Raw genomic sequence first — 57,671 nt, 5'->3', positions numbered from 1 at the left:
CCAAAAATAATATTAGCGACATACCAACCATTTACCGTTCCTGTCACCTGTACAGTCTTTGTTTGATAGCCATCTTTTTTAAATGTCACATCATAAGCTGCAGGTTTAAAGTATCCAGTGCCACGTTTTAAAGTAACAGTTGCAGGTGTGATGCCAGTATGTACTTTTTCTCCAGCTTTATTTGTAATCGAAATCGATGCTTCATCTGGCACTGACTTAAACGTTAAAGTTTGAGTTGACCCCGAAATAATGCTTGCACAACCTGTCATTGTTAATGATGCGGCAATTAAACCCGATGTAATTAATTTTTACCAAAAAAACGTTAATTTTCAACGAAAATTAAAATTATTTACCGGTTTTTTCTTTAATAAACGCACGTGCGATTTTGATTTTTTCTTTAACCGGTTTTGGAAGTTTAGGTGGAATTAACTTCGCCACTTGGTTAAACCAAACCAAAAGCCCAAAATCACCTTCCATTTTAATACTGCCATTTTGCATACCCGTCATGAATGCAGTTGGCTCACCTTTCATCAGGGTTTTTACGCCCTGTTCACTGTCCGCAAATTGCAAAATAAAGTCGGCTTTTTCAGCATCGCCTGAAACAGTATCAATCTGTCCATTATTTACAATAATTTGACGTGCAACACCTAAATCCGTGCCGATTTGAATACGGAATTGACGTTCATGAACCAATTCAATGAATTTAGGGCTAGTACGTGCAAGCTGTTTCATACGAAGCGCTAAACCTGCCACGAGTAAATCAAGTGGATCCGTACTGACATCAACTAAAGGTAGTTTTACGACAGGAATTGATGATAGTTTCATGACTTAAAGCCTATTGTAATTGTTGGAAAATTGACTGGTTTCATCCTACCATAACTTGGCTTTTGAGAAGTAAGGCTTTGTATCTCAAATCGGACTAATGCGTTCATAAAAAAATGCGCCCTTAGGCGCATTTTCATTGAAATTTTGTTCTGGCATTTATCGGCTCGAACATTGCTGTTCTTCATCATATACAGGCGTGTGCTCTATACATTGGCGCTTTGCCATCGCACGCTCTGCACGGCGGTCTTCACGTAACAATACTAAAGTGAATACCACCATTGCGGCCATTAATGCCGTTAAATAACTATAAGTCACTGATAATTCAAACATGGTTTGTGTACCAAATCGAATCACTTCAATGAGTCCCCACACCAGCATCCCCGCCAGCATAAAACTTAACCAGCGACGATAAGGCGAGAAGAAAACAGCAATCACAGCCGCCGATACCAAGCTCAGGCCAACGATTGTTGCTAAATTCGCTGTTAACATAAAAACCTCCGTCATTTGACAACTGACATCTCTTGTCTTACAGGATGCTGAGCCGTCTCACTACTGTATCTTCAGTAAATAGATTTGGTCGATCTCAATCTCTTGCAAGCATTATGCTGAGTTTTTTGCATAAAAAAAGTCTCGTTTTTTGTTAATGCGACACACCTTGTCGCAACATTATTTTGTCATTACATTTTTTCTTTTTAAAGAATTTCTAGAACAATGATGACATCTCGTTTCGAGTGTCATTACAAAAAAAACAGCTGATTTTAGGCTAAAAAAATTAATTTTTCGAATGCTGTTAATCGTTGTTTTTATCGACAATTTTCTTCTACCTTTCATCGGATGAGCGGAATTTTTGGCATAAAAAAACGCAGCCTTTTGGCTGCGTTTTTTGTATGAATTAAATGGTTTTAAGCGCGATTTAAATCTTTATCATGCACACCAAGCAGGTAAAGAACACCATCTAAACCCACGCTTGAAATGGCTTGATTGGCATTTTGACGCACCAAAGGTTTCGCACGGAAGGCAACGCCTAAACCAGCTAATGACAACATAGGTAAGTCATTCGCACCATCACCGACAGCAATGGCTTGTTCTAATGAAATGCCCATTTCTTCAGCAATTTGAGTCAATAAGAAGGCTTTGCGAGCACCATCCACAATATGACCTTTGACTTCACCCGTTACCGCGCCATCTTGGACGTCTAGTACATTGGCATGGACTTCATCGATACCCAGTTTTGCTTGTAAGTATTCAGCAAAATACTGAAAACCACCTGACAAAATAGCTGTGCGATATCCCAGTGATTTCAGCGTTGAAATCAGACGTTCCGCACCTTCTGTAATGGTCAGACGTTCTGCAATTTTAGGTAATACCGAAGCATCCATACCTTTGAGCAGTGCCACACGTGCACGGAAACTTTGTTGGAAATCAAGTTCACCTTGCATAGCACGTTCAGTGATTTCAGCCACTTGAGCGCCAACACCCGCTTCAATTGCCAATTCATCAATTACTTCTTGCTCAATCAGCGTCGAGTCCATATCAAAGCAGACCAAACGACGATTACGACGGTAAGCATTGTCCTCTTGAACAGCAACATCTACCCCAAGTTCGGTAGATAGACGTAAACATGCTGCACGCATTGCAGTAGCATCCAACATCTGGCCTTTTAGACCAAATTGAACGCAGGCACGGCGCGGACCTTCACTTGATCCATCTAACTCTGGACGGCCAGATAAACGAGTCACAGTTTCAATATTGAAGCCTTGGCTCGACACAATATTTGTAACTGCCTGTAAATGAGACGCCTGTAATTCTGGCGCAAGTGCCGTAACGATATAGCGTGTGCGGCCTCCCTCATTTACCCATTGTTGATATTCAGTTGTAGAGATTGGTTTAAAGCGCACAGTTAAGCCAATATCATGTGCTAAAATCAACATCTCCTTCATGGCTAATGCTGTCGCAGTCTGGTCTTCCGACGAAACAACAATACCTAAAGTCAGCTGATTGTGGATGACTGCTTGTCCGACATCTAAAATCTGTAAGGAATGTGCGGACAAAACCTGCATTAATCGTGTAAATTGATTAGGTTGGTCAGGTCCTAAAAGTGATATAAGAATGATTTCTCGCATGAATTGACTCGGGTCTGAGCTACAACTAATGTAAGAATCATAATCTAAATTGAATAGAAATGCCTTGGAAGTTTACGTTGAATGCGCCTAGACAAGGGCTATTTGCTAGCCTATTAGTAGTTTGTTTTGCTTTGCATACCTTTTTATTGGTATTGGCAACAACCCACCAACTGAACGAAAACCGTGCCAGTCAGGGACAACTGATGACCAGTCAATTGGTTACAGACAGCCTATCTGAGCTTGAGCCGGCCAATACCGTATCATTAGCCTTACTTGCTGACCGCTATGCAACCAACCCGAGCGTGGCTTCCATCCGCATTTTAAATGCCAATAATCAAGTTTTGGCCACAGGCGGTTTGACCAAAACCCGTGACGGTGAAATCTTTGTTCGTGATGCGCTGCAAAACGAAAAGAAAGTCGGAACGGTTGAAATCACTTTAATTAAACCAAGTATTGGTGAAATCTTACGTACGCAATGGGCCGCGATTCTATTTTCATTATTCTTACATGGCTTGTTGTGGTTGGCGTATCGCGCTATTGCACGTCCAAGTCGTACTGAATATTTAGCGCGAATCAACAATGAATCACGTCTAAAACACGAAATTCAAACGCTAGCGCAGGCTTTAGAACAAGAAAAACATAATGCCGCTGTGGCGATTGCTCAAGCGCAGCAAAATGCGCAAGCCAAAGCAAAACAGCATAAAGACATGAAACCAGTGGTTCTCGACAGCAACAGCTTGGCATTAAATATTCAATTTTATGATCCGAAACAGCTGCTCGATAGCGTCAACAAAACCGTGTCTGTGCCGTATTTTAATCTCTGCCAAATTTTCTTGAATAAAACCACAGAACTCTGTGTTCAACATTATAAATTGAACAGTTCTGACATCAGTACGGTACATAAGTTTGATGAACATGGCGCAACCATCAGCATGACCGCTGACACTCCAGATGCGCTGCGTTGCCTCACCATGATCAGCTCAGTATTCCAATTGCTTTCAGATGTTTTATATAAACGCTACCGTGAAGAAAAACGTTTCGTTTTACAAACCCGTAGCGCGATTTCAAGCTCTGTCGAAGCCATGCAATTGTCTTCTGTGCAAGCGGCTGAACGTTTAGTCCAACAATTGGTTGCTAAAGAAAGTGCCATTCATGTGCCGACAACTTTGCTCAAAGAGATTTCAGATCATTTCCAATTGGTCAGTTTTCCAAATCCGACCAATGTGCTCACTCGTCATGCATTTATGCTCAATGGGATGGACAGTGATGCCGCTGAATTGGCTCAAAACTTCAGAACTGAAATTTTAAAATCCAAACAGTCAAAAGCCTCGTAAAGGTTTGAGCGAAATCAAAAATCCCGACTTAAGTCGGGATTTTTTGTTTTAAACAGTCGAAATTTTCTGTGCAATCAAATATTTTTGCGCGTTATGCGGTTCGGTACCTGCTTCAACCGCGACTTTCTCCCATTGCCCATTCGACTGCATTTCCCATGCATTTTGATTATCTTCCAAATAGTTAAGTAAACAATCTTTCATAATGCGTTTTTTCAAACGGCTTTCCAAAATGGGAAAACAAGTTTCGACCCGTGAAAATAAGTTACGTCCCATCCAATCGGCACTGGCACAGTACAATCGTTTTTCGCCTGCATGCTCAAAATAATACACTCGAGTATGCTCTAAGAAGCGCCCAACGATAGATCTCACATGAATATTCTCAGACATACCTTTGACCTGAGGAATCAAACAACAAATCGAACGGATAATTAAATCTACACGTACCCCTGCTTGCGATGCACGATACAAAGCAGTAATCAGTTGCGGTTCCGTGAGTGCATTGACCTTCACAATAATTCGTGCGTATTTTCCCGCTTGTGCAGCAATAATTTCCTGTTCAATCAGTTTCAGTAATTCAGTATGCAGCGTAAATGGTGCATGCAATAACGCTTTCAGCTTCGCCATCTTGCCCATGCCTGTCAGTTCCTGAAACATGCGATGCACATCTTCGCAAATATCGGGATGCGTCGTCATCAGGCCATAATCGGTATACATCCGCGCATTGCCTGCGTGGTAATTACCTGTTCCCAAATGGGCGTAGCGTAACAGCTGATTATTTTCACGGCGCACAATCAAAATCATCTTGGCATGGGTTTTATAGCCCACAATGCCATACACCACGACAGCCCCAGCTTCTTGCAATATATTGGCCACGGTAATATTGGATTCTTCATCAAACCGCGCCCGAAGTTCGATGACGGCGGTTACTTCCTTGCCGTTGCGTGCCGCCTCCGCTAAAACTTGTACGATGTCCGAATCTGGCCCACTACGATAGAGCGTTTGCTTAATGGCTAATACCTGAGGGTCTTTTGCAGCTTCACGTAATAAGTTGATGACCGGTTGAAAGGAGTCAAACGGATGATGTAACAACACATCTTGTGTTTTTAATATATCAAAAATCGCGGTTTGTTTACGAAAAACTTTAGGAATAATCGGTGTATAGACCGGATATTTCAGTTCAGGTCGATTAAAACTGGTACTGAGACGCGATAAATTGATCGGGCCGTCAATGCGATAGAGCTCCTGCTCACTCAAATCAAATTCATCTAACAAATAATCAATAATGCTTTGCGGACAATCATCTTCAATTTCTAAGCGAACTGCTCGACCAAATCGGCGTGAAGACAATTCATCTTTTAAGGCCACAGCCAAGTCATCCACATCTTCAGCCAGAACCAAATCTGCATTGCGTGTCACTCGAAAGGCATAACAGCCCGTTGCTTTCATCCCCGGAAATAGGTCATTGATGTGTTGCTGGATGATGGCCGTCAGAAAAATTTGTGTTTCTGTACTGCCTTCAACCTCGGCAGGCATTTTAATTAAACGCGGCAAGGAACGTGGTGCAGGCACAATCGCCATTTCAATGGCACGACCAAATGCATCTTTGCCTTCTAGGCTCACAATGAAGTTGAGGCTTTTATTGACCAAGCGCGGAAACGGATGTGATGGATCTAAGCTAATCGGCGTTAAGACCGGTTGAACTTCTTTACTAAAATAATGGCTAATCCACGCCCGATGTTTTTCTAAAATATCTTTAAATTGAATAAAACGAATGCCTTCACTTTGTAGTGCAGGCAATACAGCATGATTGAGGGTTTGGTATTGCTGTGCAACCGTGTCATGAATCACTTGGGAAAGTTCATCTAAGACCACTTCAGTCGGAATGGCATCTGGCGTCCGTGCAATTGCATTCAAATCTCGTTGTTTCATTAGCCCCGCAATGCGAATTTCAAAGAATTCATCTAAATTGCGTGAAAAAATGATGAGAAAATTCAAGCGTTCAAGTAACGGTAAACTTGAATCGAGTGCCTGAGCCAAGACCCGCCGATTAAAATCTAAAAGCGACAATTCACGATTATAATAGGTCTCTGATGAATGCTGAAAATGTTGCATACCCTCTCAATGCTGTTTCAAACAGTCTATATCTAAAGTGGTTGCCGGCATGTTAGGCAGCGGAGATGACACTTATGTTACAAATAGCATTAATCAATTAAAAAAGCATGCAACTCCCTAAAACCGTGTTCATCAAATCGTAAAATTTATTTTCGACATCAAAAAAGAGGGAGATTACCCTTTATTTTACTGAATTTTTTTGTTTATTGAACAGGCTTGTCTTGTTCCGATGCTTTGGCCTCACTCGTCCGTGCTGCCCAATAGGTTGCCAGTGCAGGACCCGAGATATTGTGCCACAAACTAAAAATCGCACTCGGCACAGCGGTCAGAGGTGAAGCGGCAAAATGGGTCGCCGCCAATGCCACACCCAAACCTGAGTTTTGCATCCCAACTTCAATCGACACTGCTTTACAGTCTGCATAGGGCAATTTAAACAGTCGGCTGGCCCAAAAACCCAATAGATAGCCCAAGCCATTATGTAAGGCCACTACCCCAAGAATCAGTAAACCTGATTGCAAAATCTGTGTTCGACTACCCGCAATGATTGCTGCCACAATCGCTACAATTGCCACAACAGAAACCAATGGCATGACCTGTATATAGGCATCCACTCGGTGCTTAAAGACAGTTCGAATCATTAACCCCACAATGATCGGAAATAAAACCACTTGTAAAATTGAAACCAACATCGATGCCGCATTAATTTCGATCCATTGGCTTGCTAACAAATAGAAAATCGCAGGGGTTAAAACCGGTGCGAGTAATGTCGAAACAGAGGTACAGGCAACAGATAATGCGGTATTACCTTTTGCCATATAGGTGATGACATTAGAAGCCGTTCCACCCGGACAGCAACCGACAAGAATGACCCCGATCGCGATTTCTGTCGGCAGTTGTAATAATTTACACAAGAAAAAAGCCAATCCCGGCATCACAATAAACTGTGCCAAAACCCCGATCATCACAGCTTTAGGGCTTTGCAATACACTTTTAAAATCTTGCAGTGTCATGGTCATGCCCATACCCAACATAATGATGCCTAGCATCCATGGGATATATGCTTTTAACCAAACAAATACATCGGGAAAAAACATGGCGAGCGCTGCAAACAGCACCACCCAAATCGCAAATGTTTTCTGCACAAATTGAGTGAATTTTAAGAAAGCCGACATAGGCATCTTCCATTTAAATACAGGGACAAAAAAGGCACACCCTTGTGCCTTTTCTCAACTGAGCCCACTGGGTCATGCCAAAGATAATGCCTGTGCATGCTGCTGCACAATATCTTTCAGGTAAATACGCTTCACCCCATTCGCCAACATGTCTTGCCATGCATGCTGTAAAGAACCCTGTAAATCGATCCCTTTGGTCAAATCAGCAATCACAAAAGTTTCAAAACCAAGCTTACGTGCATCCATTGCCGTCCATGCAACACAGAAATCCGTGGCAATGCCCACCACAAAGACTGTATCAATACCACGTTCGCGCAAATAGCCTGCCAAACCTGTTGAAGTTTTCTGATCTGCTTCCATAAAAGCAGAGTAGCTGTCGATATGCTGATGAAAACCTTTACGAATAATTAGCTGCGCCGTTGGTAAATTTAAATCAGGATGCAATTCGGCATCCTGTGTGCCTTGTACACAATGCGTCGGCCACAATACTTGCGTTCCATAATTCAGCTCTATGCTGTCATAAGGTACATGCTCAGGATGATTTTCAGCAAAAGAAATATGGTCGGCTGGATGCCAATCTTGAGTCAGCACAATATTCGTAAAGTATTGTCCCAGTTGATTAATCCCTGGAATAATTTGATCGGCATTGGCAACAGCCAACTGACCACCTGGGGTAAAACCATTTTGTACATCGACCACAATCAGCGCTGTATTTTTTTGCATATCTCTCCATCCGTTGTCATGCATTGTCGGCGACTCTACTGATTCGCTCATGTTTTAAAAGCCTTAGTATTCAGTCCTGTGCATAAAAATAAAATGACTGTCCTTCCTGACAATACCGATACTTGGGCAAATGCTCAACCAAACGCTGTGCAAAGCGTGGGTAAATACGGGCTTTTCGCCGAGTCGAGGCATGAAAATAAAAATATCGCGGTTGATGTTGAAAGATATATTTTAATAAATGGCTGCGTGTCTGTTGCATGACCTCAAACGCATTAATATTTTCAGCAACATCTTCTAGGGTAGGTTCATCGGCAAAGGCCAACCACGCATTTTGTCTCGGATGTTGGCGATTTCTTTGAAATACAGGTTTGAGTTCCAAGATAAATTCGTATTGATGTAGATACAAACTGAATTCACGTTGATCAACTTTAAAAATTGCGACCAGTTTTCTTGCTGACATAGCCCCTCTACGTTGATTTTTTGTTTTCTCTTTCTGCTGTATTTTTACATAAAATACATTTATTTATATTGGTTTAGAGCATTAGTGCGACTTCTATTGTCGCCATAAAAAAAGCCCGCATGATGCGGGCTTTTTTTGATATAACATGTTTCTTATGATGGAATACGACGTACCAATAACAACATAAATATTGCAGAGATTGCGATACATGGAATTGCCGCGGTAATCACCCCTGCCGCACCAAAACCTGCTGCCAATAACTGACCAGCAATTGCAGGGCCTAACATTGCACCGACACGACCAACGGCTGAAGCTACACCAACACCCGTACCACGTAACTGTGTCGGATACACGATACCACCGAAGGCATACAATACACCTTGGCAACCAATCACGAATGCACCGACTAAAGCTGACGCCATGTACATTTGAGTCAATGAACCTGCACCATTCAGCGCAAATAGACCTGCCAAAATACCGCCGTACATCAAAATGATCACATAAGCTTTCTTCCAACGATCAGTCAACATACCTAAAATGATCGTACCAATGGTTGCACTCACCATGAAGTAGAACTGCGCAGTTGCACCATCTTTACGAGTGAAACCGAGTTCGGTGAACAACGACGGTAACCAGCTCAACATGATGTACACCACCATCAAGGTGAAGAAGTAGCTCACCCAAATTGAGAAAGTACGTAAACGGTTTTCTGTGTTAAAGAGGTTTTTGAAAGCACCTTGTTGCACTTCGCCATTGGCGGTCGCTTGAACCGCTTGATCTTTGGCTTTCAAGAATTCACGCGATTCGGGCAGGAACCAAATCATCAATGGAATCACAACAATCGGTAATAAACCGCCTAAATAGAAAATATTTTTCCAGTTTGCACCGAAGTCCGTCATTGCAACTAATGACAAGATTGCCGCACCCACAGGCATACCACAGTACATCAAACCGACTGCACGGCCACGATTTTGTGGCGTTACCGCTTCAGATGCCAAGGTAATTAAAATTGGCATTGCTGCACCTAAACCTGCACCTGCAAGAAAACGTACAGCGAGTAAGCTATGGAAGCTATTTACCCATACCGTACATAAGGTAAAGATGGCGAACATCCCCGTAGACCAAATTAATACTTTTTTACGGCCCATTCGGTCTGCAATCCGACCACCCAACAAAGCACCAGGTAATAATCCTAAAATACCGGCACTAAAAAACACCCCTAGCTGCGAGCTATCCAGCCCGAAATATTCACGAATCCCTGCTGCTGCAATACCTGCAGCCTGAATATCCAGACCTTCGATTACGGCAATAAGGAAGCAGATTGCTACCGTGACAATAGCATGCTTATTATCTGACTTTTCCATTGGAGAATCCTTGTTGTCATCAGCGTTCAAATTAAGTCGCATCATCGCTGAGCCTTATAAAGGATATAACTACCAATAAGTTGAAGCCTTTCGTCCAAAATTGGATTACGTGCATGGTGTAATAGTTTTTGTGCTTTAAGTCACAAAGTCGTAAAAACAATTAAAAATTTAAAATAAAAAAATATGAATCGTGCAATGAACAGTCAAATCAAGCGATCTTTTTAAACACTCATAAAAACATGTCTATTTCTATTAGATATAAAAAAGATTATTACCCAAGTTTTTAACAATCATTTGTAATAAAACCCGAGCGAATTGATATAGTTTTTAAATCTTTAGTCATTGTTATTTAATCTTAAATTCTGATTAAAAAGCACGGAATACACATAGATCAACCTTTTGCTGATGATTTAATCAATCCCATCAACCATGCCAACCCTCTCGATTGAATAACACATTTTCAAGATTCAGCCCTTGCTGAACAATTTTCAGGCTGCAAAAAACCGCTATTTTACACTTGATTGTTTTAAGTTTGATTTGTATAAAGAATTTTATGGCTTTGACCAAAGCATATTGTTCTTATGCGTTTGATCAGTCATAATTTGCGTAAGCATTATTCAATTTGGGTATAGCCCAATGAACATGCTACAAATCAAAATTCGAAACCATCCAGAAATCAATATTTCATCTTGTCGGATGGACAAATAGGATAGCTTTTCAAAATGACTCAGCAAGCTCAGACCATTCAAGGTTCAATTGTCGCAATCGTCACCCCAATGTTTGAAGATGGCAGCGTAGATTGGAAGAGCCTCGAGAAGCTGGTTGAGTGGCATATAAAGCAAGGCACCAATAGTATTGTTGCTGTAGGGACTACAGGTGAAGCTTCTACCTTGAGCATGGCCGAACACACTCAGGTGATCAAAGAAATCATCCGTGTGGCGAACAAACGCATTCCAATTATTGCCGGCACAGGTGCAAACTCAACCCACGAAGCAATTGAACTCACCAAAGAAGCCAAAGAATTAGGTGCAGATGCGGCATTATTAGTTACACCATACTATAACAAACCTACCCAAGAAGGCCTGTATCAACACTACAAATCGATTGCTGAAGCGGTTGATTTACCTCAAATTTTATACAACGTACCTGGCCGTACTGGTGTAGATATGCACAATGACACCGTGATCCGTCTTGCTGATATTCCACAAATCGTGGGCATTAAAGACGCCACTGGCGATGTTCCTCGTGGTCAAGAACTCATTGAAGGCCTTAAAGGCAAAGATATGGTGGTGTACTCAGGTGATGATGCAACGGCTTATCAGTTAATGGGTTTAGGTGCTAAAGGCAACATTTCGGTTACTGCGAACGTGGCGCCAAAAGAAATGAGCGAAGTGTGTGCAAGCGCTTTGGCGGGTGACGCAGTCCAAGCCGAGCAACAAAACAATACTGTTGCAAATTTACATCAAATTTTATTTTGCGAATCGAACCCAATTCCTGTGAAATGGGCACTTCATGAGATGAACCTGATTGAAACAGGCATTCGCTTACCATTAACACCCCTTGCAGAACAATATCGTACTCCGCTTCGTGAAGCACTCATCACTGCGGGCGTTATCAAATAAAGAAGAGCAAACATCATGCAATTACGTTTAGGACTTAGCCTGGCACTTTCAGTATTTACATTAGCCGGTTGTAGTTCACTTGCCTTTAATAATGGCACACTGGACTATAAACAAACCACAGATGTTGAACCGCTGAAATACCCTGAAGGGTCGATGGTTCGTCCTGCAACGCCTTTGTATCCTGCTCCATCAGTTGACCCGCTAGCAATTGAGCATGCACCAAAGCTTGAAAATAAGCGCGGCAATCGCTATGCCCTTCCGCGTCCAGCCGCGGAAAAAAATAATGTCGTTGCAGATTCCTCAACAGACAGTACAAATATTAGCCGCCCTCAACTATTGGTGGATGGAAATCAAAATCCACTGATCAAAGTTGAAGGAAATTCTGCTACAATTTGGCAATACACACTTGCTACCCTCAGCAGCCTTAACCATACCATTGTTGGTCAGAGCAAAAACCGTTACGAAGTAACCGTCAAGGTCGATCAGCAGACCTATGTCTTAAGACTTTCTTCTGTAGGTTCAAGCAATAACATCGCTGTGTTCAATGCCGATAACAGTTTTGCAGACAAAGAAAAAGCTGCAGATCTGTTAGCTCAGATTTACCAAAATTGGCCAGCCTAGTCGTACTAGGCATTTTTTCTCGAAAAAGGTTCCCTCATGTTAAAACAAACCTTGCTCTATACTGGTAAAGCGAAATCTGTTTATGAAACAGATAGTTCTGACCACCTCATCCTAGTTTTCCGTGACGATGCTTCTGCATTCAACGGTGAAAAAATTGAACAACTGGATCGCAAAGGTAAGGTGAACAACCGTTTTAACGCCTTTATCATGGAAAAATTGGCTGCGGCTGGTATCGAAACTCATTTCGAAAAACTTCTTTCTCCAACTGAAGTTTTAGTGAAAAAATTAACCATGGTTCCTGTAGAGTGCGTAATTCGTAACTATGCAGCAGGTTCACTTTGCCGTCGTTTAGGCGTTGAAGAAGGTAAAGAACTTACTCCGCCAACTTTCGAATTGTTCTTCAAAGACGATGCGTTAGGCGACCCAATGGTGAATGAATCACAAGCGATTGCATTAGGTTGGGCGACTGCAGAACAACTCGCTCAAATGAAAGAATTGACTTATAAAGTAAACGAAGTACTTAAAGGTCTATTCGATGCAGGCAACATGCTGCTTGTTGACTTTAAACTTGAATTTGGCGTGTTCCACGACCGTATCGTACTAGGTGACGAATTCTCTCCAGACGGCTGCCGTCTATGGGACAAAGACACTAAGAAAAAACTCGACAAAGACCGTTTCCGTCAAGGTTTAGGCGGTGTAGTTGAAGCTTATGAAGAAGTTGCTGCACGTTTAGGTATCGACCTTTCTGATATCTAAGTCGTTCATCGATGTAAAAAACCGAGCTCTTTAGCTCGGTTTTTTAATGAAATATTACTCGATTAATCTATGATCGAAAAAACAAATGTTAACGATAAAAATCCTCTGTTTCACATTTACCCACGTTCACACTAAGATAGCTACATATCAAGCAGCACCAGGATCTATACTTCTCCAATGTGTATGCCGACCAGATTTTCCATCTACCCTCTAGGATGTATCTCCCCCAAAGACATCCTATTTTTTCAGCCCAGCTCGCCTTGAGTTGAGCTTTTTTTTGCATGAAATAGACATAAAAAAGGGCGCCGAAGCGCCTTGCCATTATGATCATTCAAATCATTGTTGCTGTTGTTGCATCCAACGGCGTTGCTGTAAACGCTCACCTTCGACTTCACGTTTATTGCGTGCAGACTCATACAGCTTAGTGCCTTTCAGTTCAGGCGGCATATAATCCTGCATGACAAAATGCTCAGGATAATTATGTGGATATAAATAGTCCACGCCATAGCCTTGCTCTTTCATCAATTTGGTTGGTGCATTTCTCAAATGCAATGGCACGGGTAAATTCGAGGTTTTTTCTGCCAAATCTAAGGCTTTGTTGATGGCCAAATAAGTACTATTACTTTTAGCACTGGTTGCCAAATACACCGCACATTGCCCCAAAATGATTCGACATTCAGGCATACCAATTGCCTGCACAGATCGGAAACATTCTCCAGCCAACAGTAAAGCATTTGGATTTGAGTTGCCAATATCTTCAGATGCCGCAATCAACATACGACGTGCAATAAAGACGGGGTCTTCACCACCTTTGAGCATTCGAGCCATCCAATACAAAGCGGCATCTGGATCACTGCCTCGAATCGACTTAATAAAAGCCGAAACTAGATCATAATGCTGTTCGCCCGATTTGTCATAGCGTGCAATATTTTGCTGCGCAACTTTGACTACCACCGCATTGTTAATGATATTCTCTAAGTCTGGCTCAAACGTACTGGCGATTAAATCTAAAAGATTTAATGCTTTACGAGCGTCACCTGCGGCAAATTGAAATAAAGCTTCATATTCTTCGATTTGAATATAACGCTCTTTTAAAAACGAATCTTGCTGAATGGCTTGATCCAATAAGCGCTGAATTGCGTCATTATCCAGAGCATTTAAGGTATACACCTGACAACGGGACAATAAGGCATTATTAACTTCAAATGAAGGGTTTTCTGTGGTTGCACCAATCAGGGTAATTTTGCCCTTTTCAACTGCATTCAGTAATGCATCTTGTTGTGACTTATTAAAACGATGAATTTCATCAATAAACACCACAGGTGTCAATAAATCTCCACCATCGGCGATGATTTCACGTAACTCTTTCACCCCAGTATTGAGCGCAGATAAACTAATAAATGGTCGGTCAACAGCCTGCGCCAGCAACAATGCAATCGTGGTTTTACCTACACCCGGAGGTCCCCAAAAAATAATCGATGGCAAATGCCCTTGGTCAATCATCTGGCGTAACGGTGCATCTTCACCCAGAAGGTGATCTTGTCCAATAATTTGAGATAAATCATGAGGACGCATGCGTTCAGGAAGAGGAATTTGGCTGTCTGACATCTTATTATTTCGTTTCCGGCAATTGGGGACGTTTTTTCTATTCTAACACTGCCTTGGCAGAATCTTTGCTTTATTCGGTATTCAATTTAGGAGGGTGGTTTAATGTCGTTATTTAAGTATCTTGCATGTAAAAAAGCTTAGGCGAATGTTAACTATAATGTAACAAGACATCCTAGCCCTTATTGATCAAATTAAAGTATCATCGGCAAGATATCCCATTTTAGACTTGCCTGACCCAATTGGACAGATTGTATGAAGCAATCAACAAAGCAAAAGCGAATCGTTCAAGTTCAACAAGGCATTGATCTACCTATAAATTTATTTCAAAAAATGCCCCAAGCCAAGAATATACAATTACAAGATAATCAATTCGCTGAATTACGAGAAAAACTGAATAGTCGTAATCAAATGTTAGATGCCAGTGTCGACTGTATAAAATTATTAAGTCTAGACGGTCATGTTCTGCATATGAACCGCGCGGGATGTTTAGCTCTGGGCGTATCTCCAACTGAAACTGAGTTTGGTATGTCTTGGCATAAATTACTGCCTGAAGAAGTCCGTGACGCGTGTTTGAATGCTTTTGCCGAAGCCAAAGATGGCAAAATATCTCGCTTTGTCGGCATGAGCCAAGTAGCAGATGAACCCTTGGCTTATTGGGATAATATGCTCAGCCCAGTATTCAACGAATATGGCCAAGTCAAAGAAATCCTCTGTGTATCACGTGATATTACGATACAGCGACTTGCAGAAAATAAACTTCAACGCATCATTGAACGAGATGATTTAACAGGTTTATTAAACCGCCGTGCGTTTAGTCGAGTATTTAAAAGCCAATTAAAAGTGGCGCGAGAACATCAGCAACAACTGGGTTTGTTATTAATCGATCTAGATTATTTTAAGCATATTAACGACACCTTAGGTCATAGTGCAGGAGACCATTTACTGCATACCCTTGGGCAGCGTTTTCAGCAATGTTTTGATACAAATATTGTAGTTTCACGTTTAGGTGGCGATGAATTTGCCATTTCTATTCCAAATTTAAAATCGCAACAACAATTACAGAATTTTGCCAGCATCGCCTGTCAGCAAATGGACATGCCCATTTTCTATAATGGGCAAAGTATCAATATTGGTATGAGTATTGGCTGTGCGATCTACCCACGCGATGCACAAAATACCTCCAATTTACTTAAATGTGCTGATATTGCGCTAAATGATTTAAAAAGCAGTGGTCGTGGTGGTGTACGAATGTTCAACCATACTATGTTCAAAACCCTTGAAAATACTACTCGCCAATTAACGCTTGCACGCAGCTTGATTAAGTCCAATCAAATTATTCCGTTTTATCAACCCAAAGTTCGTCTGTCTGACAGTCAAGTTATCGGCTTTGAAGCGTTGTTACGTTGGTATGATAAAGACCAACAATTACAATTACCTTCTCAAATTTTTGCTGCATTTCAAGATTATGAATTGGCTTCACGCATTAGTGAAACAATGCAAATTAAAATCTTTCAAGATATTCAAAAATGGATTGAACTTGGACTGCAACCGCTACCGATTTCAATAAATGCTGCACCTGTCGAATTTTTACGTGATGATTATGCGGAAAAACTACTTAATCGCTTAAAGCAGTTTGGTATATCACCAGATATTATTGAGGTCGAAATTACCGAGCAAAGCCTGTCAGAACGTGGCTCAAATTATGTGATTCGCGCTCTCCATTTATTAAAAGAGCATGGCATACACATTTCTTTAGATGATTTTGGTACAGGTCATTCATCATTAACACGTTTGAGTAATTACCCTGTCGACTGTATTAAGATAGACCGTAATTTTGTGGAACGCATGCATACCGACTGTTCAGCACTTGCCATTGTCAAAGCGATTACACAAATTGGTGCGAGTGTTTCCCTGAATATACTAGTCGAAGGTATAGAGAAACCGGAACAGGTCGATACATTAAAAGAATGTAATTGTCATACTGGACAAGGTTTTTACTTTTATCGCCCGCTCAGTTATGACCATGCGATGGAACTTTTGAGTCACTAAAACTTGTGGAGCAAGACACGATGACACTGAAGTATTTAGTCAGTGCCTGTCTGGCAGGCCAACCCGTTCGTTATGATGCCAAATCGAATACACAACAAGCGATTTGCCAACTGATGCAGACTCACCAAGTCATTACGGCCTGCCCAGAAATGATGGGCGGCCTGAGCTGTCCACGTTTTCCTGCAGAAATTCAAAATGGTCAAGCCACTGATGTGCTCAATGGTACAGCTCAAGTTAAAGATGTTTTGGGGACAGACGTTAGTGCTGAATTTATTGCAGGTGCTCAACAAATGTTAGAATTGGCCCAATTACACAAAGTTGATGTTGTTGTCTTGAAAGATCGCAGCCCGTCTTGCGGCAGCCATTATATTTATGACGGCAGCTTTACCCGTACGAAAATTGAAGGCTTTGGAGTAACCACAGCACTCCTCAAACAGCACGGTTTTCAGGTTCTGTCAGAACAAGACTTTCTGGCTATGATACAAGATCAACTCTAGATCCAAGATAGAGCGTATCTGTGTCCTTTAGCGTACCCAACGTACAATATAATCTTCAATATCATCAGGGTTGACGTCTTCTTCACTGATGCAACGCCCTGCGGCAGACTTTCGTGCCTTCAAAATACTGTCACGATTTCCCGTCACTAGATGATGCCAACGTGGTAAATCTTTACCTTCAGAAATTCTACGATAAGCACAGCTTGGTGGTAGCCAATGAAATTGGTGAATCTGATGTGGCGTCAGCTGTATACAGTCTGGAACATGTGATTGACGATTTGGATAATTGGAGCAAGATGCCTTTTCACAGTCTAAAAGTTTGCATGCCACTTTGGTGTAGGCAACCTCATGAGTATCTTCATCTTCAAGCTTAATTAAACAGCAAAGCCCGCAACCATCACAAAGTGACTCCCACTCCAAATGGGTGAGTTCAGTCAAAGCATGCTTTTTCCAAAAATGTGGGCGTAGAGTATCGGTCATCTTCTCGCTCGCAACAAAGGTGGCAGGCATATTAACTGAACCTGCACATTAATTCTTTGTTTAAGTTACCGAATATTGAACATTAAATAAACAAAAGACTACATAGTAGGTTTTTTTAGCCTCTTATAATGGGCATACAGAATAAAAAATCACATGGAGATAAAACTATGTTCCGCTGGGCTATTATTTTCGCTGTAATTGCATTGATTGCGAGTCTGCTAGGTTTTGGTGGTGTGGCAGGCTTATCCAAAGACTTTGCTGTTATTCTTTTGGTTATTGCAGTTATCCTTGCAATTGTTGGTTTCCTCTCTCGAGGAAAAGTTTAGGCGACGGATTGTATGTCGTTTTAAACTACAAATTACCCCCCCTTAGACTCATGGATAAGAAACGTAGGTTTTTATCATCTTGAGTGTCAATGAAAAAAATAAGAGCCTATGAGCTCTTATTTTTTTACATCCACGTAAACTTACTACGTTATATGGTTTTAGCTTTATGGTTTTAAATGACGTGGTCTAAAGCCTGTTGCAATTAAGGCGATACCATAAGCAGCAACACCAATCACACATAAGATGATCACTTCCGCGACACGCATCCACGCAGACACATCACCGTTGTACCATGTTAAGCCGTACCACAGTGCAGCAATCATCACAGCATTGGCAATCGCAAACTGAATCACCAATTTTTTCCAATGCGCCCCAAAACGGAAAATATTGCGCTTATGTAAATAGAAATACAGCATCCCTGCATTCACTAAAGCGGAACCAGAGGATGCCAATGCCAAGGCCATATGCTCAGCATGCCAATCAATCAGTTTAAAGAATCCAATAAACACCACATTAAGAATGGCATTGGCTGCGACCGCTATTAAACCTACACGTACTGGAGTTTTGGTATCTTGCTGCGCATAAAACCCTGGTGCAAACACTTTAATGAGCATGAATGAAATCACACCGGCACTCATACATTGCAATGCCAATGCGGTCATCTGTGTATCTTCAAAGCTAAATTGACCACGTTCAAATAAGGCCTGAATAATAGGTGTAGAGAGCATGAAAAGCGCAATACTGGCAGGCACACCCACCAAGATAATGACCTTAGCTGCCCAATCAATCATACGGCGGAATTTGTCCTGATCTTGTTCAGCGTGGCGTGCAGACAATGACGGTAAAATCACGGTACCAATAGCTACCCCAATCAAACCTAAAGGTAGCTCGGTCATACGTTCAGCACTATATAGCCATGATACTGAACCATCTTGCATGAAAGACGCCCAAATGGTGTTCAACAGTAGGTTGATCTGCGTCACTGAGACACCAAACAGTGCTGGCAGCATCAACTTCATGATGCGATCAACACCTTCGTGTTTGAAGTCAACTTTCGGTGGAATCAGTAATTTTTTACGCCACAGCTCTGGAATCTGAATCGCCAATTGCAAGAATCCTGCCGCGACAACAGACCAACCCAAAGCCATAATTGGCTCAGCCATATAAGGGGTTAACCACAGCGCACCGGCAATCATCGCGACATTGAGTAACACTGGAGCGAACGCAGGTGTACTGAATGAGCCATAACTGTTCAAAATACTGCTGGCAAATGCCGTTAAAGACATAAACAGTAAGTAAGGAATCGTTAGGCGGAACATATCGGTAGCTAACGCAAACTTGTCTGCATCACCATGGAAACCCGGTGCATAGATATAAATAATGGCAGGTGCCGCCACCATCGCGATGAACGTCAAACTAGTCATCACCAGACCTAAACAGCCAAAAACACGGCTAATCAGAATCTGGACTTCGGCATGGGTTCGACTGGTTTTATATTCAGTCAATACAGGAATAAAGGCTTGTGAAAATGCCCCTTCTGCGAATAAGCGCCTAAAAAAGTTAGGAATACGAAAGGCAACCACGAAGGTATCGAAGTCTTTACCTGCACCAAATACATTTAACAGGACAATATCCCGTACCAGTCCCAATACACGGGACAACATAGTCATTGCACTGACAATGACTGTCGAACGCCAAAGCGCCATCGGTATTTCTCACTTTTGAAAGTGCGCCTATTGTAATGAAACTCGTCAAGGAATTTCATTGGTTTATTAAACGCAGTATGTATTGTTTATTTGTTTTTAAAATGATGCAGCTGTTGACGAAAAGTGTTCCACTCAAAAAATGGACCTGGATCAGTTTTACGTCCCGGTGCAATATCTGAATGCCCTGCAATATGTTGTTGAATTTTAGGATAAGCCTGTTGTAAACACGCCACGACCTCGGTCAGCACGGCATATTGTGCAGCTTCAAAAGGTAAATCATCACTTCCTTCGAGTTCGATGCCTATCGAATAATCATTGCATTCTTTTTGTGCTAAATAGGTTGAGCGACCTGCATGCCAAGCTCGATCATTAAAATTGACAAACTGTAGAACTTCGCCTGTGCGCAGGATCAATAAATGTGTCGATACTTGCATCCCTTCAATAGTTTGAAAATAAGGATGTTTCGACCAATCCAACTGATTTTGGAAAAATTGTTCGATATAACCACCGCCGAACTGAGAAGGTGGCAAACTAATATTATGAATGACGACAAGCTGAATTTCGGTATCTTCAGGACGCTGGTTAAAATTCGGTGATGGAATTTGACGCGCACCTAGCAATTGCCCATCCTGCACCTGAAATGTTGTTGCTTGTGACATAAAAAAATCCTGTGTCTAAGCCGGCCTGCAATGCTGCAGATCAAAACGCCGAGCCCTACTTGAAAGGTTTAATGCTAAAACTTTCACATTGAAATCTCAATTCAAGTCTGTGAAAGGAGTTAAAAATCGCTCATTTTTCATGAACAATGCTAATATAGCGCGCACATTTTCTCGGGTTAAAAAGATACGGAATTTCTTATGAGCATATCGCAATCTTTGCTTGAACAATCTATCCAAATCAATATTCAACACGCACTACAAGAAGATATTGGCGAAGGCGATATCACTGCCCTTTTAACTCCAGAAGATGAACAAGCGACCGCAACAATTATTAGTCGTGAAGATATGGTGCTAGCAGGGCAACCGTGGGTCAATGCGCTCATTCAAACTTTTGATGCAAGTGTACAAGTCACATGGTTAAAAAATGATGGGGAACGTGTCTCAGCAGGTGAGGCTTTCTTAAAATTAGCAGGTTCTGCGCGTAGTTTACTCACGGTTGAGCGTCCAGCCTTAAATTTTATACAAACATTATCTGCAGTAGCGACTAAAACTGCTGCCTATGTCCAGCAGCTTGAAGGTTTGAATACTCGTTTACTCGATACCCGTAAAACCTTACCAGGCCTACGTATTGCACAAAAATATGCAGTTGCTGTCGGAGGTGGTCAAAACCATCGCTTAGGTTTATTTGATGCGTTTTTAATTAAAGAAAATCACATCATGGCAGCAGGTGGCATCCAACAAGCGATTGCCAAAGCACACCAGATTGCACCGGGCAAACCTGTGGAAGTTGAAGTCGAAACTTGGGATGAACTCAACCAAGCGTTAGAAGCAGGTGCGGATATTGTGATGTTGGATAACTTTAGTCAGCAACAAATGATTGATGCCGTCAAACATGTGAATGGTCGCTGCAAACTTGAAGCCTCAGGCAATATCACTATTGCAAATTTACGTGAAGTGGCAACGACAGGGGTCGATTATATTTCGATGGGTGTACTCACCAAAGATGTCACAGCGATTGATTTATCGATGCGCTTTAATGCCTAACGCTCTAGACTTACTCTAAACATAAATAAAGGGTGCTGTTGCACCCTTTATGATGCTTAACCTCTAGCATGATTTAATCATCATCTTTCTGTTGTTTAGCTCGTTCAGCTTCATCTTCGTGTTCAGAGTCCTTTTCATGCTCTGCATCGTCTTCATGCTGCTCGCGCTCATCTTGATCATCGTCCTGATCTTTTGAGTTTTCACTTTGTTCTGAAAAACGACCACCTTCACGCTCTTGAACCTGATTTCCCAAAAAATCACAACCACTGATCAAAAATACGCTGAATAAAGAAAAATACATCATCCAATTTTTCATTTTTAGTCCTTCAAAGCATCCTGATCCTATTAATTTGAGTCAAAGGCACGCTGCTTAATAGGCGATTCTTGTTGGATTTTCTATATTCAGCGCATAAAAAAACGCATCCGAAGATGCGTTCTTTATTCAGTTTAAACTGAATCAAACAACTTACCAGCCTAAAGCTTCTTGTTGTTTTTTGATCAATTCTTGAATGCCTTTTTCAGCCAATTCAAGCATTTCATTACACTGTGCACGCGTAAATGGTTTGTCTTCTGCTGTGCCTTGAAGTTCAATGAACTCACCAGCTTGTGTCATCACTACGTTCATGTCTGTTTGGCAGCTTGAATCTTCTTCATAGCAAAGATCAAGTAAAGCTTCGTCTTGATACATCCCTACAGAAATCGCAGCAACGAGACCTTTTAATGGATCTTGTTTAATTTTTTTATTTTCAAGCAAGACATTCATTGCATCGACCAAGGCAACTGCTGCACCTGTAATTGATGCTGTACGTGTGCCGCCATCTGCTTGAATCACATCACAGTCGATGCTAATTGTATTTTCACCCAATTTTTTCAAATCGACCATCGCACGTAAGCTACGACCAATCAGACGTTGAATTTCTTGAGTACGACCGCTTTGTTTACCACGTGCCGCTTCACGGTCAGTACGTGTATGAGTTGAACGAGGTAACATACCATATTCAGCAGTCACCCAACCCTGACCTTTACCTTTAAGGAAACGCGGTACTGAGTTGTCGACACTTGCAGTACAAAGAACTTTTGTATGACCAAATTCAACCAATACAGAACCTTCCGCATAACGTGTGTAGTTACGGGTAATTTTTACTTCACGTAATTGATCTAATGCTCGTTGGTCGATACGCATAATGAGTCCTTAATCTGACAAAATTGATTGCGGCACATTATAACAGAAGGTACAGCCAGATTCGGGACGCATTCGTGCGCATTTACAAAATCCATTCATCCAAGTTTTGATAGGCTCATCGTACGACATCAGGAAATTTGTTAGACTGAAGCCACGCAAAATTCAGGACGAATTGCATGTCGATACGGGAAGAACGTAAGCAACAAAGTCGTAAAGCTATCCTTGATGCAGCTCTTGCATTAAGTACCACAGGCCGTTCTTTTAGCAGTCTGAGCTTACGCGAAATTTCCCGTCATGTCGGCTTGGTTCCTGCTGCGTTTTATCGCCATTTTCAGGACATGGATGAGCTCGGTTTGGAACTAGTCGACCAAATGGCCCTGCACCTTCGGAATGTCCTCAATCAACTGAGTCAGCAATGCTTTCAAGCGCCAGATGCACGCACACGCCAAAGTCTGGATTATTTATTTCATGCCGTTGAGCAATTTCCTGAGGCATGGATGTTTCTTATTGCTGAACGTTGGGGTGGTTCAGCATTCTTAAGACAAGCCATTACTCGTGAGTTTAATTTTCTCAGTACCGATTTGGCCCATGCACTAGCTCAAGTTGAAGCGACTCAACATATTCAATCCGAACAAGACCTCAAAGTATTGGGACAAATTTTGTTTGAATTGGCCTTGAGTTGGGCAATGCAATGGATTGACTTACATCGACATGTTGAGCTTCCACAACGTACGGATGCGCTGCAACAATTTCGCCGCCAAGCTCAGACCCAAGTTCAGCTCTTATTTCGTGGCATCTTGCACTGGGATCGATCTTTGGCTCAAATCGCTGATCCGCAAAATTTATCGACCTAAAACGCAAAATGTACCGTCATAAAAAAAGCCGCATCGAGTGCGGCTTTTTCAAAACATCTGTTATTTCGCTTTGCGTTCTTTATCAACAAGGAATTTCACGATTTCAACAGTACGTGCATCTTCACCTTGTACGATGTATTTACCATTGACGGTAATCGCAGGCACGCCACTCAATTGATATTGAGCCGCTAAGCTTTTCGCTTGAGCAATTTTTGAAGACACAGCAAATGATTTAAATGTGCTGTTAAATTTCGCTTCAGGAACACCATAACGGGTGTAGAACTTCGCAAATGCGCCTTGTTCTAAGATATTTTTCTGACCCACATGAATGTCATGGAACAATTGTAAATGTGCTTTTTGACGAACACCCAATGCTTCCGATGCATAGTAAGCACGTGCGCCTTGTTCCCAAAGTGGGTTCATTGCTGCAGGTGTACGGACAAAACGTACATCTTTAGGCAATTGCTTTAACCACGTTTGCATATGCGGTTCTAATGTAAAACAATGTGGGCAGCCATACCAAAAGAACTCACGGACTTCGATTTTACCCGGACGTTCGACTTTAATCGGTTTTGGAATAACTGTGTAATCAGTCCCCGCGACAAATTGCGCTGCCATCGCACTGCCAGAAAAAGCCAAAATAGCTGTTGTAATCGTGCCTAAAAGGAATTTTTTCATTGAACTTATCGTCCTCAAAATCATTATGATTAGTTTATGGCAACACTATAAATCAAATCTGTCGATTTCGTTTTCATTCTGTGAACTTTTTTAAGGCTTTTATCGCTTTTTTTTCAGGACGCGCTACACTAACTCCCATAAACTTTTTTCTAAAATATAAAGACTTGATTGAGGTGCAACCGATGTCGCAATTGAATGTTGATCCACAAGAAATTGCCAAATTTGAAGCTTTCGCAGCCATATGGTGGGATCAGCATTCTGAGTTCCGCCCTTTGCACATGATTAATCCTCTACGTTTGAACTGGATTGATGAGCATTCAAATGGCATCACTGGCAAGAAAGTATTAGATGTGGGCTGTGGCGGCGGTATTTTAGCTGAAAGCATGGCACGTCGCGGTGCGCAAGTATTGGGTATCGACATGGGCGAAGCGCCATTAAATGTTGCACGCCTACATGCCGAACAAGAAAATGTGCAAAATATTGAATATCGCCAAGTGCCTGTAGAGCAATTGGCAGAAGAACAAGCAGGTCAATATGACGTCGTTACCTGTATGGAAATGCTCGAACATGTACCTGATCCAGCATCAATTATTTTAGCGTGTCAAAAACTGGTAAAACCGGGTGGTCATGTATTCTTCTCGACCATTAACCGTAATCCTAAAGCCTATTTGTTTGCGATTATTGGTGCGGAATATGTTTTACGCATGTTGGCGAAAGGCACTCATGATTATTCAAAGTTTATTAAACCTTCAGAATTAGCTCATGATATTCGTCAAGCCGAGTTAAAACTCAAAGATATGACAGGTTTACATTATAACCCGATCACCAAACGCTATTGGCTCGCACCGAATGTGGATGTGAACTACATGGTTCATACGGTGAAAGAAGCCTAATGAAAGCTGTACTCTTTGATCTTGACGGTACACTGATTGATACCGCGGCTGATTTTATTCGTATTATTCAAGACATGTGCCGTGACAAAGGCATTGCGGTGGTCAGTGCAGAAGATATTCGTGTACAAGTATCTGAAGGCGCGCGTGCCATGGTCAAACTGGTCTATCCAGAGTTAGACGTTGAAGATCCTGTCTTTCTGGCACATCGTCAACGCTTTTTAGATCTGTATGGTGCTGATATTGCAGTTGATACCGATCTGTTTGAAGGCATGTATCCACTACTCGCAGAGTTAGAACAACATCAAATTCCGTGGGGCATTGTCACCAATAAGCCGCGTTCACTCAGTGAAGCGTTGCTCAAAGCGTTGAATTTAACTGAACGCTGCTCGGTATTGGTTTGCCCAGACGATGTCAGTAAAACCAAGCCAGACCCAGAGCCGATGTATTTAGCAGCCAAGCACATTCATCTAGATGCTCAAGACTGTATCTATGTCGGTGATCATCCACGTGATATCGATGCCGGTCGTAATGCGCAGATGTACACAATTCTTGCGGCTTATGGCTATTTACCTTTACAACACAAAGATGACTTAACAGCTTGGCATGCAGATTGTATAGTGAAGACTGTTGCTGAATTGCATGAAGTCATTCATGATTTGGTCATCAAACCGAAAACGCTAAACACAGCGACTTTATAACGATAGAACACAACACAATAAAACGAGGAGGTACGGATGAAATATTCAGAATATCAACCTCGCCCCGATCTGCTCAAAGATCGCATTATCCTGATTACAGGTGCGGGCGATGGTATTGGCCGTGCGGCTGCCCTCAGCTATGCCTTACATGGCGCAACCGTGGTTTTACATGGACGCACACTGAATAAACTAGAAGTGATTTACGATGAAATTGAAGGATTGGGTGCCCCCCAACCGGCGATTTTACCGCTACAACTGTCTAGTGCCTCTCCTCGTGACTATGAGCTATTGGTCGACACCTTAGAAAAGCAATTTGGTCGCCTAGACGGCATTTTGCATAATGCAGGGATCTTGGGTGAGCGAACTGAACTAGAACATTATCCTGTGGATGTTTGGGATGATGTCATGGCGGTGAACCTTCGTGCGCCCTTTGTACTGACTCAAGAGCTGATGCCCCTACTGCAAAAATCTGAGCATGCCTCAGTGGTCTTTGCCAGTTCGGGTGTGGGACGTGAAGCCCGTGAACGTTGGGGCGCGTACTCGGTCTCAAAAATTGCCATTGAAGCTGTGAGTACATTGTTCGCCAAAGAAAATGAGCATCCCAATATTCGTTTTAACTGCATTAATCCCGGTGCGACACGTACTGCCATGCGTGCAAAGGCGTATCCAGACGAAGATCCAAAAACTTTGCCTACGCCTGAAAGCATCATGCCTGCGTATTTATATTTGATGGGTGATGACAGCTTGCATTTAACCGGTGCCAGCATAGATGCCCAAGATGAATAAGCTTAAAGCCAATTTAAAAAAGGAAGCGCGAGCTTCCTTTTTTATGTATTGAATGCCTACAAGACATCATTAACCGACTGATTTCGCGGTGTCCACGCGAAAGTCGACTTGAGTTTTTAGCAAATTTGCCGATACTTGGGGCATTCTTTAAAAACATTGGATTGATACATGTCTGACTTTAGCAATATTACAGTGACTCCAACTGAGGATGGCATGGTTAACCTACTGGTCGATGGTCAACCGATTTCAGCAAAATATGGCATGAAATTCGACCCGAGTATCGTGGACGATTTAAAGGGCTTAGATGTCGGTCAAAATGCAAAATTATTTGAACAATTTATTTTTTCGCATACTGACTTAAACTTTGAGCATGCCTATTTCTATGTCACTTGCATTCAAAAGCAAGAAGCAGGCTTTCAAGTGATCACTAACTTTGTTTATCGCATCATTGCGCAAGATCAAGCACCGTTTGAGCATGTGATTACCAAACAAGGTGCAGCAATGACACCTGAAGATATTAATGAATTTATTCAAGCTCATATTCAAAAATCATTAACGGATTATACCGACCTGAAATACGCATACTAATTACGTTCCAAGTGACACATTTAGAACTAAAAAGGGCCATTTGATGCCCTTTTTTTAAACTCTTAGATTAGCATTTGAAATTCAACAAGCTTTGATCAATAGACAGCTTCATTACCCAACTTGCCATTGATCGTATTTTTAAATTATTTTTATAATAATATTCGGTTTTTCAAATTAAGTATAAAAGCATAGACTGTTGGCCATGACATAGACCGACGGCAAGGAGACCCAAATGGCTGATCAAACACGTAAAATTGAAACCATTCGTTCAATTGAAACCTTACAACTGACTGAAAATTTGATCTCTGCAATGGACGATGCCGAGCAAGCTGAATCTGTGGCTCAAGCGATTTATTCACTCCAATGCCTCAATGAGCAGTGGTACTAAAACCCGAATTTACCCACCGTTTTCATTCCAGTATCTCTACCCTATTTGCCCATCAAGACTTGATGGGCGTTTTTGATCGTGCTTACAATAGACCTCAAATTTGATCAAGACTGCATTGCAAGGATAAAAAGCACGCATTATCGGACCATCGCTTTCAAGATGGAAAGATTGTTCTCAGCACGAAATTTATCGCATAATATCCGCAATCTCTTCGTTTTATTTAAAGAAATATTCATCTTTCTTCACAGTTTCTCTGCATTTAATGCGTACAGTAGTGATATTGAAGATAAATTACTCATGAGGGTTGAACATGAAAAAGATTTTGCCAATTTTGGCTATTTCTTTCAGTGCTTTAATAGCAAGCAGCATCACGTCTGCAGCGCCTCACTTCAAGAACGATGAACGTGGCTTTGATGGCCCACGCGGCAATGCATATGGTCAAATGAAAAAAGATCGTGATTTCCGTGGTTATCAGGACGATGACGATCTTGAAGATCGACGCCGTATGCGTGAACAACGTGGAGTCAAACGTTTGCAACAACATAAATGGCAAACGGGCTATGTGATGCCACAGCATTATCGTGGTAATGGTTATAAAGTCGATTATAAAGACCATAACTTACCTAAACCATCGCGTAATCAGCAATGGTATAAAATCAATAATGACTACATATTGGTCAACTCAGATAGTAACAGTATTCTGAAAATTTTAGGTATGTAAGCCGTTTTGAATTTAATTTCGCCATATTTTTAAAGTCCAGATCAACTCTGGGCTTTTTTATGAGTTTTTTTTAATGTTTAACCGCAAAAGCTGATGCTGCCTAGCGTTCAGATCATTTACACACCTTCAAATTTCCTCCATACATTTCACAATTCAACTATATTGCCCCCACGCTTTCTCTGAACTTTCTCGCTAATTTTGAATCATCGAAAAACAGATTAGAAATGTATAGAGGTGTCCCATGAACAAAATCGTATCGAGTTTAGTTCTTTCCGTATCGGCTTTGATGGCAACAACAGCAGCCATTGCTGCGCCAGACCATCGTCAAGATGACCGCCGTTACCATCCGTCATACCAACATCAAGACAACCGTTGGGACAAAGATCACCGTCCGAGCAATTGGAATAACAACAACCGTTATGACAATAATCGCTACGACCGTAATGACTTTCGTCGTGTAAATCCAAGCCGCGATTGGCGTGTTGGTCAAAGCCTTCCTCGTTATTTCGATTCAAGCCGCTACAAAGTGAGTGATCGTGAAGCGCGCCGCTTACCGAACACTGGTCGTTATCAACAATGGTACAAAATCAATGGTGACTACGTGCTAGTCAATGATCGTACCGATCGCATCATTCGCATTAAGAATGGCTAATCATTCGACGATCTCTTAAGTCCCTTTCCCAACACCTGAACACTGTTCAGGTGTTTTTTTATATTTGCTTTCCGCTGTCATATGTTTTTGTTTAGAATCATCCATACCAAAGCGAATAAACAGGCATAGGCATGCAAACGAATATCACTGAACCATCTTCCAGCACAACCTTACAGTATGTGCATTGGTTCCGTCATTCTGCACCCTATATTAATGCGCATCGCAACAAAACCTTTGTCATCATGTTTGATGGTGAAGCGCTGCAACATGAAAATTTTCAACACATTATTCACGATATTGCCTTATTACACTCGCTTGGTATTCGTCTAATTTTGGTGCATGGTGCCCGTCCGCAAATCAATCATAATTTACAAAGCAGCGGCATCCAGACACCGTTTCATCATCATCGTCGCATCACCACTCGCGAATCTTTACCTGCTGTGATGAATGCTGTTGGCTCCATTCGTCTGCAAATTGAAGCCCTCCTATCTATGGGTTTAGCCAACTCACCGATGTATGGCGCGCGTATTGATGTGGTCTCAGGTAATTTAGTCACGGCAAAACCATATGGCATTCGTGACGGTATCGATTTTCAACTGTCTGGTGAAGTTCGTTCCGTCGATATCGATGCAATTCAACGTCATTTAGAGAGCCAAAACATTGTGGTGCTTGGGCCGACAGGTTATTCCACTACAGGTGAAGTGTTTAATTTATTGGCTGAAGAAGTTGCGACCAAAACCGCGATCAGTTTAAAAGCGGATAAGTTGATTTTCTTGGGCAAACAACACGGTTTGCACAATGAACATGGGCAGCTACAACGCGAAATTACACCTCATCAACTTGATCAGCATATTTTGCAATATCAAGATTCTAATCCCGATATTGCCCTGCATTTAAGCGTTGCTAAAGATGCCTCGTTACAAGGCGTACACCGTGTTCATCTTATTTCATATGCCTATGATGGCGCATTGATCGAAGAATTGTTCACACGTGATGGTTCTGGCACCATGATCACGGATGCGCATTATGAAGAAGTGCGTACTGCCGATATTCAAGATGTGGGTGGCTTAATCAATCTCTTACGCCCTCTCGAACAAGAAGGTATCTTGGTTTATCGCTCACGCGAGCGTTTGGAAAATGAAATTGGACAATTTGCAGTGATTGAACGTGACGGTACGATTTTGGCTTGTGCTGCGTTGTACCCGATTCCTGTCACAGGGGATGAAAAACGTTCTGCTGAAATCGCGTGTGTGGCTGTGCATCCAGGTTATCGAAAATCGAATCGTGGCAGCCAAATTTTGCATTATTTAGAAGAAAAAGCGCGAGATTTAGGTATTGAACAATTGTTTATTTTGACCACACGGACAGCGCATTGGTTCCTTGAACAAGGTTTTGAACAAGTCAGCGTCGATGACTTACCAAGTGCCCGTCAGGCCTTATATAACTACCAAAGAAACTCATTGGTTTGTAAAAAGTCACTTTAAAGTGGCTTTTTTTATGTGCTGAATAGCATTATTTTGCATAAGGTTATGCCGAATCCATTGGCTACACCCTCAAATCACTTTGCAAGCCACAGAATAACCATATCTGCCATTCAAATAACCCAAATAAATAAAATAATTTCAACAACTTAAAACAATACATTGAAACATTATATGTTTTTATAAAATCATATTTTTTCATAACTTTTGCTGATTTTTATTTATCTTTTTTCCTGATTTTAAATTTAAGTTTTCTTATTTTTTTCGAAAAAGAAAACTCTTTAGCTTATGTGTTTATAAATCAACAGTTCTGCACATTTAGACCTTTATAGGAGCAACACATGCGTACTCACAAAGCAAAACTTTGGACAAAAACACTTGTACTGTCTACAGCGGTTGTGGGTGCCATGATGATGTCGGGCTGTGGCAAAAAAGAGGCTGAAGAAAATGTCACCTTAAATATTGGTTTCCAAAAATATGGCTTATTGCCAATTTTAAAAGAACGCGGAACCTTAGAAACAGCCTTAAAAAGCCAAGGTGTAAATATCAAATGGGTGGAATTTCCTGCGGGTCCACAGCTGCTTGAAGGTCTCAATGTAGGCAGCGTGTCATTTGGTGAAGTCGGTGAAGCACCACCTATCTTTGCTCAAGCCGCTCAAACCGATTTGGTTTACATTGCCAACCAACCTGCTGTTCCAAAAGCAGAAGCATTAATTGTGCAAAAAGATTCGGCTATTCACAGTATTCAGGATTTAAAAGGTAAACGTGTGGCCTTAAACAAAGGCTCAAACGTGCATTACCTGTTGCTCAAGTTGTTGGAAGCCAATCAGCTTAAATTTAGCGACATCAATGTCGTGTATTTACCGCCTGCCGATGCACGAGCTGCCTTTGAAAAAGGTGCAGTCGATGCATGGGTAATTTGGGACCCGTTCCTTTCTGCCGCTGAGCATCAACTTAATGCTCGCACCATTGCCAATGGCGAAAACTTGGTGAAGAACTACCAGTTCTATTTGGCCGATCGCAAATTTGCTCAGGAAAATCCAAAAGTCCTGCAAGCTGTGGTGAATGAGTTGAATTTGACCACGCAATGGGTCTCTAAAAATCAAGATGAAGCGGTCAAATTACTCGAAGGCAAAACTGGCTTAGGTCTGGATGTGCTTAAAACATCAATTTCCCGCTTAGGCAATCAAGTGACGCCGATTACTGCACAAGTGGCGCAAGAGCAGCAGCAAGTCGCTGATGCGTTTTATAACGAAAAATTAATTCCCAATAAATTAAATATTGAGTCGGCCATTATCAAATAAGCCGACCACAGCATAAGGGCGATGCCATGCGTATTCTAAGAACATTTTCCATACTGACTTTAACCACTTTTGGCCTTGGACTCAGTGCCTGCCAAAAACAAGAAACAGCACAGCAGGATGGTGAAAAACCAGCTGAAACAGCCGTAAAAACCTTGGTTATCGGTTTCCAAAAATCAGCCTTAAATTTGCTAGTTGCCCGTGAACAAAAGCTCTTTGAACAACAATTTCCCGGCGCTCACATTGAGTGGAAAGAGTTCCCTGCTGGCCCACAAATGTTAGAAGCTCTTGCGGTCGGTGCGGTGGATTATGGCTATGTCGGCAACACCCCGCCTATTTTTGCTCAAGCTGCCAATAAAGACCTGAATTATATTGGCTATGAAGTGGTGCCTGAACAGTCGCTTGCTGTCGTGATTCCAGCGGATAGCTCAATCAAAACCATTCAAGAATTACGTGGCAAACGCGTTGCTGTACAAAAAGGCTCGAGTGCGCATGAGTTATTAGCCAAAACTTTAGAAAAAGCCGGTTTGACTTGGAGCGATATCCAACCGATTTGGATTCCACCGGCTGATGCACGTGCCGCATTTGATAAAAAATCAATTGATGCATGGGCCATTTGGGACCCGTTTTTATCTGCAGCGGAGTTGGATGCTCAGGCTAAAGTGCTGATTCAATCCGGTGATTTTCCAAAAACCTATTCATTTTATGTGACAAATCCAAAAGTCATTCAAGCACACCCTGATGCCCCAGCTAAATTTTTAAAGGCCCTAGACGCTTCCGATCAGTGGATTGTGAAGAACCAAAATGTGGCTTTAGAGATTTATCAAAACAGCACAGGGCTGCAAAAGAACATTGCTGCACAAGCCTTTTCACGCCGATCTAAACCATCTCCTGTGCGCCCGCTGACACCTGAGGTCATACAAGCACAGCAAAATATTGCGGACTTATTCAAACAAGTCCAACTGATTCCAAACAACATTCAAGTCCAAAAGCAAGTTTGGACACCTTCATCACATTGATACCCGAGCCATCAAAAATACAAGGAACTGAACATGAAAATTTTCTGGTTTATCCCTACCCACGGTGACAGTCGCTACTTGGGAACAAGTAAAGGTGCACGCCAAGTCGATCATGCCTACATGAAGCAAATTGCGGTAGCGGTGGATAATCTTGGCTATGAAGGCGTTCTGATTCCGACAGGTCGTTCATGTGAAGATCCATGGCTTACAGCTGCAAGCTTGATTGATGCCACTAAAAATCTAAAATTTCTAGTCGCGCTACGCCCAGGGGTGACAACGCCTGCACTGACTGCACGTATGGCTGCAACATTTGACCGTTTATCTGGCGGTCGTATCTTACTGAATTTAGTTACAGGCGGTGATGAGCAAGAACTCAAGGGTGATGGTGTCTATGAAGATCATGCGACGCGTTACAAAACTGCCGCGGAATACACCACGATTTGGCGTGAAATTTTAACCCGTTCACATACTGGTGAAAGCTATACCTTCCATGGCGAACGTTTGAGTGTAGACGACGCCAAATTACTCTATCCGCCGGTACAAAAACCGTATCCACCACTATGGTTTGGCGGTTCGTCAGAAGCTGCTGTTGAACTCGCGACAGATCAAGTTGACACCTATTTGACTTGGGGTGAGCCACCTGCTGCGGTAAAAGAAAAAATTGCAGTGGTGCGTGAAAAAGCCAAAGCCAAAGGACGTGAACTGAATTATGGCATTCGTTTACATGTCATTGTGCGCGAAACCAATGAAGAGGCATGGAAAGCAGCAGAAGAGCTGATCCAATATGTCGACGATGCCACCATTGCAGCCGCGCAAGCCAAGTTCAAAACCATGGACTCTGTTGGTCAACGCCGTATGGCTGAACTGCACAACGGCGACCGTAGCAAATTAGAAGTATCGCCAAACTTATGGGCGGGTGTTGGCCTGGTTCGTGGTGGTGCAGGTACGGCACTCGTTGGTGATCCTGAAACTGTAGCCGCACGTATCCAAGAATATGCCGATCTAGGTATTAGCACTTTTATTTTCTCTGGTTACCCACACCTTGAAGAGTCTATTCGTTTTGCAGAATTGGTGTTCCCACTACTGCCATTGGAAACACGTCAAAAATTGGTGCAACCTAACTTAACCGGCCCATTTGGTGAGATTGTCGCGAACAACTACACCCCAGATGAAAATAAAAAAGCTGAAAAGATTCAGGAGCCGGCCTAATGTCCAAAACTGTTTCTGTTGAAACCTTCAAAGCACCGAAGGTTTCACGTGGAACACAACTCGGGCAGCGTTTGCTGCCTTGGTTGTTTCCTATTGCATTAATTATCGTGTGGCAAATTGCCTCTGTTACAGGGCTGTTAGAAAGTCGTATTTTGCCTGCGCCAAGTGCGGTGGTGGTGGCCTTTTGGAACTTACTGATCAGTGGTGAACTGTGGAAGCATGTTCAAATCAGTGCGGGTCGTGCGTTGGTTGGACTTCTAGTCGGTGGTGGTTTAGGTCTTTTTTTAGGGCTGCTAAATGGTTCATCCAAAACAGCATCGACGTTACTCGATACCACGCTGCAAATGATCCGCAACATTCCTGCTCTTGCCCTGATTCCCTTGGTGATTTTATGGTTTGGGATCGATGAATCGGCCAAGCTTTTTTTAGTTGCTATCGGCGTATTCTTTCCCATTTATATCAATACCTATCATGGTATTCGTTCTGTAGACCCTCAACTGATTGAAATGGGCAAAAGCTATGGTTTGAGTGGCTGGCAACTGTATAAAGAAATTATTCTGCCGGGAGCGATGCCGTCTATTTTGGTTGGTCTGCGTTTTTCACTCGGTCTCGTTTGGGTTCTGTTGATTGTGGCAGAAACCATTTCGGCACAAGCCGGCATCGGTTATATGACCATGAATGCACGCGAATTTCTACAAACCGATATCGTCTTGGTCGGGATTTTATTGTATGCCTTACTCGGTAAATTAGCCGATGTACTGGCTGTTGCCTTAGAAAAATATTTACTCCGTTGGCACTCGGGTTACCAAAAATAAGGAGCATGTGATGACCGATTTAAGCATAAGCCGTCATGCAGACGACTCAACCCAACCTCAGCGTTCTTCAGTCGAGGATATCAACCCCCATGCGGTGTTGGGCGCAGAGATCCTGATTGAACAACTACACAAATTTTATGGCGATGTTAAAGTCCTTGAAGACCTTGACCTACATATTCAACCCGGTGAATTCTTGGCGATTGTCGGTCGTAGTGGCTGTGGTAAAAGTACCCTGCTTCGCCTCATCGCCGACTTAGAAAAACCGAGTTATGGCGAAATTAAATTTAAGTCTGCTCGTCATATTCGTGAAGGCATCACCAGTGATGATATTCGTGTGATGTTCCAAGACCCTCGCCTCCTGCCTTGGCGTAGCATTGAGAAAAATGTGCAACTCGGTTTAAGCAAAGACCAACATGCCAATGCCACAGCACTCCTCGAGAAAGTTGGTTTAAAAGACAAAGCGGGGCTTTGGCCAACACAGCTATCAGGGGGGCAACGTCAACGTACTGCACTGGCACGTGCTTTGTCACATAAACCACGCATTTTGCTGCTAGATGAACCACTGGGTGCGCTCGATGCCTTAACACGTTTAGATATGCAGAATTTGATTGAAAAACTCTGGACTGAACAAGGGTTTACCGCGATTTTGGTCACGCATGATGTGAGTGAAGCCGTACAGTTGGCAGACCGTATAATCTTGCTTGATAAAGGCCATATTGCCAAAGAATTTAATGTCAATTTGACCCGCCCACGAAAAAAAAGCATTGAATTTACTGAACTTGAACAACAAGTCTTACAAGCGGTCTTGGCCACTTAAGCTGTACTTGTGCAGGAAATCATCACTTAAACCGTGTGACTTCCTGTCCTATTCAAGAACAATATCGCAAAAAAACCATGTTTAGCATTGAGGGGAGATTTATCGCCTATTGACAAATACATCACAAAAATTACGATAAATCATATAAATCCATGACTAAAAATAATGATTTATTTAAATTTCACCCTAAAATGATTATTTGAAATATTATGGCATTCGTCGTATTTATTTGACCGTTGAACAGAATAAACTGCCAAAATTCATAAAATTAAAAACGATGATTGTGCACAAATCTGTTGATTTGCCGTACAATTCAATATTCCCTTTTCATTTTCTTAAAAGAGCTAATGGAACAAAAAAAGAGTACCCAGAAACGCCACCAGTTGCTTAATGCAGCACTGGATGTCTTTTCCCTGTATGGCTTCAATGGCGCCAGCTTGGATGAGATCGCACAGATTGCAGAAATGCATAAATCGAATATTTTCTATTACTATGAAAATAAAGAAGCGCTTTATGTTGAAGTTCTGACAACGGTTCTACAAAAGTGGCTTGCTCCGCTACAAATGTTGGAAGCAGACCTTGAGCCTGAAGAAGCGATCACCAATTATCTATTGCAGAAAATTGAAGTATCTCGTACCCAACCGAAAGCCTCACGTTTGTTCGCACTTGAAGTCATTCAGGGCGCACCACACATTCTTGAAATTTTAAAAGGCCCACTAAAAAAATTAGTGAAACGCAAAGCCAAAGTCATTAGCAACTGGCAAGAACAAGGCAAAATTTCAAAAGATATTGATCCAGAACTTTTAATTCTGAACATTTGGGCAATCACGCAAAACTATGCTGACTTTGCAACCCAAATGGAAATGGTCACTGGAAAAACCTTACGTAATCGCAGTATGCAACAACGGATTATTCAACATACCGTTCATATGATGCTTTACGGTGTAATTCCACGCCCAGAAAAGTAAATTGAATTGGGTCGAATTGGCATACGACCATAGCATTCTATGGTCGCCGACCGAAATTAGCTAAATGCCTTATTTTACTGTTTGATATAATTCCAATAATTTCTTTGCGCCGAATAATAAATTTTCTTCCCAATCCAGATGTGCTGTGTCATTCGCACCATCGGTAATATATTTTACCGACACAAAGCGAACACCCAGTTTTTTACATACTTTAGCGATTGCGTAGCCTTCCATATCGACAAGATTACACGGTACTTTCGGCAGCCCAGTTTCAAAGCTGTCGCCTGTACCACAAATTCCTTTAGGCAAATGGCTAAACATGCTCTCTGGCTGAATTTCAGCAGGATGATCGGTATCCATCGGCGTCACCCCCACATCAAAACCCAAAGGCGATACATCCATATCCCGTTGTACAAATTGAGCTACTTCAACCAAAGCATGTGCATCAAAATGTGAACTTCCCGCAGTGCCCAAATTCAGCAAAGTATGACATCCGGTTTTTTGAATCACATCAAAGGCTTTAAATGCGGCATTGACTTTACCAATACCACTGTAATGCACTTCAATGCCTGCAGCTTCAAATAAGCCTTTAGATTCACTCGGCAGTGCCATAATTAAAGCGATTTGCTGACGCATAGCGGTCTCCTCAAATTGATGCCTTCATATAGCATACATTTGCACGTGCGCAGAAAAAATCATCTTCAAAAATCACATTACTCAGAAAAATAAATTCCTCAAGCAGATTCAACTGTTATCAAATTTGAAATTGCATCGGACGTTTGCCAATAAAAGACGGTGCCAATTGTTGGTCGTGACGTAAGGCATCTAAAATCTTCTCTAAGGCAATATGCGCCATATCCCCTCTCACACTATGCGAATGGGTCATTGGCATATGCTCAATGCCAGCTCTTCGCGCTGACAAAATTTTAATGTCTTGTTTGTTGACCACCCAAGTATAGGCATTCACAGCCGGCATCAATGCCTTAGACAACAATTTTGGAATGGGAAATTTATAGCTAACACAGGTATAAACCCGTGACTCAAATGGCCCCACAGGGCTAATCAGACTATTAAACACCATGCCCGACGGCTCTCCCCAATGGTACTCCACCAAGGTAATATTCGGTGCGATAAAACTGTCGCGGTGAACCTGTTCAGCACCATGCGGATTGGTCAGCCATGGCATCATGCCGACATCTGCATCATGGTCATGATAGTCAACGACCACTTTGCGTGGCCCAACATCTATGGTTGCATCCACGGCTTTTCCGGACTCTGAACGAAACCAGCCTTCATGCACAAATATGGTATGAGTTACATCCATAATATTCTGTGCAACAGCGCCCATCTCGCCATCATAACTGCCGACCATGTAATAGCTGACCCAGCCGGCTTGATCATAAAATGGTAATTTAAATATTTCTGGGCGTTCTTGTTTTGGCTTTTCACCGAGATAAATCCATACCACCCCATCTTGCTCACACACATCAAAACTACGCTGTTTAAAGGGATGCGGTTTTTCTGGAAAAAATTGTCCATTGACACTAGGAATATGCGCCACATACCCATCGCCCTGATACGACCAACCATGATATGGACATGTCACGCAGCCATCAGTCATTTTGCCCTGAGACAGAGGCACGCCACGATGCACACATTGATCGAGCAATGCTGCGGCAGTTCCATCTTTTTGTCGGAACAGGACAATTTTTTTACCATACAGGGTGGCTGAAAAAGGCTGATCTTTTTTGAGTTCTTTAGAGGTACAAGCGACGTACCATTCTTCTAATAATCCTTTGGCATCATCCCAAAAACTGGTTTGATTACACATAATTCGATCCTTATTTTTATCTTTTTTGTTTTAATCCATATGCCTTGCTCTAGTTCTTACACTTCAAGCAAGTTTATATCTCGAAGCCAGTTGATCTCTCGAAAATACGCGCAAATTTTATACATGAATGTTTTGCTTGGATAGCAAAATAACGTAACTGCATCACACGCTTGCAGAAGCTCTATATTTGTTTGCTGAAATCCGTCAAAGCCAACGCGCTATAGTTTTCTTCAACGGATTTACATTCACCCGACATCATTTAAGATGCGCGCTGAGCATCACAATACGCTTTTAAACACGGAGAAAAAAATAAGCTGCCGCGATAAAACCCTTGTATGGTTTTCAGCATCACCAATAACCAAAGCGTACAGAGCAAAACCGCAAAAAAAGTGCTGCACTGTTGGATAGCGTGTAACTGCGTCTGTTCCGCCAAATTGATGACTGCTAAACTAAAAACGCCGAATGGAAACGTCATCGCCCACCACCCGAGATTAAAGGGTAAATCTCGTAAATGTTTTAGTGTGATGAGTATAGCGATTCCAAACCACCATACACCAAATCCGAGTAGAACAAGGGCTGCGAACACACCGCCTTGAAGCAACACCTGTCCTAAATCTGCCAAGTCTACCGCTGTCAAAATACGCGGGGCTTGCTCTCCCAAAAGTAACAGCGCTAAAGCCCCTGTCCCAATCGGTCCTAAGGCCAACCAACTGCTGATCGCCATTTCCTTACTTGGAAGTTGATGTAAAGCCAGACGCAGCAACAAGATGCTTAAGATGGCAAATGCTGGAAATACTGAGATCCCCCAAAGCAGATAACTCCCCAGCAAAATATGGACAGCATGGGCCTGTGCAGGTAAATGCGCCAACAATAAACCGCCTGAACTGGCAGCCACCTCGCAAGCCACTATCGGCAATAACCATACTGCGGTCATGCCTTGCAGCGCATGTTGCTGACGACTAAACATCAGAAAGGGAACACACCATGCAATCGCAATTGCCATCAACACATCGACATACCATAAATATTCAGCCCATGTGATGATGCTTACGCCCAAAAACTCAGTGTACAGCGTGGTGCCAAATTTCAATGCGCCATTGATCAGGGTTGCCAGTGCCATGGGGATTGCCCCAAGAAATAAACTCATCACCGGATGCTGGAAAATCTGCTTGGCTTCTTGTGGATACAAGATCCATCGGCTGAGATACATCCCACTAAACAATATGAACAACACGATGCTGATCTGCCACAACCCTGCTCCGATGGACCACATCCACTGCGGCGCCAATGCTATAGATGGTAAAATGAGGGCCACCACACCTGTGCCCATCACCACCGTAAACCAGTTTGGGGTGAAATGACGAATCAAGTCTTGTTTATGCTGGAGTTGATAAAATGGCATTTTCATCGCATGATGCTCATCAAAATGGAATGTCTATAGTTTAAGCACACCATTAAATAAGAAAAATTGATTAATATTTATTTTTATAATTTATTTTACTGATAATAAATTCATCTCTGCATAAAAAAACTTGAGTAAAAACACAACAACAAGACGAACGCAGAAGATTATGGCAATATATAGCCCTCAAACATTTTCAACAATTGATTCGCCCATGAAGCTGCTCCGTCTGAATGCTTTAGCGCCCCACTTAGAACTCCCCAAAACTGCCGTGACCATTGGCAATTTTGATGGCGTACATTTGGGTCATCAAGCGATGGTCAGCCAGCTCAAAGACATAGCACAGCAACAAAACTTAAAAACAGCTGTGATGATTTTTGAGCCACAACCACTTGAATTCTTTAAAGCTTATGACGCTCCACCTCGAATCAGTTCACTACGTGAAAAAGTCGAATATTTAACTGAACTGGGCGTCGACTATATTGTGGTGGCGAAATTTGACAATGCCTTTCGTAATCTCAGCGCTGAAGAATTTGCCGATATTTTAAAAAATAAACTCAATACACAAAGTTTAGTTTTGGGCGAAGATCATCACTTTGGCAAAAACCGTCAAGGCAATAGCGAATTTTTACGCCAATACGGCTTCCAAGTCACAGCCCTGCAGAATGTTGAAGTCGATGGCGAACGTGTCAGTTCAACACTGGTTCGTCAGACATTACAAGCAGGCAACCTTGCCCATGCCGCAAAACTTTTAGGTCGTCCATATAGCATCACAGGTCGTGTGCAATATGGCGATCAAATCGGTCGCACGATTAATTTTCCTACCATTAATGTCCGTTTAAACCGTCATAAACCTTGTTTAAATGGCATTTATGCAGTCGATGTCATTTGTGAAACCGAATCTTTAACAGATAAAGTAAAAAACGAAAATGCTGACAAATTAGGGGTTGCAGGTTATGCACCCTCTGCCCTGTTTGGTGCAGGGCATGTTGGTACGCGTCCCGCGATTAAACAGGAACATCCTGAATGGCGATTAGAAGTACATTTTCCTGATGTTTCTGCTAATCTGTATGGCCTGTTAATGCGGGTGACGTTCTTGAACTTTTTACATGGCGAAAAGGACTACCCTTCGCTTGAAGCACTGAAAGTGGGAATTGATGATGACGTAGAAAAGCTCCTTGAGTTTCGAGGTCAGCACCCTCATTTCCCCTTTTAAACCCCGATTATTTATTGTAAAACGCGTCAGTCAACGGGCTGATAAATTTGGAAGACAACTTGCATGAGCGATAAGCAAACTCCTGAAAATGCAGTGGATTATAAAGCCACGCTAAACCTCCCAGGTACTGAATTTGCGATGAAAGCAAATCTCGCAGTACGTGAAGCGAAATGGTTAGAAGAGTGGTATGCCGACAACATTTATCAGCAGATTCGTGCATCGCGTATTGGCAAGAAAAAATATGTGCTTCATGACGGCCCTCCATACGCAAATGGCCAAATTCACTTAGGCCATGCGGTGAATAAAGTCCTCAAAGACATCATCATCAAAAGCCGTGTAATGGACGGTTTTGACGCACCGTATGTACCAGGTTGGGACTGTCACGGTCTTCCAATCGAACTGAAAGTTGAAGAAAAAGTCGGTAAAGTCGGTGTGAAAGTAGATGCCTCCACTTTCCGTAAAGCCTGCCGTGAATATGCTTACACCCAAGTCGAATTACAGAAAAAAGACTTCGTGCGTATGGGCGTATTTGGTGATTGGGACAACCCTTACCTCACCATGAACTTCAAACAAGAAGCCGACATCGTTCGTTCACTCGGTGAAATTGCCAAAGCAGGCCATATTGAGCCAGGTCTTAAACCAGTCAACTGGTGTTTGGACTGTGGTTCTGCCTTAGCTGAAGCTGAAGTGGAATACGAAGACAAAAAATCAGATGCGATTGACGTTGGTTTTACTGTTGTTGATTTAGCTGATTTATCTGCACGCCTAGGTGTAGACGTTACTGACCGTACAGATATCGTAATCTGGACAACCACGCCTTGGACTATGCCTGCCAACCAAGCGGTTGCTCTACATGCTGAGCTTGAATACCAATTGGTGAAAGCAACTGGCGAAGACAAAGCAGCGCAAAACTTCATCCTTGCAAAATCATTAGTTGAATCTGCAACGCAGCGTTATGGCTTTAACGCAGTTGAAGTGATTGCTGAGTTTGCTGGTGCAAAACTTGAAAACCTAGTACTACAACATCCGTTAATTGCTGAACGCCAAGTACCAGTGATTTTGGGTGAGCATGTCACAGACGGCAGTGGTACAGGTGCTGTACATACCGCCCCAGGCCATGGTGTGGACGACTATAAAGTTGGCTTACAGTACAACCTAAAAGTCGACAATCCAGTTGGCGGCAACGGTGTGTATTTACCGACTGCACCAATTTTTGCAGGCGAGCACATCTACAAAGCCAATCCAAAAATCATTGCTGCTTTAACCGAAGCAGGCAAACTTTGGGCACATGTGGTGATCAAACATAGCTATCCACATTGCTGGCGCCATAAAACACCGATTATCTTCCGTGCAACACCACAATGGTTCATCAGCATGGATGCAAAAGGTTTACGCCAAGGTGCATTGAACGCGATTGAAAATGACATCAGCTTTGTACCAGATTGGGGTAAAAACCGTATCCAGTCGATGATTGAAGGTCGTCCAGATTGGTGTATCTCACGTCAACGTACATGGGGCGTGCCAATTCCATTCTTCGTGCATAAAGATACCAACGAACTTCACCCGCGTACCCCTGAGCTGATCGAAGAAGTAGCGAAGCTGATTGAACAAGAAGGTATTGACGGCTGGTATAACCGTGATGCGTCTGAGTTTATTGGTGCAGATGCAGAGCATTACAATGCAGTTCGTGACACTCTAGACGTTTGGTTTGACTCTGGAACAACACACTTTGCAGTGCTTCGTGAACGTGAAGAATTGCAAGACCCTGCTGACTTGTACCTTGAAGGTTCTGACCAACATCGCGGCTGGTTCCAATCTTCATTGTTGACGTCTATGGCGATTAATAACCGCGCCCCGTACAAAGGCTTATTGACTCACGGCTTCGTTGTGGATGAAAAAGGCCGCAAAATGTCGAAGTCGATCGGTAACGTGATCACTCCACAAGACATCATCAAAGACATGGGTGCAGATGGTCTACGTTTCTGGATCGCCTCTGCAGACTACCGTTATGAAATGACTGCGGGTAAAGAAATCTTTAGCCGTGCATCAGATGGTTACCGCCGTATACGTAACACATTGCGTTTCTTGTTGGCTAACTTGAATGGCTTCAAACCATCGACGGATGCTTTGCCTGTCGATCAATTGATCGCACTGGATCAATACATCTTGCAACGTGCTGCGGAAGTACAGAAAACCATTCAGCAAGCCTATGAAGATATGAACTTCCATATCGTGACCAGCGCATTGACCAACTTCTGTATTAATGACTTGGGTGGTTTCTACCTCGACATCATCAAAGACCGTCAGTACACCACTAAGGCAGACTCAGCTGCGCGTCATTCTGCGCAAACTGCGTTATATCACTTGGTTCAAGCCTTTGTCCGTTGGATGTCTCCAATCTTGAGCTTTACCGCACAAGAAGCTTGGCCACTGATTCCAGAGCAATCTGAGAAATATGTATTTACTGCGGAGTGGTATGACATTCCTGTAGCCTCTACAGCAAATTTAGTGACTGAAGCTGAATGGCAAACCTTGATCACCGTTAAATCTGCAGTGAACAAGTTTATTGAAGCTGCACGTACTGCAAAAACTGTGGGTTCAAACTTGTCTGCCAAAGTTGAACTTTGGGCCAATGCTGAGCTGAAAGCTGTTTTAGACAAATTCGGTGAAGAACTGCGTTTTGTCCTCATCACTTCTCAAGTGATTGTCAATGAGTTTGATGCAGCGCAAGGTGAAGCCTCTGACCTTGACGGTTTAAATGTCAAAGTCTCTGCTGCTGACGGTGAAAAATGTGCGCGCTGCTGGCATGTGCTTCCTGATGTGAATACACATCACGAACATCCAGGTCTTTGTTCTCGTTGTATTATTAACCTTCCTACAGGTCAAGGCGAAGAGAGAAAATATGCCTAATCCACAAGAAAAAAAGGGCTTCTTTCAATTCTACCCACACAATTTAGTGTGGGTGGGCTTATCCATTGTTGCCATTATTTTGGATCAATGGACCAAATGGATTGCAAGTACACATCTGAACTACGCAGATCCTGTACCTGTCATGCCCTTTTTAAATTGGACATTACTACATAACTATGGCGCTGCCTTTAGTTTCTTGTCCGATGCCGGTGGATGGCAACGTTATTTCTTTACTTCACTCGCAGGACTTGTGTCTGTCATTTTTGTATTTTGGCTCATGCGTATGCCAAAAAACGTGAAAGTCCTTCCGATTGCCATTGCCCTGATTTTAGGCGGCGCAATCGGCAACTTAATTGACCGCGTATCTTTAGGTTATGTGGTGGATTTCATTCACGTGTATTACAACAACAGCCACTTTCCTGCATTTAATATTGCAGACAGTGCCATTACTTTAGGCACGATCCTGCTTCTTATCGATACGTTTTTCTTAGAAAAACACCGAATTCAACGTGCGGAAGCGCAAAATGACTGATTTTATCAATCCTAACGAGGAAACTCGTATTGAAGAAGGCTCTAAAGTAGACCTTCACTTTTCTGTTGCTATTGAAAATGGCGTAGAAATTGACAATACCCGTAGCCGTGCTGAACCTGTCAGCCTTGTCATGGGTGATGGCAGCTTATTACCGGGTTTTGAGAAAGCTTTATTCGGTTTACGTGCAGGTGACCGCCGTACCGTGAGCCTTCCTCCTGAAGATGCTTTTGGTCCATGGAACCCAGAAAACGTACAAAAATTTGATACCGTCAAATTTGAGCAACGTCCTGTTGAAGGCCATATGATTGAGTTTGAAGATAAAGCCAAACAAAGTCTGTATGGGGTGATCAAAACCGTCGGTGAAGACATTACCGAAGTGGATTTCAACCATCCTCTAGCTGGTAAAAATATCACCTTTGAAGTTGAAATTTTCAAAGTGACCCCTGCCGGTCAACAAGGCGTAAAACTGATCTAAGTTTCAGCAAATAAAAAGCTCCTTCGGGAGCTTTTTTTATCACTATTTTTATAACTATCAATCGACTCGATACATTTTCTGTATATGCAACGGACCGTTTTCATATTAATTTAATGCAAGACTTTAAAACAAGACAGGAAATACGATGAAACTTCATATTATTGTCGGCAGTGTCCGCGAAGGCCGTACGGCAATTAAGATTGCCAACTGGCTTCTTTCAGAAATCGAAAGCTATGACTACAGTACCGTAGAAACTGAAATTGTCGATTTAAAAGAATGGGATCTGCCTATTTTTGCAGGCGCACATCCACCATTAACCGGGATTTATGACCAACCCAAACAACAAGCATGGGCAGATAAAATCGCACAAGGTGACGCATTTATTTTCATTAGCCCTGAATATAACCACGGCTACAGCCCTGCGCTCAAAAATGCATTGGATTACCTCGGTAAAGAATGGGCCGGAAAACCTGCGGCATACGTTAGCTATGGTGGCACCAATGGTTCACGTTCGATCGATCAGATTCGTCAGGTGGCAACACAGTTAGGGTTGATTGACTCGAATGCTGTGGTTGAGATTCGCGATATTTTCGCACGTAACCGTGCTGAAACCTTTGAAGGTAATGAGTTTGATAACAAAGCTCTTAAATCTGTGTTTGATAAATTGGTGCAGTATGTCAGTGCTTAACTCATGTCATGCGTTCGATGTAAGAAAATGCTTACAGCAGATGGCGTCCTTGACCACTATGCTAATTGAAGCACCTTATTTATAGTTAAACCATACAGAGACAGGAAGTTTCTAGAATAAAAAGAATGGAACATGCAGGAAGCGATTGATTTGACAGGAGTTGAATCTTAGCAATATACGAAAAAGCCCCAACAGGACGTTGGGGCTTTTTCATTTCGTTCTGTATGCTTAATCATAATGAAGCCCACCTAGGTAGGCTCCTTCTAATCATTGCGATATAGAATATTATCTTGCTTTCGACACATCCACAATTAATCGTGTTGCCAAATACAAACGCGGAATAATACTGTCTTTTAAAATATATTCTGCATTGCTTGAGTGAGCCCCATCTCCTGATAATCCCATTCCCTCAATTACAGCAGCTTTCGACTTTACTCCAGCAAAAGCAGCATCAGTACCGCCTCCTGTTGGAGTCAAAGAAACAGTCAATGGAATGTTTAACTCATTTTTATAGATGTCTTGCGCTTTTTCAGCCAACTTTTTAGAGGCATCATTTACAGCCAATGGTGGACGGCGGACTTCAAATTTCACACTGACTTGGCTATCTGATAACTTTTTATTTTTGATTTTCTCATTTAACGTTTTTTCCACGGCCTCAAAGTCTTGGACACGTAGTGCTCTGACATCCGCCTGTGCAGCAGCATGTTCTGGAATGACATTGCGTGTTTTACCCGCTTCCGCCACAGTCCAATTCAGCTTTAACCCAGTGTTAGGATCAGATAGATTTTGCATTTGTGCGATTTGGTGAGAGAGCTCAGTGAGTGCATTCACCCCTGCCTCAGGTTTCACACCGGCATGTGAAGATTTTCCTTTAATTTCTAAATAGGCTGCGCCAATGCCACTGGTTGCCAGACGTAAGTTACCATCTTTACCGCCCCCTTCAAAAGACAACACCACATCCTGATCTTGTGCTGTTTCTGTAATCAACTTACGTGAGGCAGGTGAGCTGATTTCCTCATCTGAATTCATCAAAACAGTGATCGTGCCATAGTCTTTATAATTCAATTTTTTAAGGGTATTCAAAACATGCAAAATTGCAGCTACCCCTTGTTTATCATCAATGATACCTAAGCCATAGACCTGATTACCGTCAATTTTAAACGGTTGGTTTTTAAGCATTCCCCGTTCATAAACCGTATCCATATGCGCGATCATCATGATTTTACTTTTACCTTGACCTTTCAATACCCCTTTAACTATTGGTCCCATTTTCTCAGGTGTATCGTCCATGCGATAAATATCTGTACTTTCGATCACACTCACTTCAGCACCGACATTCTTCAACTGATCTGCCACCACTTTGGCCATTTGATTCAGGCCTTCAAGATCCTTACTGCCGGATTCAATATTGACCAAGGTTTTCAAGGTCTCTAAATAACTTTGCTTTTGACTTTCCGCAACTTGCATAATCTCTTGTGGAGATGCTGCCCAACTTGCTGAAGCACTAAGCGCAATGACGCAGCCTAATGCGAGCTGAAGTTTTGATGTCGTCCGTTGTTGTGTAAGTGTTCTTAGCATCGATCTTATTCCCTGTATATTTTTCATTATGAATTTTTAATGTCTGATAAATTAATTCACCATTCAACCAATTAATCGCAAAAATATGTAACACCGCTGATGAAGATTTTAATCTCATCAAAACCAGCTTCCCGCTGTTTTAAAACAGGTTTAGATCGATTTGGGTCAATAGTTCTATCGGTCGATAGCCTTAATGCTGTGCAATACATTGACGCGACGGACAGAATGATAATTTAGGTGTTGTACGTTTTGGCTTACATCAGATGCGGATAATAGACACTATTCACGTTATTGGATTACTTTTATATTAAGGTCATACAGCGACAGGATGTCACTGAACATAAAACAACAATGATAAGACAATGAGCAGGAAGCTTAACGGTAGGACAGGAGTTATACCGCTAGAATGAATCCGAAAAAGCCCCGACAGGATGTCGGGGCTTTTTTCATTTCAAATGCTACATAAGAATAGCTCTAACATGAGCCACAACCAAACTCAGGGCAATGGCTCATTAGATCTCACCCAATCGGATACGATTACTTTTTAGAACTCTCCACAATTAAACGCGTCACCAAGTACAAACGCGGTACGATAGAATCTGTCAAAATATATTCAGCTTTATCTGAATGTAATCCATCACCTGACATGCCTAGTCCCTCAATGATCGCGGCTCTCGAACTAACCCCAGCAAAAGCGGCATCAGTACCACCACCCCAAGCGGTCGTTTCAACTTTCATCGGCAGCTTTAATTCTTTTGTGTAAATCTGCTGGGCTGTCGCGGCCAATTTTTTGGCTTGTGGACTGGCTTCTAAGGGTGGTCGACGGACTTCAAATTTGACCTCGACCTGACTTTCCGCCAATTTTTTGGTTTTGACTTTTTGCTTCAAGGTTTTTTCCAACTCAGCAAAATCTTGTGGTTTTAAGGAACGAGCATCTGCCTGCGCTGTCGCATGGTCAGGAATCACATTTCGGGTTTTTCCAGCCGTCGCAACAGTCCAATTCAGCTTTAAACCCGTTTTCGGATTGGATAGATTTTCTAATTGTTGAATCTGAAAAGCCAGTTCTGTCAAGGCATTGACCCCTGCTTCAGGTTTTACCCCCGCATGCGAACCCCGCCCTTTAATATCTAAATAAGCCGCACCAATCCCACTAGTGGCTAACATCAAACTTCCCTCTAAACCACCGGTTTCAAAGGAGAGGACAACGTCCTGATTTTGAGCTGTATCCATAATCAATTGGCGCGAGCCGGGTGAACTGATTTCTTCATCTGAATTAATTAACACCGTAATGGTGCCGTAATCTTGGTACTTCAGCTGTTTCAGCATATCCAAGACATGAATCACTGCAGCAACACCTTGCTTGTCGTCCAAAATACCTAAACCATAGGCTTTATTACCATCTATACGAAACGGTTGACCTTGTAATTGGCCCTTTTGATACACCGTATCATTATGTGCCAACAACATAATGTTCGTTTTACCTTTGCCTTTCAGTACCGCTTTTACAATCGGCCCTGTCTGATCTGGCGCACCATCGAGTTTCATGATGTCTTTGGGCTGAATCACGTTCACCTCAGCCCCTGTGGCTTTTAATTGCTCTGCGACCACCTTAGCAATTTGATTCAAACCCTCAATATCTTTACTGCCGGATTCAATATTGACCAAGGTTTTCAAGGTCTCTAAATAACTTTGCTTTTGACTTTCCGCAATTTGCTTAATCTCTTGTGGAGATGCTGCCCAACTTGCTGAAGCACTAAGCGCAATGACGCAGCCTAATGCGAGCTGAAGTTTTGATGTCGTCCGTTGTTGTGTAAGTATTCTTAGCATCGATCTTATTCCCTGTATATTTTTCATTATGAATTTTTAATGTCTGATAAATTAGTTCACCATTCAACCAATTAATCGCAAAAATATGTAACACCGCTGATAAAGCTTTTTGTCACTTCAAAACTAGCTTCCTGCTGTTTTAAAAGCGGTTTAGATCAATTTGGATGCATAGATCTAGTGGTCTAGAGCCTAGATGCTGTGCAATACATTGACGCGACGGACAGAATGATAATTTAGGTGTTGTACGTTTTGGCTTACATTAGATGCGGATAATAGACACTATTCACGTTATTGGATTACTTTTATATTAAGGTCATACAGCGACAGGATGTCACTGAACATAAAACAACAATGATAAGACAATGAGCAGGAAGCTTACGGTAGGACAGGAGTTATACCGCTAGAATGAATCCGAAAAAGCCCCGACAGGATGTCGGGGCTTTTTTAGTTTAGGCTCCGTGAAAGCAACAATCCATGTATTTGCACAGACTAAACATCCACCTGAAAACCTAAATCAACATCACAAGCGGCTTGACCACCTCGAATCCCCCAGTTTTCTTGGGGGCTTTCACATAAGGTAATGATGATATGGTCGGCCGGAATGCCAAATTCCACCAAATTCTGCACGAGCATTTGATATAACTTACACTTGGTTGCTACGGTTCGTCCCGCAAAACAATCAATGGTGATATGTGTAAAGCGCTCAGGCTGCGTCAAATGATCACATACCTGAAACCGATGTGGCGCATGCACTTGCAAACGTATATTGCGGTCATATCGAGGCAGTTGAAAACTCTGTTGTAAGGCGTCAAAGACAGCATTTTGCAGCTATTGTTCTTGTTCTATGCTGTATTGCATCCGTATATCGATTTGTGTTGCAGGCATGCGCGAAACTCATTGTTGTTATTTAGATCACTACACTAGCAGGATTTAGCGGCGTTCTGCTGTAGGCATTTACCTACAGCGCTTGCAGTAATTACGCCTGTAGCCTTAACAGCAACGCGCCTATAGTAAGAACATACAGAGACAGGATGTCTTGCAATAAAAATAAATAATGCACATGCAGCAGGAACGCTGATCGGTATGACAGGAGTCATATCTTTAGAATGAATCTAAAAAGCTCTCGATAGGATGTCGAGGGCTTTTTTCATCTCATCATTCATTCAGCGATCGCACTCTATTCGTCGAAAAATCGCAATTTATCAACAATACTTACATCGCAACAGTAAAACTGTACTTATAATCGGCAGAGAATTTAGACAGAATAACGGCTGCGAGTTCAGCAGCTCGAACTGTCAGCGCTTAGGGATTAGGCGACAACAATAAAAATTGAATTAAAAAATTAGAGAATGACCTATGCAATTGCAACAGCAACAACTGAATAGTTTTACCCGCATTTTTCATGCCGCTCCAGAACACAATAGCCCGCAAGATCTTGCACAATATATTGGCGCGCATCGACAAGAGCTTTTACAACAAATCCATGAAAATGGCATCTTACTGTTTCGTGGTTTTAACATCGAGCAACCCGAACAATTTAACCAACTGATTGAACAATATTTTCAGTTTACCCCATGGAATGCATTTAACCCCAATATGCCCAGCTGGGTTGCATCATGGATGCGAAAATACAGCGAGAAATTGCTCGGCGCTGGCGACTACCGTCGTTATATCGATCGCAACACAGTGCAATTGGGTCCAGTCGAAAACTCGGTACAAGGCCCGCATGTTGAAGGCGGCGTGCGCTCAGAACGCTCGCGTTATATCGCCTTATTTTGTCAGGAACCATCGACGTATTTAGCAGAAACAGGATTTAATAACTTAGAGCAGATTTGGGAGAATTTTCCGAAACATCTACAGGAAAAATATCTCGGCGCATGGAACCATTTTTCTTATGTCTCAGCACGCAAGGTGGGATTATTTGATCGGTTATTGCTGAAAAAGAGCCCGTTTAGTTTAGAGATTCGACAAGATAAAAAAGCCAAATTGACCTTGCAGCGTTCGCCGCTGGTGATTCATCACCCCGATACGAAAAAGCATGTGATTCAGCCGTGGGCTTTTGCCAATAATACCAATCCATTTGCCCATCAGGCGGCCAAAAATTGCTTTGAAAATCGCGGGGACATTGAAATGGATTCAACGGCGGACGGCATGCAACTGACATGGGAAATTTACACGCCAGAAGGTCAACAAATTGAATGGAACGATGCCGAAAAGCAGCAATTTTTTGATGCGATGTATAAAGATGCCCTGCTTTTACAGTGGCATAAAGGCGATGTTGCTATTGTCGATAATATTAAAATTGCGCATTGGCGGATGAATGGAGAACAAGGAAATCGTAAACTGATTCAAATTCAAGCCAATGCCTTTAATGCCGATGAACACTATGCGGCTTAGCTGATGGATTTAAAACTCGTGCAGGCCTGTATGTGAAAAGCCCCGTAGGGGCTTTTTTTTATTTTTTGAATTTTTTGTTTATTTTTTAGCCACTATTTAGGCTCAATTTTGAATAACCATGCCTTTTCTCCATCTTCAATGCCCCAAATACTGCCGTCTTTGGCTTCAATGAGTCCTCGAATACGCTGTGGCATGGCAATTCGTTGTATTTCTTGGACAGGTTTAAGCTCTGTATCAACAATCACAATCGCTTCTGAAGATAAGCCACCAATCAGCGCTTTATTTTTCCACAACGGGAACTTTTGCCCTTGGTAAAATATCAAACTTGACGGTGAAATCACCGGTGTCCAACTGATGGCAGGCGCTTCAAATTCAGGCCGAGTATGATGATCAGGAATCGGTTGATCATCATAATGATCGCCATTCGATACATGCGGATAGCCATAGTTTTTCGCACGCTGCACGAGATTTAACTCATCACCGCCTTTCGGGCCCATTTCGGCCACCCACAGCTGCTGTTTTGCATCAAATGCCATGCCTAAAGGGTTACGGTGCCCGAAACTCCAGACTTGCTTTGCAACCTCGCCTTGGGTCTGAAATGGATTATCCGCAGCAGGTGTTCCATCACTATTTAAGCGCAGCACTTTACCCAAATTTGACTGCAGATCTTGTGCAGGATCAAACTTCTGACGTTCGCCCGAACTCACCCATAATTTTCCATCTGCGCCAAATTGCATACGGTGTGAATAATGGCCTTGACCTTCTACTTTTGGAATTTGCCTCCAAATGATTTTTCGCTGTTTTAAACTTGGCGCAGCTTCATTTGGGTTTAATGTGGCTTTTTCGATGACAGCGCCAAAACCGCCCTGTCCTGCTTCTGCATAGCTCAGATATATCTGATGATTTTTTTCAAACTGCGGATCGAGTGCAATATCACCTAATCCACCTTGTCCACCATAGGCAACTTTGGGAAGGTTTTTCACCTGTATTTTCTGCTGGTTTTGAGGATTAAAGATAATTAGCTGACCTTTTCTTTCTGTCAGCAATAAGCGTCCATCTGTGAGCGACTGAATGGCCCAAGGCTCATTAAATTGAGCGATTTTTTGTATTTTAAAGCGCTGTTCTTGCTGGATTTGTGCCGTTTTTTGAGCTTGGCTTGGTGTTTGATCTTGTGCTGTAGTTGTGGTGTTTTCCGCATGGCATGCGGCTGTCATCAGGATGCCAACGATAAGGCTAGGCGTTCGAAAATATTGTAAGCATTGTTTCATTTACTGTTCCCTTCCCTTTTATAATCATTTGATTCTAATCAATTAATCAGATGATTTTTCTTTGGAAAGGTAACAGAATAATTTTGTACGTTTTGGCTTACATGACATGCAGAAAATTGCGGCTTTCCAAGTTTATGAAACAGGCCTAATCTACAGTTATCAGGAGACAGGAAGTTTCCGAAACATAAAACAATAACAATAAGTTTCTGCATCAGGACGTGAGATATGACATGGAGTTGTATCTAGAACACGAAATACGAAGAAAACCCCGACAGGATGTCGGGGTTTTCTTTTTTCTAGCTGATTTTTTTAAGAATTCGCCCTAATCTAGAACTTTCGCATAACATCTCTGTCAAAACTTCTTACACTTTCCTGCGAAATTATTACATACCCAAATCCGTCAAGTTGCTAGCGTGGTAGACAATCCTCATTGCAAGGAGTCAATCATGACTTTAAAAGCTTTAGTGATAACGTCAAATGTCGGTGTTGAACATGACGAGCTGATTCAACCCTTAAATTATTTAAATGAAAAGGGAATTGAAGCCATTCATGCCGCTGTTAAACATGCTGCGGTCCAGACAGTAAAAGCAGACAAAAAGGTCGAAGCTGAAGTCCAACCCAATGCCCAATTGAGCAGCGTAAATGCTGAAGACTATGATGTGTTAGTAATTCCAGGCGGAACTGTCAATGCAGATCATCTACGGATCAATGAAGATGCACTGCGACTTATTCAAAACTTTGCTGACCATCAAAAACCTATTGCTGCAATTTGTCATGGTCCTTGGGCTCTCATTAATGCTGAACGAATTCGTGATAAAACTCTGACGTCTTATAAAAGTATTCGTTTGGATTTGGAAAATGCGGGTGCACATTGGGTCGATGAGCAGGTGCACCGCTGTAATACGGGTGGTTGGGTGCTCATTACTTCTCGTTGTCCAGATGACTTGCCTGCGTTTAATCAAGCGATTCAGCAGGAGCTTGAGCAACAGCAACAGCAACAGCAACAGCAACAGCAACAGCAACAGCAACAGCAACAGCAACAGCAACAGCAACAATAATTCTAAAATGAAAATACCCGCATATTGCATGCGGGTATTTTATGAATCTACTTTATAAGATGTATGGCTTACAAATTTTTTAAGTATGCCACTACATCATCATTGCCTGCCATTTCTGCAAGCTCTAATGCTGTGTATTGGGTCTTATGCTGTACATTTGCACCTTTCTCTACCAACAGCTTCACTACGTCTAAATAGCCATTTTCTGCTGCTGCATGCAGTGCGCTATAGCCTTCGTCATCGGCAGAGTTTACGTCTGTGCCATTTGCCAATGATTTTTCGACTTCTGCAAGTTCACCTAAAGATGACCAGTACACCAGTTCAGGCAAATGCAGTTCTTCATCGTCTTCAGGGATTGGGGAGAATGAGTTGAGTTTCATATTTATTAAGCTCAATATGGATTAACTAAGCATTTACTATATATTACTTCCTTGTAAAGACTCTTTCTCAAATTTTAATGCTTCTTTATTTGAGCCTAAATATCTACTAATTCCATCCATAGCAAAAAATCCACCAATTGCTTTTTCATGATAGCCAATTATCAAACCTCCATAACAATTCACAGCCGTACAATTTTTGATGATAGTACTATTATTTGTAATAAGAATATTTGTAGGACGAACTAAAATTTCTATTCCATTGCGAAGAAATCTTCCTCGTTTGAATATAACTTTATTAGGAGGGCAAAATTCTATTTCTATTAAAATTTTTCGATGGTTCTCTCTTAAAGTAAGAGTAGTACCAACCAATTGAATATCCCAAGCTAAAGGTTTGAAAATTAATTGATTATTCTTAATGTGCAAAATGGGAGTGTTATATTCGTTGAAAATTACTAAATTTAGTAAAAAATGTCCATCCGCAAGTATTAACCCAATTAACGGTGTCCCATCAACACTAATGGGTACCATAGCTGTACCGTATCCTTGATCCTTACAACTAAAAATATTTCCTCCTATCTCAACAATTGCTTCCTCTCCTGAAAAATGCAAAAGGTAAGGTTTAGATATCCCTTCTTGTAAATTAAATGGTTTTTCATTAGCTTTTCTAACTTGTTCTTTAGGCAATAAACCACTAGTTTTTTCACGATGATGCTGATCACATAATAGTGTTATTTCATCAGCAATATGACGTTTGACTAAAGCCCATTCTTCCATGTGCTCATATTCATATAATGGCATTCCACATATAACGCATCCAAAGCCACATCTTTGTCTAACTTCTCTTTGTATCGGTAAAGGTATATTTCTACTATTTGGTTTTTCTTCATTCATGATAATTTTCTAATAAAAAATTTTAAATATTATACAAAAAAGCCCCCTTTCGGAGACTTTTCTTTTTAAAGAATCACAACTTAAGCTTTGGCTGTAGATGCCTCTTTAACATCAATTTTATCACTGTCATTTCCATGCATGATCAATGCAACCGCGATCGCAGTAATCAGTACAGGTAAACCCACCGCCATAAAGTTGAAGTGCGCAGGTAAGTTCATACCAAGCAAACCACCAATCAAGATCGGCCCTACAATCGCGCCCATACGACCAATCGCAGAAGACCAACCAATACCCGTCGAACGTACAGCAAGTGGGTAATACTGCGCCACATAGCTGTATAGCAGCATTTGCGAACCAATAGATGCAGCACCTGCCAAGAATACCAAAATGTATAGCAAGAACTGATTCGATTGGAAGCCCATCAAGCTCATCACAATCGCGCCCATCATACCCAAAACCATCAGCACAGGTTTTAAATGGAAACGGTCAGCCAAAATACCACCGCCAACAATACCCACAACTGCGCCAACGTTCATGACCATCATGAACATCAAGCTGTTATCCATAGAATAACCGGCTGCCATCATCAGTTTTGGTAACCAGCTGCTTAGCGCATACATGGTCAATAGGCACGTAAAGAACGCCACCCAAAACAGCAATGTATTTACGGCACGACCACGGCGGAACAAACTCACCACGTTAGCAGCTTCAGGTACATTTTCTTGCGGTAAAGTGAACACTGTATTTTCAGTCACTTTCACTTCAGGCGCTAAGCGCTTCACGATACTGCGGGCTTTTTCCTGTTTGTTTTCTTTCACCATAAATGCCAAAGATTCAGGTAAGAATTTCCAAATGACAGGTAAAAGGAAAAGTGGAATACCTGCAATAAAGAACATGATTTGCCAACCAAAATCAGGGGTGAACCATGAACCTAAAAGTGCCGCCATCACACCACCGACTGCATAACCACTAAACATCGTCGTTACTAGTGTGCTACGCATCTTCTGCGGCGCGTATTCCGACGTTAAAGCCACAAGGTTAGGCATTACACCGCCAATCCCTAAACCAGCCAAGAAACGCAAAATACCAAATTCTGTTGGATTCGACGCAAAACCACCAGCAAAGGTCAAACCACTAAATAAAACGATACAGATCATGATGACTTTTTTACGGCCAATCTTATCTGCTAAAGAACCAAAGAACATGGCACCAAACATCATCCCTGCGAGCGCAGTACTGGCAAGCATCCCCGCTTGCATTGCACTTAAGCCCCAGTCTTGCATCAATAATGGTAAAACCACGCCATTAATCGCTAAATCGTAGCCATCAAATAAAATAATCAATAAGCACCAAGCCACTACATTGAAGTGGAACGGGGTAAATTTAGCCTTATCGACTACAGAATTTATGTCTATTTTTTCCGTTGTCATCGTTCTCATCTCCCATGAGTACTTGTCCATAACATTCATTGAATTTTTAAGTAAAATTCAACAGCCACGGAATATACGGAACAGTAATTTCTAGGGATATTAGACGTATGTTTAATAAATCGAATTGCTTATAAGTGCATGTTAATTGTGTTATTTTTCATGTTTTAGTTTAATTATTAAACATTATCAATATATGATTATTTAACTGATTTATTTAAATCATAATATCCTAGTTTTTAGGTCTAATTCTTCTATTCTTTCATTAAACTTCAGAACGACACACCATCATTTATTTCTATCTTTAGTTTAGAAAAATTTTAAATGTCTAAAAAACAAACGCAATTACATCTTTAGAAAAGCTCACTTTAACGCTCTTGATTGTTTTAAATACCTTGATAGCACTGAGATTAAGCAATCACTAGCTTACAGCGAAATCCACGAGACGCATAATATGACTGCGCGCTATTATGATAGCTAAATACATGATCATAACGTCGATCACAAAACAGTGCCCCGCCCTTTTGCCGAATATCCGCTGGCGTTACGATCCAACTCGAAGTCTTTAAATCGAAATGAAAAACTTGCTGTATCGCACGATATTCTTCTTCTGTCAGCAGCTCAGCACCGATGTCTCGAACCATGTCTATAACGTTATTTTTCGGAGGATGATCCTTCCGATTCTCCAAGGCATCATGGTCATAACACAAGCTTCGTCTAGGCTTTGGCGACTCTAAGCTGCAATCATAAAATATCAGGTCATGAGATTGCCGATTCAGCATAACAATATCTGGCTCACCGCCTGTTTTTTCCATTTCGATTAACATTTTTAGTTTTGAGGGCTGTGCAATCAATTGCTTTTTAACATCATCCCAAAGCAATTCTGGATGCCGCTGCATATTTGCCTCAAAGCGTTGCTGCAATATCTCTAAAATAGAGACTTCATCGAGATTTTGGAGCATATGTACATCCTATTCTTTTTATACATTGAGACCGTACTTCACTATAAAGAATATAAACTCACCTTGATGTAAATTTTTAGCGCTGTTTAGCCTCATTCATTTTAAATATCTCTCGTTTTCCTATTTTTGTGCTTTAGCTTTTTCTACTTTTATAACGTTCTTTTCCTTTTTTCTTTTTTCTCCCCGCATAAAAAAACACCCCCTGCACTAGTGCAGGGGGTGTTTCGAATAATGAGCTGGCGATGACTTACTCTCACATGGGTAACCCCACACTACCATCAGCGCTAAGAGGTTTCA

The 57,671-nt window shown here is 42.0% G+C and carries 57 protein-coding genes (1 of these 57 running past the window's edge); 30 read left to right on the top strand and 27 right to left on the bottom strand.

The genetic code is table 11. The features are described 5' to 3' along the window. The 4 genes from M5F03_RS11770 to serB all read right to left on the bottom strand — a co-directional run. Positions 1-269: the 5' portion of a hypothetical protein gene (locus M5F03_RS11770; protein ID WP_249708412.1), read on the bottom strand. The gene continues 196 nt to the left of window position 1, outside the view; the window shows 269 of its 465 coding nt (coding positions 1-269); it begins with the start codon at positions 267-269; its stop codon lies beyond the left edge, outside the window. A 76-nt stretch (positions 270-345) separates the two neighbouring features. Continuing rightward, entirely contained in the window at positions 346-825 is a 480-nt protein-coding gene (locus M5F03_RS11765; RefSeq protein ID WP_249708410.1) for an SCP2 sterol-binding domain-containing protein, read from the bottom strand. Positions 826-981: 156 nt separating this feature from the next. Then, positions 982-1,314, bottom strand: coding sequence for an AciT family ciprofloxacin tolerance protein (gene aciT / locus M5F03_RS11760; protein ID WP_078190616.1), 333 nt, complete (start codon positions 1,312-1,314; stop codon positions 982-984). Positions 1,315-1,727: 413 nt separating this feature from the next. Next, on the bottom strand, positions 1,728-2,948 hold the full coding sequence (gene serB, locus M5F03_RS11755; protein WP_111885109.1) for a phosphoserine phosphatase SerB: 1,221 nt from the start codon (positions 2,946-2,948) through the stop codon (positions 1,728-1,730). A 77-nt stretch (positions 2,949-3,025) separates the two neighbouring features. Here serB and M5F03_RS11750 point away from each other — a divergent pair, with 77 nt between their 5' ends. Continuing rightward, complete coding sequence (locus M5F03_RS11750; RefSeq protein WP_249708487.1) at positions 3,026-4,282, top strand: hypothetical protein; 1,257 nt, start codon at positions 3,026-3,028, stop codon at positions 4,280-4,282. Positions 4,283-4,330: 48 nt separating this feature from the next. Here the strand turns inward: M5F03_RS11750 and ppk1 are convergent, their stop codons facing one another. The 5 genes from ppk1 to mhpT form a co-directional block, all read right to left on the bottom strand. After that, positions 4,331-6,394: a polyphosphate kinase 1 gene (ppk1, locus tag M5F03_RS11745; protein WP_249708408.1), complete on the bottom strand. Its 2,064-nt coding sequence runs from the start codon at positions 6,392-6,394 to the stop codon at positions 4,331-4,333. A gap of 203 nt (positions 6,395-6,597) precedes the next feature. Then, a complete protein-coding gene (locus M5F03_RS11740) occupies positions 6,598-7,566 on the bottom strand; it encodes a bile acid:sodium symporter family protein (RefSeq protein ID WP_249708406.1) in 969 nt (322 codons plus the stop codon). Between the two features lie 72 nt (positions 7,567-7,638). After that, on the bottom strand, positions 7,639-8,289 hold the full coding sequence (gene pncA, locus M5F03_RS11735) for a bifunctional nicotinamidase/pyrazinamidase (protein WP_078193259.1): 651 nt from the start codon (positions 8,287-8,289) through the stop codon (positions 7,639-7,641). Positions 8,290-8,359: 70 nt separating this feature from the next. Continuing rightward, positions 8,360-8,749 (bottom strand): hypothetical protein, encoded by a 390-nt coding sequence (locus M5F03_RS11730; RefSeq protein ID WP_249708404.1) that lies wholly within the window; start codon positions 8,747-8,749, stop codon positions 8,360-8,362. Between the two features lie 152 nt (positions 8,750-8,901). Further along, positions 8,902-10,113 (bottom strand): 3-(3-hydroxy-phenyl)propionate transporter MhpT, encoded by a 1,212-nt coding sequence (gene mhpT, locus M5F03_RS11725; RefSeq protein WP_078193261.1) that lies wholly within the window; start codon positions 10,111-10,113, stop codon positions 8,902-8,904. 722 nt (positions 10,114-10,835) lie between these two features. On the opposite strand from mhpT, the gene dapA reads away from it, so the two are divergent. The 3 genes from dapA to purC are packed head-to-tail and all read left to right on the top strand — an operon-like array spanning position 10,836 to position 13,112. After that, entirely contained in the window at positions 10,836-11,735 is a 900-nt protein-coding gene (gene dapA / locus M5F03_RS11720) for a 4-hydroxy-tetrahydrodipicolinate synthase (protein ID WP_180084463.1), read from the top strand. Positions 11,736-11,750: 15 nt separating this feature from the next. Next, the gene (locus M5F03_RS11715; protein ID WP_078193263.1) at positions 11,751-12,356 is read left to right on the top strand and encodes a lipoprotein-34 precursor (NlpB); all 606 of its coding nucleotides are present in this window, start codon (positions 11,751-11,753) and stop codon (positions 12,354-12,356) included. A gap of 36 nt (positions 12,357-12,392) precedes the next feature. Then, positions 12,393-13,112 (top strand): phosphoribosylaminoimidazolesuccinocarboxamide synthase, encoded by a 720-nt coding sequence (gene purC, locus M5F03_RS11710; protein ID WP_078190626.1) that lies wholly within the window; start codon positions 12,393-12,395, stop codon positions 13,110-13,112. A gap of 336 nt (positions 13,113-13,448) precedes the next feature. Here the strand turns inward: purC and M5F03_RS11705 are convergent, their stop codons facing one another. Further along, on the bottom strand, positions 13,449-14,720 hold the full coding sequence (locus tag M5F03_RS11705; protein WP_111885104.1) for a replication-associated recombination protein A: 1,272 nt from the start codon (positions 14,718-14,720) through the stop codon (positions 13,449-13,451). A 252-nt stretch (positions 14,721-14,972) separates the two neighbouring features. Here M5F03_RS11705 and M5F03_RS11700 point away from each other — a divergent pair, with 252 nt between their 5' ends. Both M5F03_RS11700 and M5F03_RS11695 read left to right on the top strand, forming a co-directional pair. Then, positions 14,973-16,769 (top strand): sensor domain-containing protein, encoded by a 1,797-nt coding sequence (locus M5F03_RS11700; RefSeq protein ID WP_249708403.1) that lies wholly within the window; start codon positions 14,973-14,975, stop codon positions 16,767-16,769. A 20-nt stretch (positions 16,770-16,789) separates the two neighbouring features. Continuing rightward, on the top strand, positions 16,790-17,266 hold the full coding sequence (locus tag M5F03_RS11695; protein ID WP_249708402.1) for a 2-thiouracil desulfurase family protein: 477 nt from the start codon (positions 16,790-16,792) through the stop codon (positions 17,264-17,266). Positions 17,267-17,293: 27 nt separating this feature from the next. Here the strand turns inward: M5F03_RS11695 and M5F03_RS11690 are convergent, their stop codons facing one another. Continuing rightward, positions 17,294-17,746, bottom strand: a complete 453-nt coding sequence (locus M5F03_RS11690; protein ID WP_180054337.1) for a YcgN family cysteine cluster protein — start codon at positions 17,744-17,746, stop codon at positions 17,294-17,296. 167 nt (positions 17,747-17,913) lie between these two features. Here M5F03_RS11690 and M5F03_RS11685 point away from each other — a divergent pair, with 167 nt between their 5' ends. Continuing rightward, positions 17,914-18,072 (top strand): DUF1328 domain-containing protein, encoded by a 159-nt coding sequence (locus tag M5F03_RS11685; RefSeq protein WP_005006601.1) that lies wholly within the window; start codon positions 17,914-17,916, stop codon positions 18,070-18,072. A gap of 164 nt (positions 18,073-18,236) precedes the next feature. On the opposite strand, the gene murJ is transcribed toward M5F03_RS11685, so the two are convergent. Together murJ and ampD are read right to left on the bottom strand one after the other, a co-directional pair. Beyond that, entirely contained in the window at positions 18,237-19,778 is a 1,542-nt protein-coding gene (gene murJ / locus M5F03_RS11680) for a murein biosynthesis integral membrane protein MurJ (RefSeq protein WP_249708401.1), read from the bottom strand. An 86-nt stretch (positions 19,779-19,864) separates the two neighbouring features. After that, positions 19,865-20,437, bottom strand: coding sequence for a 1,6-anhydro-N-acetylmuramyl-L-alanine amidase AmpD (gene ampD, locus M5F03_RS11675; RefSeq protein ID WP_180101697.1), 573 nt, complete (start codon positions 20,435-20,437; stop codon positions 19,865-19,867). Between the two features lie 198 nt (positions 20,438-20,635). On the opposite strand from ampD, the gene nadC reads away from it, so the two are divergent. Beyond that, entirely contained in the window at positions 20,636-21,481 is an 846-nt protein-coding gene (nadC, locus tag M5F03_RS11670; protein WP_180036035.1) for a carboxylating nicotinate-nucleotide diphosphorylase, read from the top strand. Positions 21,482-21,554: 73 nt separating this feature from the next. Here the strand turns inward: nadC and M5F03_RS11665 are convergent, their stop codons facing one another. Together M5F03_RS11665 and rph are read right to left on the bottom strand one after the other, a co-directional pair. Beyond that, on the bottom strand, positions 21,555-21,797 hold the full coding sequence (locus M5F03_RS11665; protein ID WP_249708400.1) for a hypothetical protein: 243 nt from the start codon (positions 21,795-21,797) through the stop codon (positions 21,555-21,557). A gap of 150 nt (positions 21,798-21,947) precedes the next feature. Then, complete coding sequence (gene rph / locus M5F03_RS11660) at positions 21,948-22,664, bottom strand: ribonuclease PH (RefSeq protein ID WP_249708399.1); 717 nt, start codon at positions 22,662-22,664, stop codon at positions 21,948-21,950. A gap of 176 nt (positions 22,665-22,840) precedes the next feature. On the opposite strand from rph, the gene M5F03_RS11655 reads away from it, so the two are divergent. Next, complete coding sequence (locus tag M5F03_RS11655; RefSeq protein ID WP_233944724.1) at positions 22,841-23,518, top strand: TetR family transcriptional regulator; 678 nt, start codon at positions 22,841-22,843, stop codon at positions 23,516-23,518. Positions 23,519-23,578: 60 nt separating this feature from the next. Here M5F03_RS11655 and M5F03_RS11650 read toward each other — a convergent pair whose 3' ends face one another. Next, a complete protein-coding gene (locus M5F03_RS11650; protein WP_111885097.1) occupies positions 23,579-24,196 on the bottom strand; it encodes a thiol:disulfide interchange protein DsbA/DsbL in 618 nt (205 codons plus the stop codon). 182 nt (positions 24,197-24,378) lie between these two features. Between M5F03_RS11650 and ubiG the strand changes: the two genes are divergently transcribed. The 14 genes from ubiG (at position 24,379) to M5F03_RS11580 (ending at position 36,532) form a co-directional block, all read left to right on the top strand. Next, a complete protein-coding gene (gene ubiG, locus M5F03_RS11645) occupies positions 24,379-25,089 on the top strand; it encodes a bifunctional 2-polyprenyl-6-hydroxyphenol methylase/3-demethylubiquinol 3-O-methyltransferase UbiG (protein WP_078190637.1) in 711 nt (236 codons plus the stop codon). Then, a complete protein-coding gene (locus M5F03_RS11640; protein WP_078193272.1) occupies positions 25,089-25,787 on the top strand; it encodes an HAD family hydrolase in 699 nt (232 codons plus the stop codon). Before ubiG ends, M5F03_RS11640 begins: the two co-directional genes overlap by 1 nt. A gap of 36 nt (positions 25,788-25,823) precedes the next feature. Then, positions 25,824-26,573, top strand: coding sequence for a YciK family oxidoreductase (locus M5F03_RS11635; protein ID WP_078190639.1), 750 nt, complete (start codon positions 25,824-25,826; stop codon positions 26,571-26,573). A 168-nt stretch (positions 26,574-26,741) separates the two neighbouring features. Next, positions 26,742-27,161, top strand: coding sequence for a hypothetical protein (locus tag M5F03_RS11630; protein WP_111885093.1), 420 nt, complete (start codon positions 26,742-26,744; stop codon positions 27,159-27,161). A gap of 232 nt (positions 27,162-27,393) precedes the next feature. Beyond that, positions 27,394-27,549 (top strand): hypothetical protein, encoded by a 156-nt coding sequence (locus tag M5F03_RS11625; RefSeq protein ID WP_180008593.1) that lies wholly within the window; start codon positions 27,394-27,396, stop codon positions 27,547-27,549. Between the two features lie 310 nt (positions 27,550-27,859). Next, positions 27,860-28,270 (top strand): RcnB family protein, encoded by a 411-nt coding sequence (locus tag M5F03_RS11620; protein WP_078193274.1) that lies wholly within the window; start codon positions 27,860-27,862, stop codon positions 28,268-28,270. A 241-nt stretch (positions 28,271-28,511) separates the two neighbouring features. Beyond that, positions 28,512-28,922 (top strand): RcnB family protein, encoded by a 411-nt coding sequence (locus M5F03_RS11615; protein WP_078193275.1) that lies wholly within the window; start codon positions 28,512-28,514, stop codon positions 28,920-28,922. A 131-nt stretch (positions 28,923-29,053) separates the two neighbouring features. Continuing rightward, entirely contained in the window at positions 29,054-30,406 is a 1,353-nt protein-coding gene (argA, locus tag M5F03_RS11610) for an amino-acid N-acetyltransferase (protein WP_249708398.1), read from the top strand. 338 nt (positions 30,407-30,744) lie between these two features. Beyond that, positions 30,745-31,707: a sulfonate ABC transporter substrate-binding protein gene (locus M5F03_RS11605; RefSeq protein WP_249708397.1), complete on the top strand. Its 963-nt coding sequence runs from the start codon at positions 30,745-30,747 to the stop codon at positions 31,705-31,707. A 26-nt stretch (positions 31,708-31,733) separates the two neighbouring features. Next, the gene (locus M5F03_RS11600) at positions 31,734-32,723 is read left to right on the top strand and encodes an aliphatic sulfonate ABC transporter substrate-binding protein (protein ID WP_249708396.1); all 990 of its coding nucleotides are present in this window, start codon (positions 31,734-31,736) and stop codon (positions 32,721-32,723) included. A gap of 33 nt (positions 32,724-32,756) precedes the next feature. Further along, positions 32,757-33,932, top strand: coding sequence for an FMNH2-dependent alkanesulfonate monooxygenase (gene ssuD / locus M5F03_RS11595; RefSeq protein WP_249708394.1), 1,176 nt, complete (start codon positions 32,757-32,759; stop codon positions 33,930-33,932). Continuing rightward, the gene (ssuC, locus tag M5F03_RS11590; RefSeq protein WP_078190647.1) at positions 33,932-34,747 is read left to right on the top strand and encodes an aliphatic sulfonate ABC transporter permease SsuC; all 816 of its coding nucleotides are present in this window, start codon (positions 33,932-33,934) and stop codon (positions 34,745-34,747) included. Before ssuD ends, ssuC begins: the two co-directional genes overlap by 1 nt. Before the next feature lie 10 nt (positions 34,748-34,757). Then, positions 34,758-35,564, top strand: a complete 807-nt coding sequence (locus M5F03_RS11585; protein WP_249708392.1) for an ABC transporter ATP-binding protein — start codon at positions 34,758-34,760, stop codon at positions 35,562-35,564. 347 nt (positions 35,565-35,911) lie between these two features. Continuing rightward, positions 35,912-36,532, top strand: a complete 621-nt coding sequence (locus M5F03_RS11580) for a TetR/AcrR family transcriptional regulator (RefSeq protein WP_078190649.1) — start codon at positions 35,912-35,914, stop codon at positions 36,530-36,532. Positions 36,533-36,601: 69 nt separating this feature from the next. On the opposite strand, the gene M5F03_RS11575 is transcribed toward M5F03_RS11580, so the two are convergent. The 3 genes from M5F03_RS11575 to M5F03_RS11565 form a co-directional block, all read right to left on the bottom strand. After that, positions 36,602-37,168 (bottom strand): 5'-methylthioadenosine/S-adenosylhomocysteine nucleosidase family protein, encoded by a 567-nt coding sequence (locus M5F03_RS11575; RefSeq protein ID WP_078190650.1) that lies wholly within the window; start codon positions 37,166-37,168, stop codon positions 36,602-36,604. 118 nt (positions 37,169-37,286) lie between these two features. After that, positions 37,287-38,363 (bottom strand): Rieske 2Fe-2S domain-containing protein, encoded by a 1,077-nt coding sequence (locus tag M5F03_RS11570; protein WP_249708390.1) that lies wholly within the window; start codon positions 38,361-38,363, stop codon positions 37,287-37,289. Between the two features lie 259 nt (positions 38,364-38,622). Next, positions 38,623-39,771 (bottom strand): TDT family transporter, encoded by a 1,149-nt coding sequence (locus M5F03_RS11565; protein WP_249708389.1) that lies wholly within the window; start codon positions 39,769-39,771, stop codon positions 38,623-38,625. 208 nt (positions 39,772-39,979) lie between these two features. Here M5F03_RS11565 and ribF point away from each other — a divergent pair, with 208 nt between their 5' ends. The 5 genes from ribF (at position 39,980) to M5F03_RS11540 (ending at position 45,586) form a co-directional block, all read left to right on the top strand. Continuing rightward, a complete protein-coding gene (gene ribF, locus M5F03_RS11560; RefSeq protein WP_078193283.1) occupies positions 39,980-40,981 on the top strand; it encodes a riboflavin biosynthesis protein RibF in 1,002 nt (333 codons plus the stop codon). A 63-nt stretch (positions 40,982-41,044) separates the two neighbouring features. Then, a complete protein-coding gene (ileS, locus tag M5F03_RS11555; protein ID WP_078193284.1) occupies positions 41,045-43,891 on the top strand; it encodes an isoleucine--tRNA ligase in 2,847 nt (948 codons plus the stop codon). After that, positions 43,884-44,423 (top strand): signal peptidase II, encoded by a 540-nt coding sequence (gene lspA, locus M5F03_RS11550; protein ID WP_078190655.1) that lies wholly within the window; start codon positions 43,884-43,886, stop codon positions 44,421-44,423. The genes ileS and lspA overlap by 8 nt, the downstream gene beginning before the upstream one ends. Beyond that, positions 44,416-44,898, top strand: a complete 483-nt coding sequence (locus tag M5F03_RS11545; protein WP_078190656.1) for an FKBP-type peptidyl-prolyl cis-trans isomerase — start codon at positions 44,416-44,418, stop codon at positions 44,896-44,898. The genes lspA and M5F03_RS11545 overlap by 8 nt, the downstream gene beginning before the upstream one ends. Before the next feature lie 145 nt (positions 44,899-45,043). Next, a complete protein-coding gene (locus tag M5F03_RS11540; RefSeq protein ID WP_180024676.1) occupies positions 45,044-45,586 on the top strand; it encodes an NADPH-dependent FMN reductase in 543 nt (180 codons plus the stop codon). 285 nt (positions 45,587-45,871) lie between these two features. Here the strand turns inward: M5F03_RS11540 and M5F03_RS11535 are convergent, their stop codons facing one another. The 3 genes from M5F03_RS11535 to M5F03_RS11525 all read right to left on the bottom strand — a co-directional run bounded on the left by M5F03_RS11535 (position 45,872) and on the right by M5F03_RS11525 (position 49,819). Then, entirely contained in the window at positions 45,872-47,164 is a 1,293-nt protein-coding gene (locus M5F03_RS11535) for a glutamate carboxypeptidase (protein WP_180127502.1), read from the bottom strand. Between the two features lie 537 nt (positions 47,165-47,701). Next, positions 47,702-48,991, bottom strand: a complete 1,290-nt coding sequence (locus M5F03_RS11530) for a glutamate carboxypeptidase (protein ID WP_249708388.1) — start codon at positions 48,989-48,991, stop codon at positions 47,702-47,704. A 489-nt stretch (positions 48,992-49,480) separates the two neighbouring features. Further along, a complete protein-coding gene (locus M5F03_RS11525) occupies positions 49,481-49,819 on the bottom strand; it encodes a tautomerase family protein (protein WP_249708486.1) in 339 nt (112 codons plus the stop codon). Between the two features lie 528 nt (positions 49,820-50,347). On the opposite strand from M5F03_RS11525, the gene M5F03_RS11520 reads away from it, so the two are divergent. Then, a complete protein-coding gene (locus tag M5F03_RS11520; RefSeq protein ID WP_249708387.1) occupies positions 50,348-51,388 on the top strand; it encodes a TauD/TfdA family dioxygenase in 1,041 nt (346 codons plus the stop codon). 92 nt (positions 51,389-51,480) lie between these two features. On the opposite strand, the gene M5F03_RS11515 is transcribed toward M5F03_RS11520, so the two are convergent. Continuing rightward, positions 51,481-52,656 carry a PQQ-dependent sugar dehydrogenase gene (locus tag M5F03_RS11515; protein ID WP_372491142.1) on the bottom strand — a complete coding sequence of 392 codons (1,176 nt, stop codon included), beginning with the start codon at positions 52,654-52,656 and terminating at the stop codon, positions 51,481-51,483. A 446-nt stretch (positions 52,657-53,102) separates the two neighbouring features. Here M5F03_RS11515 and M5F03_RS11510 point away from each other — a divergent pair, with 446 nt between their 5' ends. Beyond that, positions 53,103-53,714 (top strand): type 1 glutamine amidotransferase domain-containing protein, encoded by a 612-nt coding sequence (locus tag M5F03_RS11510; protein WP_249708386.1) that lies wholly within the window; start codon positions 53,103-53,105, stop codon positions 53,712-53,714. A gap of 68 nt (positions 53,715-53,782) precedes the next feature. Here the strand turns inward: M5F03_RS11510 and M5F03_RS11505 are convergent, their stop codons facing one another. The 4 genes from M5F03_RS11505 to M5F03_RS11490 all read right to left on the bottom strand — a co-directional run bounded on the left by M5F03_RS11505 (position 53,783) and on the right by M5F03_RS11490 (position 57,374). Beyond that, positions 53,783-54,094, bottom strand: coding sequence for an ankyrin repeat domain-containing protein (locus M5F03_RS11505; RefSeq protein WP_249708385.1), 312 nt, complete (start codon positions 54,092-54,094; stop codon positions 53,783-53,785). Between the two features lie 36 nt (positions 54,095-54,130). Further along, positions 54,131-54,985 (bottom strand): cell division protein, encoded by an 855-nt coding sequence (locus M5F03_RS11500; protein WP_180174101.1) that lies wholly within the window; start codon positions 54,983-54,985, stop codon positions 54,131-54,133. A gap of 80 nt (positions 54,986-55,065) precedes the next feature. Continuing rightward, entirely contained in the window at positions 55,066-56,415 is a 1,350-nt protein-coding gene (locus M5F03_RS11495) for an aromatic acid/H+ symport family MFS transporter (protein ID WP_249708384.1), read from the bottom strand. A gap of 407 nt (positions 56,416-56,822) precedes the next feature. Beyond that, positions 56,823-57,374 (bottom strand): DUF4256 domain-containing protein, encoded by a 552-nt coding sequence (locus M5F03_RS11490; RefSeq protein ID WP_249708383.1) that lies wholly within the window; start codon positions 57,372-57,374, stop codon positions 56,823-56,825. Between the last annotated feature and the right edge of the window lie 297 nt (positions 57,375-57,671).

Origin of the sequence: Acinetobacter amyesii, from assembly GCF_023499985.1 — a bacterium.
In the GTDB taxonomy this organism is placed as follows: domain Bacteria; phylum Pseudomonadota; class Gammaproteobacteria; order Pseudomonadales; family Moraxellaceae; genus Acinetobacter; species Acinetobacter amyesii.
Note: the sequence above shows the minus strand (reverse complement) of the source record. Positions and strands in the feature narration are given on the sequence as shown.

Excerpts from the sequence above, each read along its gene's own strand:
- M5F03_RS11515 (WP_372491142.1), bottom strand. The coding sequence starts at position 52,656 with ATGAAACAATGCTTACAATATTTTCGAACGCCTAGCCTTATCGTTGGC.
- M5F03_RS11495 (WP_249708384.1), bottom strand. The coding sequence starts at position 56,415 with ATGACAACGGAAAAAATAGACATAAATTCTGTAGTCGATAAGGCTAAA.
- M5F03_RS11535 (WP_180127502.1), bottom strand. The coding sequence starts at position 47,164 with ATGCTAAGAACACTTACACAACAACGGACGACATCAAAACTTCAGCTC.
- aciT (WP_078190616.1), bottom strand. The coding sequence starts at position 1,314 with ATGTTAACAGCGAATTTAGCAACAATCGTTGGCCTGAGCTTGGTATCG.
- pncA (WP_078193259.1), bottom strand. The coding sequence starts at position 8,289 with ATGCAAAAAAATACAGCGCTGATTGTGGTCGATGTACAAAATGGTTTT.
- M5F03_RS11510 (WP_249708386.1), top strand. The coding sequence starts at position 53,103 with ATGACTTTAAAAGCTTTAGTGATAACGTCAAATGTCGGTGTTGAACAT.
- nadC (WP_180036035.1), top strand. The coding sequence starts at position 20,636 with ATGAGCATATCGCAATCTTTGCTTGAACAATCTATCCAAATCAATATT.
- M5F03_RS11690 (WP_180054337.1), bottom strand. The coding sequence starts at position 17,746 with ATGACCGATACTCTACGCCCACATTTTTGGAAAAAGCATGCTTTGACT.
- ppk1 (WP_249708408.1), bottom strand. The coding sequence starts at position 6,394 with ATGCAACATTTTCAGCATTCATCAGAGACCTATTATAATCGTGAATTG.
- M5F03_RS11565 (WP_249708389.1), bottom strand. The coding sequence starts at position 39,771 with ATGAAAATGCCATTTTATCAACTCCAGCATAAACAAGACTTGATTCGT.
- M5F03_RS11505 (WP_249708385.1), bottom strand. The coding sequence starts at position 54,094 with ATGAAACTCAACTCATTCTCCCCAATCCCTGAAGACGATGAAGAACTG.
- M5F03_RS11490 (WP_249708383.1), bottom strand. The coding sequence starts at position 57,374 with ATGCTCCAAAATCTCGATGAAGTCTCTATTTTAGAGATATTGCAGCAA.
- M5F03_RS11705 (WP_111885104.1), bottom strand. The coding sequence starts at position 14,720 with ATGTCAGACAGCCAAATTCCTCTTCCTGAACGCATGCGTCCTCATGAT.
- ileS (WP_078193284.1), top strand. The coding sequence starts at position 41,045 with ATGAGCGATAAGCAAACTCCTGAAAATGCAGTGGATTATAAAGCCACG.
- M5F03_RS11605 (WP_249708397.1), top strand. The coding sequence starts at position 30,745 with ATGCGTACTCACAAAGCAAAACTTTGGACAAAAACACTTGTACTGTCT.
- M5F03_RS11765 (WP_249708410.1), bottom strand. The coding sequence starts at position 825 with ATGAAACTATCATCAATTCCTGTCGTAAAACTACCTTTAGTTGATGTC.
- M5F03_RS11700 (WP_249708403.1), top strand. The coding sequence starts at position 14,973 with ATGAAGCAATCAACAAAGCAAAAGCGAATCGTTCAAGTTCAACAAGGC.
- M5F03_RS11695 (WP_249708402.1), top strand. The coding sequence starts at position 16,790 with ATGACACTGAAGTATTTAGTCAGTGCCTGTCTGGCAGGCCAACCCGTT.
- M5F03_RS11630 (WP_111885093.1), top strand. The coding sequence starts at position 26,742 with ATGTCTGACTTTAGCAATATTACAGTGACTCCAACTGAGGATGGCATG.
- M5F03_RS11585 (WP_249708392.1), top strand. The coding sequence starts at position 34,758 with ATGACCGATTTAAGCATAAGCCGTCATGCAGACGACTCAACCCAACCT.
- M5F03_RS11740 (WP_249708406.1), bottom strand. The coding sequence starts at position 7,566 with ATGTCGGCTTTCTTAAAATTCACTCAATTTGTGCAGAAAACATTTGCG.
- M5F03_RS11600 (WP_249708396.1), top strand. The coding sequence starts at position 31,734 with ATGCGTATTCTAAGAACATTTTCCATACTGACTTTAACCACTTTTGGC.
- lspA (WP_078190655.1), top strand. The coding sequence starts at position 43,884 with ATGCCTAATCCACAAGAAAAAAAGGGCTTCTTTCAATTCTACCCACAC.
- mhpT (WP_078193261.1), bottom strand. The coding sequence starts at position 10,113 with ATGGAAAAGTCAGATAATAAGCATGCTATTGTCACGGTAGCAATCTGC.
- murJ (WP_249708401.1), bottom strand. The coding sequence starts at position 19,778 with ATGGCGCTTTGGCGTTCGACAGTCATTGTCAGTGCAATGACTATGTTG.
- M5F03_RS11665 (WP_249708400.1), bottom strand. The coding sequence starts at position 21,797 with ATGAAAAATTGGATGATGTATTTTTCTTTATTCAGCGTATTTTTGATC.
- ssuC (WP_078190647.1), top strand. The coding sequence starts at position 33,932 with ATGTCCAAAACTGTTTCTGTTGAAACCTTCAAAGCACCGAAGGTTTCA.
- serB (WP_111885109.1), bottom strand. The coding sequence starts at position 2,948 with ATGCGAGAAATCATTCTTATATCACTTTTAGGACCTGACCAACCTAAT.
- ssuD (WP_249708394.1), top strand. The coding sequence starts at position 32,757 with ATGAAAATTTTCTGGTTTATCCCTACCCACGGTGACAGTCGCTACTTG.
- dapA (WP_180084463.1), top strand. The coding sequence starts at position 10,836 with ATGACTCAGCAAGCTCAGACCATTCAAGGTTCAATTGTCGCAATCGTC.
- M5F03_RS11650 (WP_111885097.1), bottom strand. The coding sequence starts at position 24,196 with ATGAAAAAATTCCTTTTAGGCACGATTACAACAGCTATTTTGGCTTTT.
- M5F03_RS11685 (WP_005006601.1), top strand. The coding sequence starts at position 17,914 with ATGTTCCGCTGGGCTATTATTTTCGCTGTAATTGCATTGATTGCGAGT.
- M5F03_RS11655 (WP_233944724.1), top strand. The coding sequence starts at position 22,841 with ATGTCGATACGGGAAGAACGTAAGCAACAAAGTCGTAAAGCTATCCTT.
- M5F03_RS11530 (WP_249708388.1), bottom strand. The coding sequence starts at position 48,991 with ATGCTAAGAATACTTACACAACAACGGACGACATCAAAACTTCAGCTC.
- M5F03_RS11625 (WP_180008593.1), top strand. The coding sequence starts at position 27,394 with ATGGCTGATCAAACACGTAAAATTGAAACCATTCGTTCAATTGAAACC.
- M5F03_RS11715 (WP_078193263.1), top strand. The coding sequence starts at position 11,751 with ATGCAATTACGTTTAGGACTTAGCCTGGCACTTTCAGTATTTACATTA.
- M5F03_RS11640 (WP_078193272.1), top strand. The coding sequence starts at position 25,089 with ATGAAAGCTGTACTCTTTGATCTTGACGGTACACTGATTGATACCGCG.
- M5F03_RS11500 (WP_180174101.1), bottom strand. The coding sequence starts at position 54,985 with ATGAATGAAGAAAAACCAAATAGTAGAAATATACCTTTACCGATACAA.
- argA (WP_249708398.1), top strand. The coding sequence starts at position 29,054 with ATGCAAACGAATATCACTGAACCATCTTCCAGCACAACCTTACAGTAT.
- M5F03_RS11545 (WP_078190656.1), top strand. The coding sequence starts at position 44,416 with ATGACTGATTTTATCAATCCTAACGAGGAAACTCGTATTGAAGAAGGC.
- M5F03_RS11580 (WP_078190649.1), top strand. The coding sequence starts at position 35,912 with ATGGAACAAAAAAAGAGTACCCAGAAACGCCACCAGTTGCTTAATGCA.
- M5F03_RS11615 (WP_078193275.1), top strand. The coding sequence starts at position 28,512 with ATGAACAAAATCGTATCGAGTTTAGTTCTTTCCGTATCGGCTTTGATG.
- M5F03_RS11575 (WP_078190650.1), bottom strand. The coding sequence starts at position 37,168 with ATGCGTCAGCAAATCGCTTTAATTATGGCACTGCCGAGTGAATCTAAA.
- M5F03_RS11570 (WP_249708390.1), bottom strand. The coding sequence starts at position 38,363 with ATGTGTAATCAAACCAGTTTTTGGGATGATGCCAAAGGATTATTAGAA.
- M5F03_RS11540 (WP_180024676.1), top strand. The coding sequence starts at position 45,044 with ATGAAACTTCATATTATTGTCGGCAGTGTCCGCGAAGGCCGTACGGCA.
- M5F03_RS11635 (WP_078190639.1), top strand. The coding sequence starts at position 25,824 with ATGAAATATTCAGAATATCAACCTCGCCCCGATCTGCTCAAAGATCGC.
- rph (WP_249708399.1), bottom strand. The coding sequence starts at position 22,664 with ATGCGTATCGACCAACGAGCATTAGATCAATTACGTGAAGTAAAAATT.
- ubiG (WP_078190637.1), top strand. The coding sequence starts at position 24,379 with ATGTCGCAATTGAATGTTGATCCACAAGAAATTGCCAAATTTGAAGCT.
- M5F03_RS11620 (WP_078193274.1), top strand. The coding sequence starts at position 27,860 with ATGAAAAAGATTTTGCCAATTTTGGCTATTTCTTTCAGTGCTTTAATA.
- purC (WP_078190626.1), top strand. The coding sequence starts at position 12,393 with ATGTTAAAACAAACCTTGCTCTATACTGGTAAAGCGAAATCTGTTTAT.
- ampD (WP_180101697.1), bottom strand. The coding sequence starts at position 20,437 with ATGTCACAAGCAACAACATTTCAGGTGCAGGATGGGCAATTGCTAGGT.
- M5F03_RS11520 (WP_249708387.1), top strand. The coding sequence starts at position 50,348 with ATGCAATTGCAACAGCAACAACTGAATAGTTTTACCCGCATTTTTCAT.
- ribF (WP_078193283.1), top strand. The coding sequence starts at position 39,980 with ATGAAGCTGCTCCGTCTGAATGCTTTAGCGCCCCACTTAGAACTCCCC.
- M5F03_RS11730 (WP_249708404.1), bottom strand. The coding sequence starts at position 8,749 with ATGTCAGCAAGAAAACTGGTCGCAATTTTTAAAGTTGATCAACGTGAA.